This window comes from Planotetraspora silvatica, assembly GCF_016863315.1.
Classification (GTDB): domain Bacteria; phylum Actinomycetota; class Actinomycetes; order Streptosporangiales; family Streptosporangiaceae; genus Planotetraspora; species Planotetraspora silvatica.
The window spans coordinates 1-57,671 of sequence record NZ_BOOQ01000041.1 but is presented as its reverse complement, the minus strand read 5'-3'; the positions used below and the strand labels follow the sequence as shown (position 1 = coordinate 57,671).

Below are 57,671 nucleotides of genomic sequence, written 5' to 3'. Positions count from 1 at the left end.
TCTACCTGCCGCTGCAGCGAAGGAGTGCCCGATGGCTGCGCTGACTCCCGCGGGCCCGATGGCTCCGATGACTCCCCCGGCCATCGCCGCGGAACCCGGCGGCAAGGCCGGCAGGCCACGCCGGATCCGGGTGTGGCGCGGCGTGGTCCTCCTGGTGGCAGCGGTCTACTTCCTGGTCCCGCTGATCGCCTCGTTCACGTTCACCGTCAAGGATTCCAGCAAGGGCTTCACGCTGGACGCCTACGGGCAGATCCTGTCGGCCGAGGGCTTCGGCAAGTCGCTGCTGCTCTCGCTCGGGCTCGGCGTCGCCACGATCGTGGTGGTCCTGCTGCTGACGTTGCCCGCCATGCTGGCCGTACGGCTCGGCCTGCCGAAGCTGAAGCCGATCCTGGAGATCCTCTGCACGCTCCCCCTGGTCGTGCCGCCGATCACCTTCGTCGCCGGTATCACCACGATCCTGCAGTGGGGACCCGACCATCTGGCGGACACCCCGTTCTTCCAGACCATCATCGCGGCGCAGAATCCCGACTTCCCCGTGGTGCTGGTGCTGGCCTATGTCATCCTGGCGCTGCCGTTCGTCTACCGGGCTCTCGACGCGGGGCTGGGCGCTCTCGACGCGCGCACCCTCGTGGAGGCGGCCAGGAATCTCGGCGCCTCGTGGCCGCACCTGCTCTTCCGGGTGATCGTGCCCAACCTGAGGTCCGCCCTGGCCAGTGCGTCCTTCCTCACGCTGGCGCTCGTCCTCGGAGAGTTCACGATCGCGTCGCTTCTCCACTACCAGACCTTCCCCGTCTGGATCTACACGATCTCCGGCTCGCAGGCGCAAGTCTCCGTGGCCGTCTCGGTGTTCAGCCTCCTGATCACCTGGCTGCTGCTGCTCGCCCTGTCGTCCGCCGGCGCTAGGCAAAGGAGTGGCTCATGAACGGGGCCAAGGTGGAGCTGCGCGGGCTGCGCCGGAATTTCTCCGGCACCACCGCGCTGGACGGGCTGGATCTCACCATCGAGCCGGGCGAGCTGATCGCCCTGCTCGGGCCGTCGGGATGCGGCAAGACCACCGCCCTGCGGTGCGTCGCGGGTTTCGAGCAGCCGGATGAGGGCGCCGTGCTGGTCGACGGCTCCGACATCACCCGGGTGCCCGCCAACCGGCGTGACGCGGGCATGGTCTTCCAGTCGTACAGCCTCTTCCCGAACCTGAGCATCCGGGAGAACGTGGCCTTCGGCCTGCGGGTCCGCAAGGTCGCCGCCGCGAAGCGGCACGCCCGCGCTCAGGAACTGCTGGAACTGATCGGCCTGCCGCAGATCGGTGAGCGGTACCCGCACCAGTTGTCGGGTGGACAGCAGCAGCGGGTGGCGCTCGCCCGTGCGCTGGCCCTGGAGCCGCGCGTGCTGCTGCTCGACGAGCCGCTGTCCGCGCTCGACGCCAAGGTCAGGGTCACCCTCCGCGAGGAGATCCGGCGGCTGCAGCTCTCGCTCGGCATCACGACGATCTTCGTGACGCACGACCAGGAGGAGGCCCTGTCCATGGCCGACCGGGTCGCCGTGCTGCGCGCGGGCCGCCTGGAGCAGGTGGCCGACCCGGCGACGCTGTACGACCGGCCCGCGACGGCGTTCGTGGCGGAGTTCGTCGGCACGATGAACCGCATTCCCGGCAAGCTGTCCGGGCGTACGGTGACCGTCCTCGGTCAGGACCTGCCCGTGGAGGGCGACGTCCCCGCGACGTCCGACGTCGAGGTGCTCGTCCGCCCGGAGACCGTGATCGTCACACCGGACCCGAGCTCCGAGGCGATGATCCTGGTCTCCTCGTTCCGCGGGTCGACCTCACGGCTGCGGGTCCAGCTCGGCGACCTCGAGATGCTCGCCGACGTGCCCGGTCACGACACCGTACGGCTCGCGCCCGGCACTCGCGTGCGGGTCGAGCTCGTGGAACGGCCCGTACTGGTCTCGGCGTCCTCGGACGTCGCGGCGGCGGTTCCGGTCCCCGAGCACGATGTCGTCTGAGCCACCGAAGCCGTCCATGGAGTTGGGTGCCGTCCTGTTCGACATGGACGGCACCGTCGTGGACACCGAGGGACTGTGGTGGGCGGCCTGCTTCGAGGTCGCCCTCCACCTCGGGTCCGCCCTGGCGGCTTCAGATCAGCATGCCCTGCTCGGCCTGTCGATCGAGGACGCCGCGGAGCGCCTCGTCCGGATGGCCGACGGCGCACCGGCGCGACGGGAGGTGGAGAGCATGATCACCAAGGCCTTCACCGTCCGGGTCGAGGCCGGCGTCACCGCACTGCCGGGAGCGCTCCCGTTGCTCGACTCACTGAAGGCGGCGGGAGTGCCGACGGCCCTGGTCAGCGCGTCTCCCCGGCGGATCGTCGACATCGTGCTGGAGACGATCGGCGCCCACCGGTTCGAGTTGTCGATCGCGGCCGAGGAGAGCGCCAGGAACAAGCCGGCGCCCGACCCCTACCTGACGGCCGCGAGGAAGCTCGGGGTCGATCCGGAGGGCTGCGTCGCGGTGGAGGACAGCCCCACGGGGGTGGCCTCGGCCCGCGCCGCCGGTTGCGCGGTCATCCTGACGGGCGGCGCGGAGGCCGCGGTACCCGCGGGGGTGGCCAGGGTGTCCACGCTGGAGAGTGTGGACCTGCCGCTGCTGCGGCTGCTCGTGTCGCGCCGCGACTGAACGGATCCCGGGGGCGGGAACGCGGGAACAACCGGTGACGTGACGCCGGTTGGGCATGATCATAGGTGAAGCCTGCAGACAGGAGTCGCACATGCGTGCCGTCGTCGTTCCCTCCCACGGCGATTCGTCGGCCATGGAAGTGACCGAGGTCCCCGATCCGGTGCCCGGGCCGGGAGAGGTCCTCGTCGAGGTGGCCGCGAGCGGGGTCAACTTCATCGACGTCTATCACCGCGAGGGCCGCTATCCCCTGCCGCCGCCGCGTGTGGTCGGCTCCGAGGGCGCCGGCACGGTGTCGGCCGTCGGCGACGGCGTGACCGACATCGTGGTCGGCGACCGGGTGGGATGGGTCAACATCCTCGGCTCCTACGCCGAGAAGGCCGTGATCCCCGCGGCGAGGGCGATCGTGCTGCCCGACGGGGTGTCTCCCGACGTGGCGGCGGCCGTGCTCCTCCAGGGGCTCACCACCCACTACCTCACGCACTCGACGCACGAGATCCAGCGGGGCGACGACGTGCTCGTGCACGCGGCGGCGGGCGGGATGGGCCTGCTGCTGACGCAGGTGGCCAAGCTGCGCGGCGCGCGGGTCCTCGGCACGGTGTCCACCGCCGAGAAGGAGAAGCTCGCGCGGGCGGCCGGCGCCGACGAGGTGTTCGGCTACGACGGCTTCGCCGAACGCGTCAAGGATCTCACCGGCTCCGGCGTCCACGTCGTCTACGACGGCGTCGGCGCCGCCACCTTCGAGGGCTCCCTTGCGTCGCTCCGGCCGCGCGGTCTGCTCGCCCTCTACGGGGCGGCCAGCGGACCGGTCCCGCCGTTCGACCTCCAGCGGCTGAACCAGGCGGGCGGCCTGTTCGTCACCCGGCCCTCTCTCGGCTGGTACACCTCGACCCGCGAGGAGTTGCTCGCGCGGGCGGACGAGCTGTTCGGCTGGGTCGCCTCGGGCGCGCTGAAGGTGCACGTCTCCGAGCGGTATCCGCTCGAGGACGTCTGTCGTGCGCACGACGACCTGGAGGCCCGCCGTACGACCGGCAAGGTGCTGCTGATCCCCTAGCCGCCCGGCCGGGAGGGCGGTCATCGGTGAGCACGCCCTCGCGGGCCTCACGGCGTCACGAGGTCACGAGGTCACGAGGTCACGGCGTCACGGCGTCACGTGGCCGCGTGGAAGATCAGCACGCCGAGGTAGACGCCGCCGGCCACGGCGACGACGTGAAGGACGATCGACAGCACACGGACAGCGGTGGTGTTCATCGGTGTCATCCGTTCAGCAGGCGCTTCTTGGCGGCGGAGTACTCGGCCTCGTCGAGCCGCCCCGCCTCGCGCAGGGCGGCCAGCCGTTCGAGCTCGCCCACGAGGCCGGACGGCGGGCTCGGCTCAGCGGAGGCCGGGGCGGACGGCCGGTGATCGTGTCCGTCCCACTCCTGCTCCCGCTCCCTTTCCCTGCCCCTGTCCCGGTCACGGTCACGGTCACGGTCATGGTCTCCGGGGAGCTCGACGCTGGTGATCCAGCGGACCTCCCCGGGGCGTGGGACGTTCCCGGGTGGCGCCGCCTCCGGTGGGGCGACACCCCAGAAGACGCGCCGGGCCGCGTCACGCTTCGCCAGGAGCAGCAGCGGGAGGCCGCCCATGAGGATGAACACCACGGCGCAGACCATGAAGCCCCACTCGACGCCGAGCTCGGGATCGATCGCCGAATCGAGGAAGGCCCAGCCGAGGCTCAGGAACAGCGCCGGCCATGCCAGCACGACGAGCCTCGGGCCCACGGGAAGGAGATTAGCCGCGTAGACGCCGAGCGCGGCCAGGCCGCCCACGATCGAGACGGGGACGATCCAGGAGATGCCCGTCGGGCAGGGCGTCTCGACGACGTACGGCCCGCCGGACCCGCAGCTGCCGCCGATCGACATGACCGCGCTTGAGCCGAGGTAGAGCAGGGTGAGCGCGCAGCTCAGCGCGCCGAGCCCGATGAGCAGCCCGATGGACCGCCGGATGAGCCGGAGGGGGGTGAGCATGGCACGAATATAAGACAGGAACGGGCGGCCGCACGGGGGCATGATCCTGTTTCGATCTGCGGCATCCGATTACAGCATCCGATCTACGGCAGCGGCTGGGCGGGCCACTCCAGCAAACGGGCTCCGAGCACCGCCGTCTCCAGGGTGAACCGCTGCGTGGGGTCGGTCGGGGAGAACCCCGTCAGCCTGCGGATGCGCTCCAGCCGGTAGGTGATGGTCCGGGTGCTGATGCCCAGCCTGCGCGCGGCGGCGGTGTGGTTCCCCTGGGACGCGAAGACCGCCTCCAACGTCTCCAGCAGGGCCTCGGGCCCGCCGCGAGCCTTGGTGAGCGGCTCGAGCACGGTGGAGACGAGGTCGACGATCGCGCTCCTGTCCCGGAGCAGGACGGGGAAGACGAGCAGGTCCGCGGCCTTCAGCACCTGTGGGCGGAGGCCGAGCCGCTCGCCGAGCTCGATGGCTCCGGCGGCCTCCTGATAGGAGGTGACGATCCCGCCGGGACCCGAGTGCGGTCTGCCCACACCCGCCCGCCAGGTCGTCAGCGCCGACCGCACGTGGTGGACGAACTCGCCTCCGGCCGCGCTCAGCGAGCCCGGGGAGACGCACACGAGCAGGCCGTCCCGCGCGGCCACCAGGATGTTGTGCGAACCGAACCTGGCGATCAGAGCCTGCTCGATCCTCCGGATCAGCGGGTCTCCTCCGGCCAGGGGCCTGTCGGCCTTGACGACGGTCGCCATGTAGGCCTCGGCCAGGCGCAGCCCGAAGTGCTCGGCCCGCCGGGCGTCGGCCCGGCCCTGCAACAGGTCGGCGACGAACTCGCGGCGGCCTTCCTCCTCCTTCCTGATGGCCGTGAACTGCGCCTCCTCGTAACCCTCCGCGAAGGCCGCCATGCTCCGCCGTACGGCGCCGAAGGCACCGCCCGCCGTGAGCTCGGCGGCGTGCAGGCAGGCGTCGGCGAGCACGCGCAGGGGGATGCCGCGCTCGGCGGCGAGCGCGCCGCAGGCCCTCAGGTCGTCCACTTCGGCCCGGCCGGGTAACCGTCCGGTCGCGGCCGTGGCCGCGAGCACCGAGAGGTACCCGCCGAGAAGGTCGGCGGGCACCCCGGTCGCCTCACTAACCCGAGCGAGAACGTCGTCCATCAGACCCCTACGTCACGCCGCTCGAAGGCGAGCATCGCCGTCATCGCGAGCACGGCGGTCGCGCCGAGGAGCACGAGGTAGTCCCCCACCGGCCAGCCCTGGAAGACCGGCCGGCCGTCCAGGTAGTAGTGGAACGGAGAGACCCAGCGCAGCCACGAGATCGCATCGACGCTCTTGCCGAGCGTCTCGATCACGTAGCCCCCGACGGCGTAACCTCCGCCCACGGCGAGCGCGAGAGCCCTCTTGCCCGTCGCGGCGCCCAGGGCCAGCGTCAGCGTGCCGAAGAAGAAGGCGATCAGGAACAGCCCGGCGTGCGCGGCGACGATGTTGCCCGCCGGCACCTTGAGGTCGCCCACCGCCGACAGTGCCAGAACCAGGACCATCGTCACCAGCGCGACGGCCAGCAGGCCGAGCGCGAAGGCCGCCCAGCGCTCCAGGACGAGCCGCCTGCGGTCGATCGGCAGCGTCATCGTGAGCTCCAGCGTCCCCTCCTCCTCGGGGACGGCGATCGCCCGGGTCCCGAGGGTCATCGCGAACATGATCAGGAGCAGCGGGACGAGGAGCTGGTAGACGACCGTCTGGAGGTAGCCGGTGCCCGACGCGATGTCGGCGAGCCCGCCCATGAGGTCCTTCAGCGGGCCGGGGTACTTCGACAGGGCGGCCTGCTGGTAGAACTCCGGATTGCTCCGGATGCTCGGATAGATCGACAGGTAGAGCGACAGGAAGGCCGAGATGCCGATCAGCCACCCGATGACGCTCCGGCGGTAGTCACGGAGGGTCTTACGCACCAGCGTGGGCACGGGGGGCCTCCTCGCTGTAGTAGGTGAGGAAGATCTCTTCGAGGTCGGGCTCGGAGCTGACCATGTGGACCACGGTGAACTTCGCCGCGGCCTTGATGAGGGCGTCCGGCCGGCCGTCGATCGTGCAACGGAGGCTCGCGCCCGCCACCACGACGTCCCGCACGCCGGGCAGACCCTCGAACGCCTCCGGGGGCACAGGCGCGTCGAAGTGGAACTCGACGTGGCGGACCGCCCGCTCCCGCAGGGCCGCGACGTCCTCCACCGCGACCAGGCGCCCGCCGCGGACGATGCCGACGCGGTCGGCCACGTTCTGGACCTCGGCCAGCACGTGGGACGACATCAGCACGGTACGGCCGGCCGTACGGACCTCTCTGACCATGGTCAGGAACTCCTGCTGGACCAACGGGTCGAGGCCGCTCGTCGGCTCGTCGAGGATGAGCAGCTCCGGCTCGTGCATGAACGCCTGGATGAGGCCGACCTTCTGCTTGTTGCCCTTGGAGAGCTGGCCCATCCTGATCGACAGGTCGGCGTCCAGCCGCTCGGCGAGCTCGTCGATCCGGCCGCGGCTCACCCCGCCCCGGACGTCGGCCATGAAGTTCAGGAAGTCATGGGCCCTGTCCCGCCCTTCGAGCGCGAGCTCGCCGGGAAGGTACCCGATCCGGGCGCGCACGGCGGTGTCGCGGGTGTCCGCCCCGAGCACCGTCGCCCGGCCGGAGGTCGGCCGGATCACGTCGAGGAGCAGCCGGATCGTCGTCGTCTTCCCCGCGCCGTTGGGCCCGAGATATCCGAAGACCTCCCCCGGCTGGATCTGGAGGGTGAGGTCCTCCAGGCCCTTGCGCCTGCCGTAGAACTTGGTCAGCCCTTCGGCCTCCACCACTGCTGTCATGCTCGCCATGTTCCTGCCACGGCCCGGCACGGCGATATGCCCAAGGTCGGATAACTCGGCAGCCGATTCCCTTCCCACATCCGGCAACCCCCCTCTCTTTGGGCGTGATCATGCACAGCGGCGTGATCACGCACAGCGGCGTGATCATGCACAGGTTCGGCGATGCGCCTCGCGACCTGCGCGTTTCCTTGCCGTGATCATGCACACTTTCGGAAACCTCTGCCCTGACCTGGGCGTTCACGATTCGTGATCATGCACGCTTTCGTCGACGTGCCTCGTGACCTGGTGTTTCACCGGTCGTGATCATGCATCACGGTTCGTACAGCGCAGCAGCCTCGCGCCCACCGCCAGCGCCACCGCCGAGTACGACACCGCCCGGGCCAGCCGTACAGACCTGCGGACATCCGCCACCGCGGGTCGCGGGCCGTCACCCAGCTCGGGGCGATGCTCCACGCGGCCGCCGTAATTGTTGGCGCCGCCGAGCCGTACGCCGAGCGCGCCGGCGAAGGCGGCCTCGCACCGCCCGGCGTTGGGGCTGGGATGGCGGTGTCCGTCGCGCCGCAGCACGGCGAGCGCGCGGCGGGGGGAGCCGTCGACGACCGGGGCGAGGGCGGCCGTGAGCAGGCCGGTCAGCCGCGCGGGCACGAAGTTGGCGACGTCGTCGAGCCGCGCGGACGCCCAGCCGAACCGGTTGTAACGCGGCGACCGGTGGCCGACCATGGCGTCCAGAGTGTTAATCGCACGGTAGGCCACCAGGCCGGGCACGCCCGCGACCGCTCCCCACACGAGCGGCGCGACGACGGCGTCGGAGGTGTTCTCGGCGATCGACTCGACGGTCGCCCTGGCGAGCTCCTCGGCATCGAGACCGGCGGGGTCGCGGCCGCACAGGTGCGGCAGCCGTTCGCGGGCGGCGCGGAGATCGCCCGACTCCAGAGAGCCGGCCATGTGCGCGCCCTCTTCGGCCAGGGTCGTCCCCCCGAGGACGGCCCAGGTCGCGGCGGCCGTGACGGCCGTACGCGCGAGAGGACGCGAGCGGGTCAGCCGGTCGGCGAGTAGCCCGAGGCCTCCGACGGCACCGACGCAGATCACGGTGAACGCCGTTCCAGCAAGCCTTGAGTCGCGATATATGCGCTTTTCCAGGGCGGAGACGCGGCTGCCGAACACCGCCACCGGATGGCCGCGCCGCGGATCTCCCACGACCGCGTCGACCGCCGCGCCCAGAAAGATCCCTGCCGTCGTGCCACTTCCCCTGATCACCTGGGCATTCTGGCGCATTCCCGTCTCTGTACGGCATGCGGGGAGGGGCGCGTGCATGATCACGGCGAGGGTTCGCCCAGGTCGGTGGGCGCGTCCGCGAAGGTGTGCATGATCACGACAGGTGAAACACCAGGTCGTGAGGCAGGTTTCCGAAGGTGTGCATGATCACGACGGGGGGTGCGGGGGTGGGGGTGGGGGGTGGGATCAGATGAGGTGTTGGTGGAGGGCGTCCTCATTGGCGTCGAGCCAGCGGGCGGCCCTTCTGATCCGCTGACCCGCACCCTCTTCCCACGTGCGCGCCCAGCCTCCGCCGCGGGTCTCCGCCTTCTCGCGCATCGCCAGGTAGGACCGGTCGAACCGGGTCCTGGCCGTCTCCACCAGCCGCAATCTGTCGCGCGGGGCCAGGCCGTACGCGTCGCAGAACAGCCGCAACCGCGCACCGACGTCGAGGCCGCGCTGGAGCGGGTCTCGATCGAGCGGGTCGGCGATCGGCGCCCAGTGCCGCAACGTGGTGACCACGTCGAACAGCCGGGTCGTCGGCCGCGCCAGGTCGAAATCGATCAGCGCGTACGGCACAAGCCGCGCCTGCCCAGCGGGAGAGGGCTCCTCGCGGAAGACGACGTTCGCGGGAGTGACGTCGCAGTGGCCGACGAGTTCGGGATCGTCGTCGAGAGCGGAACCGTCCTCCCAGACCGCCCCGGAAGCCGGTTCGAAGGAGGCGGCGGCGTCGTGGAACCTTCGCAGGAGACCGGCGAGCGCGACGAGAGTGGCGTCGCTCACGGCATAGCCCGGAAGGGGACGTGCGGGGACCTCACCCTGGACATAGGAGAGGATCTCCGTCTGCCCTTCGACGCCGAGCACGCGGGGCGCCCCGGCGAACCCGGCCGATTCGAGGTGCCGCAGCAGCGCGTGGACCGACGCCGAGCAGTCCCTCATCGGGCGCCGGACACTGGCACCCACCCGCAGAACTCCTTCGGTGATTTCACCGCCGAGGAAGACCGCCGAAGGAGTCGAACGCACGACCATAGCGATTCACCTTAGCGGTGAGGATCTGGCCTTGCCCCCATTTCGGTCACACCTTTTCGGCATGTTCTGATGGTCCATGCCGGAAATATCGATCACTGGTCACATCCCGGTGAGAATCGGCATTTAAGATGATCCGCGTGCGAATCGGAACGCTCGGAGCCGCCCGGATCACCCCGTCCGCCTTGATCAAGCCCGCGAAGCTGGTGCCGGGCGTCGAGGTCGCGGCAGTGGCCGCCCGAGACCGATCACGCGCCGAAGCATTCGCCGCCAAACACGCCATACCGGTGGTCCACGAGTCCTACGAGGCCCTGATCGCCGACCCGTCGATCGACGCGGTCTACAACCCGCTGCCGAACGCCCGGCACGCCGAATGGACCCTCCGGGCGCTGGAGGCCGGCAAACACGTGCTGTGTGAGAAGCCGCTCGCGTCGAACGAGTCCGAGGCCAGGTCGGTGGCCGAAGCGGCCGACAAGCACGGACTCGTCGTGATGGAGGCCTTCCACTACCGGTATCACCCGCTCGCCGACCGGATGGTGTCGATCGTCGGGGAGCTCGGCGAGATCAAGCAGATCGAGACGTGGCTCTGCTTCCCGCTCCCCCGCTTCTCGGACATCCGGTATTCACTGCCCCTCTCCGGCGGGGCGCTCATGGACGCCGGATGCTACGCCGTCCACCTGGCGCGTCTTCTGGGCGGCGGAGAGCCGACCGTCCGGGCGGCGCGGGCGTTGCTGCGCTCGCCGGGGGTGGATCGGGCGATGTCGGCCTCGCTGGAGTTCCCTTCAGGGGCGACCGGCCGGGTCAACGCCTCGTTGTGGTCATCACAGCTGCTGAAAATCTCCGCCAGGGTGGTCGGATCGCGCGGGCAGATGCGCGTGTTCAACTTCATCGCCCCCCAGGCCTTCCACCGACTGTCGTACACGGTGGACGGCGTCACGAAGCGGGAACGGGTGGCCGGCGAGGCGACGTACACCTACCAGCTCCGCGCGTTCGTATCGGCCGTGGAGACCGGGGAGGGCAACCTCACGCCCCCGTCCGATTCGATCGCCAACATGGCGGTCATCGACGAGATCTACCGCAAGGCAGGACTGGCCCCGCGCGGCACGATCTGACCCTCCGGCCGAATACCAGTTGTTCAGGCACTCGTGGGATCATGCAGAATTAGGCACGAGCGCCCTTAGCTCAGCCGGATAGAGCATCGGACTTCTAATCCGACGGTCGCAGGTTCGAATCCTGCAGGGCGCGCTCCCCAGACCAGCCCAGATGCGCTCTGAGCTGGTCTTTTTCTTGGTACGGCTCTCGCCGCGCAGGCCGCCGAAAGCAGCCGGATGCCACCACTCCTGGAACATGTCCGGAATGATCTTGACTATGTTTTCGCAGGTCGGCTCAGGGATTTCGCGGGGTTCCGGAACGATTCCGAGTCTTCCGGCGACACCGAAGGGTCCCGGCGGTGAAACCGATTAGGCGCGATTCCACGGCCATCCCCGACCACTTGCGCAAGACACTCCTGAGTCATGTAGGAGAGGGGGTCCGCAGTGGCAGCGAGGCGTGGTCTGGCGGGGAGGCATCCGGGGTCGGCGATTCCACGGTTGGTGGGGATGGTGAACTGTCCGGCGGCGACATGGCCGGGGACTGGATCACCCTGTACGGCACCGGCAGCCCGCTCGACGCGTCCAGCAGGATCCGGTCGCCGAGTGGCTTGGCCAGTGTGACCTGGGTGGCCCCGACCAATCCCAGGGCAGTTCCACTGCAGACACCGTCGACCGCCCCAACATCGAGATCGACCACCACCAGGTCGTCCGCCTCGAAGCTTCGCACGCGGTGCAGCGTTTCACAGCTACCAGACATGTACTCGAGCCGGACGGTCGTCCCTTCACCCGGCTGGTAGCCGTTGACCTCCGCCGCTCCAAGAGCCGGAGGTGTCGCCGTGGGAGCAATCGCTACCCGGCTGAACGTACCCGGCACGTCCCGCACGCTGAACTGCCACGCCGGGACGATCGCCGGGCCCCGGCTGGTCTGGATCTGGACCTCGCCCAGGCGCGCCCCGATGACCGTAAGCAGCCCACACTCGCCCGGAGCGCACTTCTGGTGCGGGTTGGGCGCGCTCATCTCCTCGTACGCCGCCGAGGCCGGCAGCAGCGGCAATGTCATCGTCGTCCCGTCAAGCCACCGGATCTCACCGTGGGAGGGAGCGCTGCCTGGCAGATCCGCGTGCAGTTCCCATCTCCCGGCTACGAAGGCCAGCTTGCTGAGACCGGTGAACTGAACATCCTTGCCCAGGACTGTGAGCTCCTCCCGGGGGACGAACCCGCGCGCCCACTCCTCGGACAGCCCCGTCGCCCGCCACCGCTCCGCGACCACGGCCGCGGGCTCGTCGACGTCCGTCGAACCCGGGGCTACCAGGGCGGCCCCCTGGCCGCATCCGGCCATCACGATCGCGCCGACCGCCAGTACGAGCCAAGAAGCTCTCATGCCTTCCACGACGTATCCCGCCTTCGACTGGTTCACCGTTGCCGTCCAGGAGCGAGGGCAGGATCGCTGGATGACTCTGCGGCTGCTGTACTTGATCGCTTTGCGGGGTGTTCGCCCCGCGCATGAGGCGTCGGACCTGCTTCCCCTTCGGGCGGGTCGACGGCATACGGGGTGATCAGGAAGGTGGAATGTGCGCGGGCACGCAACTTGGTTGCGGACAGGATGGCTGTTTTGTAATGGTGTCCGCCATGGAGCTTGAGCCGGGCATCGATCCGGACCGCCACCACGACCCTGGACGGTGGTTGGCTCAGTTCGCCGGCCGAATCCTCGTAGTGTGCCCACGGTGCGGCGGTTGCGCCGTCGTCGTTCCCCGGCCGGGTCTTCCCGAACTTAGATACTTCAGTGAGCTGCTGTTCCAGCCCCGCCGTTTGACCTGCGGGGAGTGCGGAGCCGTCGCCGAGTGGGCACCCGAGCTGCGGGGGGCCGGGTTGGTCGGCGTGACATTGGGAGGCACCGAGGACCCGTTCTTCCGTCGACCTCTGTGGCTTCAGACCCGTTGTGTCAGCCAAATCCTCTGGGCCTACAACGAGGACCACGTCGACGAGCTGGCGGCCTACGTCGGCGCCCGGTTACGTGAGCGCGGCGTTGCTCGGCCGACGATGGCCATGTTCGCGCGACTGCCACGATGGATGAAGGCGTCTGGCAATCGCTCTGACGTCCTCGCCGGCTTGGAGAGGCTGCGAGTTCAATCCAAGCGTTCGACGCCCGCCGACCGGTCCGACGTCGCACATGAGCACGGCGACCGTCCTCGGCCACACAAGAGCATGCTTTTCCGGGGCGGTCAGTACCAGACGTGATCTTCACAGTCCCGACTCGCAGCCCCTACCGGGCAAGCCGTTTTGACGGAGGGGTCCATTAGGTTTCGTTGGTATGGCTCGAACGACTCCGCCGCGCCCCGTTGACATCACGGCTGTATTTCCTGAGATCGCACCGCTAGCCCGGACGGCCACGCGCCTGCATCCGCGGCCTGGAACACCCGGCGTGCGTGACAGTTCGATCGGCGGTCCCCTGCTTTGGCCCTCCGACGAGTCATGGCCACTGTGCGAAGAGTCGCACGAGGACGGGGGCGACTTCACCCGCCTGGACGCCGAGCGTCACCGCAGACGCATTCTGTCGGCAGCCTGGGGGCGGACACCAAGGGGCGAGCAGTTCGCCATCACACCCGAGGAACGAGCCGAACTCGACCGCCTTGAGGAGGAGGACCCCGACCCCGATACCCCGACCACCATGCTGGCCGTCGCCCAACTCTTCTTGCGGGACGTGCCAGACCTAGTGGGACCGCCCGGTGCCGATGTCATGCAGATCCTCTGGTGTCCCCGCGATCATGCCCCCCTCTCCTGCCCTGCGCTGCTCCTGCGCTGGCGTCGTTCGGCCGACGTCACGGACGTGCTTGCTGAACAGCCCGAGCCAGAGATCATGGAGTACGACACTTACCTGCCTGAGCCATGCGTACTGCATCCCGAGCAGGTCGTCGAGTACCCCTACGAGGATTTTCTGCCCGGTCATCTGAGGGAGCGGATTCGGATCTGGGAGGAATCCAGCGGGCACCGGTACTTCTCCGAGCTGTCGATCGCCGGCGGCTGGAAGGTGGGCGGTTACGCCTCCTGGAATCTCAGCGGCCCCCAGCAGATGGCGTGCGATTGCGGCGCCGACATGGAGTTGCTCTTGAAGATCGGCGGTGGAGAGTGGGACAGGACGGGGAGCTGGCGGCCCCTGGAGGACGCCGGGCCCCAGAGTGAGTTCCACGAGTACCCAAACCGATGGGACCCGACGGCGATCACGATCGGCCGTGGGTATGCGCTGTGGGTTTTCACCTGCCCGGTCTCGTTCGACCACCCGTATGGGATGAGCATGCAGTAGGGCGGCGAACGGCATATGCCAGAGGGGCTTGGATTGGAGGTCGCCCCGACCGTGGCGCCGGCGTTTACGCTCCGAGATGATCAGAAGGCGTGGCGTACGCGCCGTGCAGGCGAAGACCAGGCTACCTGCTTGATCATCGTGCAATTAGCGTGCACTTGGACAGGGCGACGAGGGGTCAACCACGGTCACTCATGACCAGCCCGAAGCCCAGCTCAGCGGCCCTACGAGCCGTAATCCATACACTTCCCAAGCTGACAGCGGGCTCGCTTCCCGTCGCTCGCTCCGGGCAATGGCAGCCCGGCCCGATCCCCCGGCTGGAGATCGGGCCGGTTCACCTGACGGCGAATACGGCGGCCTGATGGCGAAGCACCACGCCCGAGGATGAGGTAGAGCGAGGACCACAACATCGTCAGCAGGATGCCCGAGACCTCATCATGCTCGAGCCACGAACCCCCAGGTCAACCTCGGCGGCTGAGTTTCCGCACCCGACAAGCCAACCCCATGGACAGATCGATCTGCGCTGGACGGTCGGCACGCAGTACTGCCGCCGCCAGCGTGGCCAGCAACGCGATGTTGGTGACCAGCGGTACGCGCTCGGCGATGCCGCTGTACTGACGTGCGCCCAGCAGCCACATAGGGTCATCGATAGGAATGAACGTGGCGACGAACGCGGCGATGCCGAGAAGGCTCGCCGTGGAGAGGAGCCGGACGAGGGCCACCGTCGATTGCCAGCGGGGATCGGTTCGGAATCGACGGGCCAGCCGCAGCCCGGCCACCGGCAGGCAGACGAACCCGACCAGCGCGGTGTAGCGGTGCAGCGTGTCATGCCAGATCGGCGGCGCTCCCACCGGCGCCATCGGGAAGATCGCGGCCATCACCAGAGCGCCGGTCCAGCCGGCGAACAGCACCCAGGCGAGGCGATCGTCCGGCGCTCGCAGGTCGACCAACGCGAAAGCGATGCAGATCGACGCGAAAGCGAGCGCGATCATGCTGATGCCGACTAGACGCGCGCCGAGGTTGGTGAAGATCAGCTCGCTGAAGGTGGGGCGGATCAGGTCGATGCCGCCCGGCCGGCCCAGCTCGCCGGCGAGCGCGGTGGCCAGCGCGCAAGCGATCCATAGCGACCCGACGCCGGCAAGCATCCGAGCGAGGCGGCGCGGGTTGGGATCGACGACGGCGGTTGCGTGCGGTTGTACGGTACCCATGCGGACAGGCTGGGAGTCACGGGGACTCATCCGCGTCGGCCCGCTGACTGATTTCCCACCTCATCCGCGTCGCCGTCCGCGCGGCGGGAGTGCGACCTGATGGTGACGTTCAGGATCGCCCCACAGAGCGATGCCGACGGATTCTCGGCTGGTTACCCTGGCCGGTATGGACAGCACGGCAGGCAGACTCGGCCTCGGCGGGCTTGCCGGTCGGGCCGGGTACGCGCTGCGGTACGTGCTGGTCACCGGGCGGGACCGGGACCTGGCGCCGTCCGCCTGGGGCACCGGCCGGAAACGGTACGCCCAGCGGGCGCTGCTCGTGCTCGCGGTGGCGGTGCTGTTCGCGAGCGAGATCAGCAACGGGTACCTCCCCACCTACGGGGGCGCGGTGGTCCCGATCGTCGTCCTGCTGCACATGGTTCCGATTCTGCTCATGCGGCGTCGGCCGTTGACCGCCTGGCGATTCACTGTCGCGGGCACCGTGCTGACACTGGCCGTTGCGGCGATGCTCACCCACGGGGATGGCGGGCACGACCTCGGGACACCCTGGACAGCCGGAATGCTGCTGTACCTTCCCGTCCTGATGATGACGATCGCGCGCTGTCCGTTTCCCTGCGACCTGGCCGTCGCCGGAGTCAGCCTGCTGCTGGTCATCCCAGCAGGGATGGCGGTCGGCGCCGGGCCGCTGTCCGGCGCCGGGATATCCGGGATTCTCGCGGTGAGCGCCGCCACGCTGGCAGGCCTGGGCGTCGGCCGGCAGGACCGGATCGAACAGCAACTCGACGTGGTGAACCGATCGGTGGCCGAGGAGCAGACCAGGCGGGCCGTACTGGAGGAGCGCGCCCGCATCGTCGGTGAGCTGCACGACATCATCGCGCACCATCTGTCTCTTATCGCGGTGCGGACGGAGAGCGCGCCGTACCGGCTGGCCGCCCTGCGCGCGGCGACGGATGATGATCCGGTACGCGCTGAGTTCGCCGCGGTGGGCGACGCCACCCGGCAGGCGCTCAACGAGACCCGCCAACTCCTCGGCGTGCTGCGCCGCGACGACGACGAAGTGGACCTCGCACCGCAGCCCGGCCTGGGTGACATCGACGCCTTGGTGGCCGAGGCTCACTCCTCCAGCGTGCCCGCGACGCTGACGGTGCACGGGCACCCCCTCCCTGTGCCGCCCACCGTTGGCCTCGTGGTGTATCGAGTCGTACAGGAGGCCCTGAGCAACGCGCGGCGACACGCCCCCGGAGCGCCGGTGCGCGTCGAGCTGCGGCACGCGGCCGACCAGGTGTTGGTCACCGTGGACAACGATCCGCCGCCCCGGCCCGTCCGGCCGGTACCGGCAGGGTCCGGGTATGGTCTCGCGGGGATGCGTGAACGGATGGCGATCGTGCGCGGCGAGTTGGCCGCCGCGCCACGACCGGACGGCGGGTTCACCGTCAGCGCCGCGGTGCCGGTGACCGCCGACCATCGTGGAGCACTGTGGTGACGCGGGTGTTCATCGTCGACGACCAGGCCATGGTGCGGGAAGGATTCACGTTCCTGCTGGATGCGCAGCCGGATCTGTCCGTGGTGGGGACCGCCGGAGACGGTGTGGAGGCGCTGGCGACGATTGCGGAGCTCAGCCGGCAGGGTGAGCGACCGGATGTGGTCATGATGGACATCCGGATGCCGAAGCTGGACGGGCTGGAGGCGACCCGCCGACTGCTCACGCGGTCCGCGCACGACGACCCGGCATCGGACTTCTCATCGGGTCTCGTGCCGCCGGCCGACCAGCCGCTCAAGGTGCTCGTGCTGACCACCTTTCACCTCGACGAGTACGTCTACCAGGCGCTCCGCGCGGGCGCTAGCGGATTCCTCCTCAAAGACGCCACCGCGACCGAACTCGTCACAGCCGTGCGGGTCATCGCCGCAGGCGATTCTCTTCTGGCCCCGGCCGTGACCAAGCGGCTCATCGCCGACTTCATCCGAGCTGACCGCTCGACACCGCCGGTGCGCCCCGAGCGGTTGGCCGAGCTGACCACACGAGAAACGGAGGTCCTCACCCTCGTCGCCAAAGGCCTTACCAACGCGGATATCGCGGTCGAACTCGTCGTATCCGAGCACACGATCAAGACCCACGTTGGCCACATCTTGGGCAAACTGCACCTACGGGATCGGGTTCAGGCCGTGGTGCTGGCCTACGAGACCGGCCTCATCACACCCGTCGGAGCGACCGACAATCCACGCTCACCCGCGTAATGCCTCCACTGCCCCGACAATCGCATAGTCATCGGCGTCGGTGGCTTTCACAGACTCCAACAGCGAGCGGCTTTCTCAGCCGCGCCTGAGGTCTCCCAGCGCGACCATGGCGTTGTCAGGCAGGTCGGCGACCCGCAGCAGCTCGCCGCGGGACACCCGCCAGGCCAGCAGCCGGGAGGGCCGGCCCCGACTGGCGAACAGCACCGTGTCCTCGTCGTACCAGCCCATCACCTGACAGCACCCCGTCCACCGATCCGTCCCCGGCAACACAAGTCCTGCGGCGAGTTGCCCTGTCTCGGCGTCCAGCACCACGATCACTTCGGCCTCGATGACGTCGGCATAGGGGCGCGGGCCTCCGGCTCCGAATACATCCCCGGCGATACGTCCGCCGCGCAGCCAGCCCGTCCCCCACCACTCGCCCGTGCCCACGGCGAGTCGAGCGCGCATGCGGTTCAGCAGGGTCCCAGAGGTGTCCCAGCGTGTCAGTTCAGCCACCTGCGATGAGGGGTTGTGCAGTCGGTAGAGGTCTGTCTCCGGCTCTCCGCCCGCCACCGTCCCGAACCCGGGGTACGGCGGATGCCTGACCCTCCCGGTGTCGCTGTCCACCAGGTACACCGCCTCCTCCTGCTCGACCACGAGCGTGACGCCGTCCGGACGCCAGGAGACGCTCTCGTTGAAGCCGGGCACCGGCCAGCGGCGGGAGGTCGCGTCAGTCAGGTCGACGACCACGACCTCATCCCGCTGTGGAAAGGCCGCCATACGTCCGTCCGGGCTCAGCGAGGTGTCGTCCAAGGCAGATTGCTCGTTCCCATGCCGGTCGGTCACCCTGGCCAACCCGATGTCGTCCAGTTCGCGCAATCCGCCGTCGCCCCCAAGGGCGAGCACCGGGCCGGGGTCGCCCTCGCCGCCTCGTTGGAACAACGCCAGCGCCCGCGCCATCGGCGCGGCGGATAGCGGAGTGGCGCCGTTCAGCGAGAGTTTGTCAGGCAGGACCGTCTCCAGCCGGGGTAGCCGGTCTTCGTCGGCCCTCTCAACGCCTATCCAGATCCCGGGAGCCACCGCCGTCGCGGTCGCCACCGCCGATGCCGGCACGGACGGCGTGAGCGTGGCCGCCGACGCCGTCGGACTGTCCGCGGACCGCATCCCGGCCGTCCTAGGCCAGGCCGTCACGGCTGCCAGCAGCACTACGAACACGCCTGCTGCCACGACCACCCAGCGCGCGACGCGTGTCCCGTTTCCGCTGTCGAGTACCTCCTGATCGTCCACGCTTCGCCTTCCTGCCCAGTGGGATGACTCACCAGGTAGTACCGACGGGCACGAGAAAAGGTTCCTACGGCTTCGATGGCCCGGGGGACGGTCGCAGGTTCGAAATCCTGCAGAACGCGCGCTCGCTCTAAACAGCGGAAACCCCCGCCGAACTGCAGAGATGCAGTCGTACGGGGGTTCCCTGTGTCCGGCCGCCTACGGCTGACGATCTTCGTTTGCGGCCGTTCCTGCCCAATGCGTGCCCAAGCCTTCGGGGGGCTCGGCGCTGGGCTGATCCTCCTTGATCGGTGGGACGAACCGCTCCACGTCCGCGGAGCGCTTCGTCCCACCATCACGTCTCGTCGTAGGAATCAGCGGTTACAGCCCGGCGCACTGTCCCGTCTTCGGGCCGGACACCGAGTTGGGCTTCCCGGTGTTCGTGGGCGGCGGGGTGTTGCCAGAGCAGGACAGCGGACCACCGACATGGTTCGCGGCGATCACCGGCGCCGACTGCACCGAGTTGCCCGTCACACTGAGCGGGCCACCCACCTTCGTGCCGCTTATCGAGAGCCGGCCCGTGACCCCGGACACCGTGACCGGACCACTCACCGTGGTGTCGGTGAGCGAGACCGGACCCGTGGCCCCGGACACCGAGACGGGCCCGCTCACCACAGAATCGATCAGTCGTACCTGAGCTGCGCGGGTCACCGACAGCGGCCCGGACAGCTTGGCCTTCACCGCGACCAGTCCCGCGCCGGCCGCGACCGTCACCGGCCCGGAGACCACCGCGCCGTCGAGGCAGGTCAGTCCGGAGGAAACGGGCAGAGGCTCGTTCACCCGGCCCGTCACCTTCGTCGTGCAGGCGGAGGCAAGCTGTCGATCATGAGCGCCGACGTTCACGGCCCCGACCGTGATTCCCTGCGAACACGCCGAGACGAAACCGAACTGAGCCCCGGCACCTTCGGCCTGCTCTGCGTCGAAGCACACGTCATACGTGCCGTCCGGAACGCTGAGCAGGTAGCGCCCGTGCTCGTCCGTCGTCACCGGTGTGCCGACGGTCGCTCCCGTTTCCGGATCGTGCGCCGTCACGCGCACCCCGGACAGGGTCCCACCATCTGGACCGGTGACCGCACCGTAAATGGAATCCGGTCCGGCGACGAACGGCACGACCCAGGTCTGGTCCTGATAACTGAAGGTGACGGTTCCGTGGTACGCCTGGTCCGCCGGATAGGTGTGGCTCCCGCTGACCGACATCAGGCTTCTCCCTTGCCGTTGGCTCGCCACGTAATCGCGTCCCGCGACACTGGCCGCCTCCGTCGGGGATCCGTCGCCCCAATCGATCACGGCCGCGACATTGCCGGGCGGAATCGAGCCGGCGGTCAGACGCGCCAGGGGCGTATTGCTCAGGGTCTTGTCCACGCCGAACCGGGCGACCGTTCCCATCGCCGCCGGGCTCCAGGTGACCTGGGAGATGGTGCCGTAGTTCACGTTCGCGAACGCCCACCGGGGTCCGGCCACGCTGAGCCGCTGCCGATACGCGTCGTAGTCCTGGCTGAGCGTTTTGGGAGACCAGGCCTTTTCGAGGATTCCGGCCAGCCGCGGGAAGACCATGTACTCGTTCGTGGCCAGCCCACGCATCTGCTCGCCCCAGATGGGCGCCTCGATACCGAGGATGTCCTCAGCCTTCGGCCCGCCGTAAGCGGGTTGGGCCCAGACCGACCGGTACTTCTCGTACACCCATTCCGGGTCCCACGAGTAGGCCTGGAGAAGTTCCGTCCGCGGCGTCCTGCCGGGGGAGCCGTCATACCCGAAGTCGAGATAGGCGTTGTATTCCGGGGTCACGATGACGTCCCGGCCCTGGTTGAACCACTCGGGCTTGATGAGAGCGGGCCCACCGCCGGTGTAGTCGGACCAGTAATGGTTGATGGAGGTGGACCCCGGTGCGTACCCTTCCAGCGCCGGGTTCCAGCCCATCATCCGCTTGCCGTTGTCGTTGACGATGATCTCCATCTGCCGGATCCACCACTTGTAGTCCTCGTGGGGCATCCCGATGGCCTCGTCGCCGCCGATGTGGATGATGGGTGCGGGAGAGATCGCGGCAAGCTGCGCGATCGCGTCCTTCCAGAACGCGAGGGCCCGAGCACTGGCCGGGTCATTCGGATTGGTGCAGAACCGGTCGGTCTGGGTCTGGCCTTGGCAACCCACGACCGCGCGGCCGCCCAGGGCGGTGACCGCCGCCGTGGCATGGGCCGGGCCCTCCAGTTCGGGGACGATCTCGATGAACCGATCGGCCGCGTACTTGACCAGGCCCTTGAAGTCCTCTTGCGTGTAGAAACCCGCGAGGCAGGCCGCTCCGTTGCACCCGGTGCCGTCCAGTGCCGGGTAGCCCTTGATCTCGAGGCGCCAGGACTGGCTGTCGCTGAGGTGCAGGTGCAGTTGGTCGCCCTTCAACGCCGCCAGTTGGTCGATCATGGACCTGACTTCGGCCACCGTCATGAAGTTACGGGCCGGGTCGAGCTGGAGACCTCGATGCTCATAACGTGGGTAGTCCACCACCGTTATGGGCTGTGCCGTCCATGGCCCCACGCCGATCGAAGGCGAGTAGGTCGCCGCCGGCAACAACTGCCGAAAGCTCTGAAAGCCGTTGAACAGGCCGTGGGTGTTCGGGGCCACGATGCTCACGCCCGTACTCGACACCGTGAGGGAGTAGCCTTCGGCCGCGGCGACCTCGTTGCCCTGCGGAAGGCCGGCCACTGGAGCGACGGCGAGGGCGATATCGGCGGCGGTGGCGGAACCTGTCACCACGGGGAGTTCGTACCCGGTAGCCGGCCGCAGGTAGCCCGCGAGAACTTCAGCCGTGGCGGCGAGGCCACTGCCGGAGACCACGATCCGGGATTCAGCCGTGAGCTCCCACGGCTGACCGGTGCCGGGCGTCTGCTGCACCGGCACGGGAATGATCTGGCCCACGACCGGCGCCGGCTTGGGGCCGGACCACACCTCGAACTCGTTGATCGTGTATCCGGTCGTGGAATTCGTGGCCAGGGCCTGCATCCGTACGCAGGAGATCGGGTCCTTGCGATCGATGACCTGGGAATCCTTGTCGCTCGGATTCACCACGTGGGCGACCGTCGACCACGTCTGGCAGTCGGCGTCCGTGGCGACCTGCAGGTCGTACTCCGTCGGTTTGGCCGGCGACGTCCAGCGGCTGAACACCTCGTAAACCGGGGCGGGCGTGGCCAGCTTGACCTGGAACCAGTCCTGAGCCGGGTCATAGCCGTTACCGACCGACGCATAGTTCGAGGTCCAACCGTTGTGGACGAAGACGTCGATGGCGTTGGCGGGCGCGTACGTCGCAGCGGGGGCGGTCATGCGTTGAGACTTGGCGGAGGCGACCGCACCCGGCAGGAGCGCGAGATTGACGCTCTCGGCCGTGGCGCTCGTCGAAACCGGGAGAGGAGCGATCTGGGGTGATTCCGGGGAGGTCGACGCCGTGCCGGCCTGTGCGGCGTTCGCCGTGACACCGGTGAAGGTTGTGGCGAGGAGCGCACCGATTGTCAAAGCAGAGAGCGCGCGGGCCCGAGGCCGTCGACTTCCGCCGCGGCCCCTTCTCTGCTCGCGCTTCGCCGATAGGAACGAGATCTTCACGTCACTCCTTAAATCGGGGTACCGCATACCTCCAGCACGGGCCGCGTCCGGGCATTGGTTGGACATGTCCGGCGACCCGTTCGGCGCTGCAGCGTCCGTGCAGCTTCCTGATGTGGTGGTGGGGAGTTCACGCGGCCAGGAGACCGACCATCCCGGCGATCTTCTTGCTCATCTCGATTACCGCCTTGCTCTTGGGGGGTGACTGGTCTATACCGGTTGGCGGCCTTGGGCGGCGGATAGATCCCTTATGTAGGGGTCTCAGGCTGTCAGGGTAAACAGAAGTTAAAGTTTTGGTCCATACCGCCATGTATCGGATTCGCAACAACGGCGACTGTTGCCACAGCCGGTCTATACCGGGGCGAGGGACGGCGACGACGTCTGTCGGACTCGATGGGCGGGGGCGGTCGACCGGGAGATCGAACGCGGCGCATCCGATGGACACCATCGGTTCAGGTCGGTCCGGGCAAGGAGAACCGCCGCCTTGCCGTCCTCCGCCGGTTTCCCGAAGGGCCGCCTGCAGCGATGGCCGCGCGAGATCGCGCCACGAAGCGATCACTCAGTCGCTCGTTCACTTGCTGTGGCGGGCCTGCCTGAGGACACTCCTTGGAAGCCGGGTACGCCTTCGCCCTCCAGACCGGGTGGAATAGGGATCCGGGGTTTGGCCGGCCTTTCAGGAGAATCATGCTGGGATGGTTAGAATCAATCGACCCCTCCTTGGCCGCGGCCTTGATCTCCGCCGTGGTATCGGTTGCCGTAGCGGTGATGACCGTACTCTTGGCGCCCACTCTGAAATACGGATTGGACAGTCGACTCGAGTCACGGAAACTGGACCTGCACTACCGGTCTGAGCAACGGAAGGCACTTCGGGAACATATCGCGCGACACAAAGGCCGGATTCTGGAGACGGCGGCTGACCTGAACGATCGATTGGCGAACTTCGTGCGCCTGGCCGATGCGAAGGACTGGCTGGTGCTGGAGGGACGGTACCCTGGCGGATCATATTCCAGGACGTTTGCTCAGCGTCTCATCTCGCATTGGTGCGTCATCCAGCAGTTCACGGATTCCGCTATTTATGTCGACGCCACGGTGGCCACAAAGGGAGATCTGGCATTCCTGAAAATCTTGAGACTCAACATCGGCATATGGACCGACGCGAGTCTGTTCGAAGGCCTTCCATATGACCCGGCCCGTGCCACTGAGCATTTCTTCCAGGGCCAGTTGTCCGACATGGTGACATCGCTTCTGGCGTCCGCCGACGGCGACGGGGACATGACTTTGGGCGAGTTGCGGAGGGCTTTCACCGCGGCCCTGGATGACGAGCCGGAGACGTATCGGTCGATCTTCATGTTCCTCGACGGACTGCAGCCGGGCAGGCTCAAGTACCAGAGGCTCCTTGCGGCCCATCTCATGCTGATGATCACGCTCAACGACTTCGGCTACGACCACCAGCGGACGGCACCTGAACGTATGCGCCGCGTGGTCGATCTGCTGGATCCACTGATCCGCCGCAACTTCGTACTTCTCCTGCGCGAGGCGCACGTAGAGGAACAGACGGAAGTCAAAGCCCTCCTGGCCATGCTCGCGCTTCCGGGGGACAAGTAAGGCTCAGGCCGTAAGGCGGACAGAGGAGGGGGCCGGCGTGCTCGGCGTTGAGTGCGCAGGTCCGGCCGACCTTCATCCGCGTGCCTTCTCGACGTCCCGCACGGCCTTCTCCAGCAATCCCCGCATGGCGGTCTCGGCCGCGGTCGCGTCCTGCGCCCGGATCGCGTCCACCACCGCCCGGTGACTCGGCACCGGGTCGTCATGCGGCTCGACGCCGCCGTGCACCAGGCGGTCGCGCTCCGCGAGGCCGGTCTCCATGACGACCTCCATGCGCTCCAGCAACTCGTTGTGCGTGGCGGTCAGCAGCGCACGATGGAAGCTCAGGTCGGCGGCGACGGCGGCGACCGGGTCGCCGTTCGCAGCGGCCATCTCGTCCAGTGCGCCGGCCAGCGCGGCCAGGTCGTCTTCGGTCGCCCGGCCGGCGGCCAGGCGGGCGGCGGCCGGCTCGATGATGCTGCGGACCTCGTGCAACTTGTCGAGCAGTCGCGGATCGGCGCCCTCGGCGAACTGCCAACGGATCACGTCACCGTCGAGCAGATTCCAGTCCGCGCGAGGCCGGACGAAGGTGCCGCGCTTCTGCCGGGCGTCCACCATGCCCTTGGCGGAGAGCACCTTGAGCGCTTCCCGCAGCGCGGTGAGGCTGACGTCCAGCTCTTCCTGAAGCGCCGTCATGTTCAGCGTTTCACCGGCGGCGATCTCTCCGGCGAGGATGCGGCGCGCGATGACCTCGACGGTCTGCCCGTGGACGCCGCGGCGGGCATACCGTGCCAATGCTCTTCGCCCCCCTTCTTCCTCGTCCCTGTCGATCTTTCAGGATGAGGTTTTCACCGCGGTCCAGCCCCCGTCCACCACCGGGACGACCGCGCCGGGAAGCAGACCCGGCAACGGCGGTCGCACCCAGATGAATCATCACCTGGGTGCGACCGTCCGGTTCAGCAACTGGCGTTCAGACCCGCCCAGTCGGCACGGTCGTTGTAACCGCCGTCGCCCGCGTCGCCGACGACCAGGTCGAGCATCCGGACGCCGGTCAGGTCGACGTCGACCTGGCGGACGTCGTCTCGGGTCAGCACTCCGCTGTCGAACAGCACCCGGCCGTCGCCGATGACCTGGAACGTCGACGTGGCCCCCTCGGGGCCGACGTTGCGCACCGCGTCGTCCAGGCCGACGGTCGCGGTCAGCCGCTTGCACTGGTCACCGACGTAGTAGCGGACCGTGGACGGTGTGGCGACCCCGAGGCCGGTCGGGTACACCTGGCCGAGCATGCTGATCGGTGACCCGCCGCCGACGCTGAGGTCGACCGTCGGGCTCATCCACCCGCTGGTGGCGCTGATCCAGGTGTGGTGTGACAGTACGGCCTCGCCGTCCGGGGGCACCGGCGCGACCACCACCGCAGAAACCGTCGTCTGCTGCGGGCGGCCGTGCCCGATCACGTCGTACGACGTGGTGGCGGTCAGTGCGGCGCTACCGGCAGCGGCGGTGGCCGGGAGGGCCACGGCGAAGGCGAAGGTGGCCGCGTGGCCGGAGCCCAGCAGTTTCGGCGCCTTGCTGAGCTCACGGACCGTCCAGCCGGTGGGCGCCGTCAACCTGACCCGCGGCGAGAAGACCGGCCGCGTGCCGTCGTTGCGCACGGCCACCTCGACCCGCGCCTCGTCGCCACCGGCGGCCACGGGCGCCGACCCGTCCGGCACCGGGGCGTTGCCGACCATCGTCACCTGCGGCAGGCCGGCGACCACGTGCGGGAGACCCGGCGTGCCGTGGGCCCGGCCGACCCGGAACAGCGCCGCGCCGTGGGCGGGGACGGCCCCGCTGATGATGCCTGCGCTCTCGGTGACCTGGTTCGTCCACGCGTTCTTGAGGGTGAACCGGCCCCCGGACAGGCCGACCGAGGACGCCTTCGTGGTCAGGGTCTTCGAGCTGTCGCCCCGGTTGAGCAGCACCACTGCCCGGTCGCCGTCGGCCAGCCGCTTCACCCAGGTCTCCGTCGTACCGGCGGGGCCGACGCGGACGGCCTGCACACCGGCGGCGTCCTGGTTGATCCCGATCACGTCAGGGTCGGTGAGGATGTCCACGGAGGTCTGGCTGAGCTTGCGGACGTCGCTGCCGATCACCAGCGGCGCGGCGGCCACGGACCAGAGCGTCATCTGGGTACGGAATTCCTCGTCCGTCATCCCCAATTCGGGGCCGAGGTAGTCCGGGTCGTTGAAGTGACCGGGCCCGGCGACCTCGGGGTGCCGCGCGTTGGCGTCATAGTTGCGCAGCACGTCCTTGAACTTGATGTCGCCGACGAAGCCGACGTCGGTGTAGGTCCGCCAGGACTGCGCGATCGCCGGGGCGTAGCTCCAGGAGAACGTCGACTGCTGCTCCTCCGGGTAGTTTCCCCAGTCCGGCGAGGTCACCGGGTTGCACAGGCTGAAGATGATCGGCCGGTGGCCGGCGTTGTTCCGCAGCGCCTGGGCGAACTCGGTGTAGGCGGTCTTCGGGTCAAGGTTGGCGGCGATCCCGCAGAGGAAGTCCACCTTCACCGCGTCGAACTTCCAGGCGGCGAACTGGTCCGCGTCTCGCTGGTAGTAACCGTGACTGCCGAGTCCGCACCTGCCGGGGATGTACGGCCCCGCGTCGGTGTAGATGCCGGCCTTCAGGCCCTTGCTGTGGATGTAGTCCACCAGCGGCTTCAATCCGTCGGGGAAACGGGTCCGGTCGGCCTGCAGGTCGCCGGCGGCCGTCCGCGGCTCCGGGTCCTGCCAGCCGCCGTCCAGCCAGACGATGTCGTAGCCGGCCTTGGCCAGGCCGCGGGAGACGAGCGCGTCGGCGACCTCCTTGACGGACTCCTCCGAGAAGACGCCGCCGAGGCCGAAGTAGGTATTCCAGCCCTGGTACGGCGTCGGGCTGACCACCTGCTGAGGTGCGGGCCGTCGGCCTGTCGCCCCCGCACCCACGCCGGTACCCGCGTCGGCCTGGGCGGTCGCGGGCGCGACCAGCAGACCGGCCACGAGGGCGGTCACAGCGGTGAGCACATGTCGTTTCACATCGGGTTCCTTTGCTGCCGGGGAATGGCGGACGCCGCGATGGGCTACTTGCCGGACTTCCTGTTCTGGGCCGGCTCGTACTTCCGTCTTCACCTCGCTCCCGCGCCCGCGCGGGGTGCGCACCGGCGCGAGCGGCGCCGTGTGTTCGCCCGCTGCGCCAGGAGCACGTCAGTCGTCCGGCTCACGTCGGCCCAGCTGGGAGGACTTGCTCAAGATGTCCGACGCGGGGGTGGCGTACCAGCCGACGTGAGCCACGGCGCACAGCGGCTCCGAGACCTTCGAGGAACGTCCCCGACCGGCTGCCAGACCCAGTCATGTCCGCACTCCTGAGGTGGTTGTTTCCAGGGATCTTGTATCTCGTTACGGCAGCATGTCAACATTAATTCGTAATTTATGAGTTGTTAGGTTGCCTGGAGGTGATCTCATCGAACCCGGACCCGACGTGATCAGGCAGGTGAGACCGGACACCGTAATCCGGGGAGCGCTCCAGTTGGCCGAGCCTCTCCGCGGACGCCTCCGGGTGGTTCACGGAGTCGAGATGTGGCATGCGTCGGAACGCCGCCCCTGTCAACTGCGCCCATGGCAGCTGGACAAATGGTGGTACCACCGCATGGCCGGATACTGATCTCTTCGCACTGAGCCGGCAGCCCGGGTTCGGAGTCTCGTTGCGTCGTACAAGAACCCCTTCGTGCAGGCCGGCGCCAGGAAGGCTCGCGCACGTGCACCTCCGTGGCCCTGCTCGGCGCTGGCCATCGATGCGCGTAAGCGACCGAACACGTTGCTGGTGACGCGGCATGCCGCGATCGGGCCGGTCGTCCCCCGGCCACCGCATTTCACCGCGGTGTCCGCCGGCTCGTCATGTGTCCGAGCGTGAGAGAAGCCAGACGAACACCGCGTGACGATGAGAAGGGCGACCGTCAGCCGGCGGCGTCGAGGACCTCGCGCAGCTTGCGGGCGAAGGCCTCAGGCTGCCCGGCGTAGCCGAACTCGCCGCCGAGGAAGCCGCCGTGGTGGCTCGGGAAGACCGTCGCCTGCTGACCGAGCAGTTCGGCCGTCGCCACCGAGGTGCGTGCGGTGAAGGTGTCCAGGGATTCCTCCCCCACTGCGATCACGACCCGCGTCGGCGCCGCGGCAAGCGCGTCGACGTCGGGCCGGTAGCTGCTGACCGCCCACGACCGGTCGGACAGGAGCGGATCGTCGCGGGAGCCGTCATCATCGGTCGGCATCCCGAACACGGCGGGGTCTGGCGCGGGCTGGGCGAAGTAGTCGTCGGTGAACTCGCCCTGCCACGAGGTCATCGCGATGAAGGCCGCCATGCCGGCACCCCAGCCCTTGGCCTCGTACGCATCCCGGACGCCGTCCCGGGCGCGCTCGGCAGCCTGGGCGTCGGAGAGCACCGGAATGAGCGGCGGCTCGTGCGCCACCAGGGTGGTCACGTCATCGGGGAAGGCCGCCACGAGGGCGAGCGCGGTCACCGCACCGCCACTGCTCGCGAACATCTCGACCGGGCCGGCATCGAGCGCCTCGATGACGGCGTGCACGTCGGCAGCCTGGATCCTGGGCTCATGGTCGACCCGGCCGTCCTTGCGGGTGCTGCGGCCGAGGCCGCGCGGGTCGTAGGTGACCACGGTGCGGTCGGCGAAGTGCGACGCCAACACGCCGAAGCCGCTGGCGTCCATGGGCTGACCGATCATGACCAGCGGCGGACGCCCGTCGGCGGTCGGCAGCGGGCCGTGAACGTCGTAGGTGAGGTCGACCTCGGGAGTCTCGAGTATCTGCGTTGTCATGACGGTGTAGACCCCTTCCGTATCAAGAACTCATCGGACCCTGCGCATGGATCTGGTCTGCGCAACGCGGCTTGGATCCGGGCGATGTCCTCGGCGTCCTTCGCCCGACGGGGCATCCCGGAACCCAGACCTCGATGCCGATCTCCTCGGCGATGCCGACGACCTCAGCGATCGCTCGCAACTGCTCGGCCTCGCGCTCGCTGTCCACGGCCGCACGCTACGCGCGAGTCGGCCTCCGAGGCAGCTCAATTGGGTCGCTCCGACAACGGGAAATCGCCTTCCACAGCATGAGAGCACCACCGCATCTGCCGCAAACAGTTGACACGACATATATGTCGTGTAATCTATTTTTCATGACAAGCGAAACGAAGAGCGCGACAAGCCCGATCAGGCAGGTGTCGGTGGTCAGCACCGGGACGGTGTCGATCCACCCCGAACATGTGGCCGCCACACGCAAACCGTTGTACTGGTGGCTGTTCACCTCGCGCCGGTGGACCCGTCCGCTGCCGATCAACGTCTATGTGATCGAGCACGACGACGGGCTGGTGTTGTTCGACACCGGTCAGGATCGGGCCTCCGTGACCGACCCCGACTACTTCCCCGGCGGCATCAGCGGAGTGGTGTACGACAGGCTGGCCCGCTTCGACATCGGCGCCGCCGACACCCTCACGGCCCAGTTGGCCTCCATCGGCTACGACATCGCCGACGTGCGCGTGGCCGTGCTCTCACACCTGCACCAAGACCACATCGGGGGGCTGCCCGAGCTGGCCGGCGCGGAGATCGTGATCAGCGGTGAGGAATGGCGGAGCCTCGACGCACCCTTGCCGGGACCCCGCGGTCTCCTTCGCGACCACATCGACCTACCCGGGCTACGCTGGCGACACATCGATCCCGGCCCCATCCACGACCCTCAGGCCGCGCCCTTCACGACCGGCCACGACCTGTTCGGCGACGGCGGCCTGGTCCTGCTGCCCACCCCGGGCCACACGCCCGGGTCGCTGTCGCTGCTGGTCCGCGTCCCTGGGCAGCCGCCACTGCTCATGGTCGGCGACCTGACCTACGACGCGCACCTGCTGGAGGAAGGCCATGTGCCGGGCGTCGGGAACAAGCGCCAACTGACGGAGACCACTAAGATGATCAACCTGCTGCGGGAGCAGAACCCGGGCCTGGTGGTCCTTCCCGCCCACGACCCGGGGGCGGCGTCACGGCTGGCCCCCGTGACCAGGGCTCTGGCTGCGAGAGGGGAGACCGCCACGTGAGATCCGCCGAAGAACTCCGGTACCTCATCCTGGCCGCCCAGCGTGAGGGCAACCGGCTGCTCGGCCAAGCACTGCGGCCGCTCGGCATCACCCCCTCCCAGGCCGAGGTGCTCCGCATCCTGCAGGATCGCCGGTCGCTCACCCTCAACGGCCTCGGCGATCTGCTGATCTGTGAGAGCGGCAACAGTCCCAGCCGTCTGGTCGACCGGCTCGCGTCCGCGGGCCTGGTGGATCGCCAGGTGTCGGCACACGACCGCCGTCACGTCGAGGTGACCCTCACAGCGGAGGGCCTGCGCCTCGCCGGGCAGATCGCCGCGATCGAAGAGGGCCTCTACGAGTTCATCGACGCCGCGTCCGAAGGCCACGACCTCGAGCAGATCACCGGCTTTCTCCGCGCCTTCGTCGCCGACCTGCCCGCCGGCCAGGCCCTGGCCCGTCGCAGCACCACTGAATGAGCCCCTGATCTCCCAGGAACAGGAATCGGTCTCATTTCTACTCCCGGGACGATTCGCCCTAACCCGGACCATCAGTGCGGGCGTCGATAATCCGTTGTCCGCCGCCATGCTCATCGCCGATGATTGCGGCCATGGCCACGACACGACGAGCCGACATGTTCACCGCTGACGGCAGGCCGTCCGACGACGACCCGCGTGAGAACGGACCAACGTTGGGCGGCGAGCGCACCACGCTGGTCGAAGCCCTGCGCTGTGCACGTCTCACATTGGAGATGAAATGCGCAGGTCTTGATGCGGAGGCCATGGCGCGGCGTTCCGTCGAGCCGTCGACGATGTCACTCCTGGGGCTGGTGCGGCACCTGGCCGAGGTGGAGCGTGCGACGTTCCGGGTACTGATGGCAGGGCAGGACGCGCCCCGGCTGTTCACCTCCGACACCGACCGTGACGGTGATTTCGACGGTGCTGTTCCCGACCCTCAGGTGGTGGCGGAGGCGTGGGACGCATGGCGTGCGGAGGTGGACTTCGCCGAGCGGTTCGTGGCCGAGGCGCCCAGTCTCGACATCACCTGCGACGATCCCTTGAATCAGCATGGCAGCGGCGGAGGGGCGATGTCGCTGCGCGAGGTGCTGGTCGGATCGATCTGGGAGTACGGCCGCCACATGGGTCACGTCGACCTGTTGCGCGAGCGGATCGACGGACGCATAGGCCAGTAATGATCACGGGTGGGTCCGGCCGAACCCGTTGAGGTACAACGAACCGCGCTGCCGCCGGCCTCGTCGTGCATCAAAGGGCACGCTACTCAAAGATCTTCCCGGGTTCCGCGAACCGATGGACTAGGACGTTGACCAGCGCCTTAGCCCTCTCTAGCGTGTAGTGATGGTCGGTTTGCGGCATATGCAGCGGATTGGCAACCTGCCTGCCGACCTGACCAGCTTCGTGGGCAGGAAACGGGAACTCGCCGAGATCAAGCAGCTGCTGACCGTCTCGCGGCTGGTGACGCTGACCGGGCCGGGCGGCGTCGGCAAGACGCGGCTCGCCCTTCGGGCGGCGTCCGAGGAGCATCGCGCGTTCGACGCGGTGTGGCTGGTGGACCTGACCGGCCTCGACGACCCGGAAGTCGTGGTGGAGACGGTCGCGGCGACCATCGGCCTGCGCGACGAGTCCACGACCCGCCCACTGGACAGGCTTTCCCTGCTGCTGTCTTCGCAGCGGACGTTGCTCGTCCTCGACAACTGCGAGCACCTGAGCGACGCCTGCGCCGGGCTCGCCGACTGTCTTCTGCGGACCGCCTCGGAACTGCGGATCATCGCGACAAGTCGGCAGTCGCTCGGCATCCCGGGCGAGCGCGGGATGCCGGTGGCGCCGCTCGCCGTTCCCGGCCCGGATCAGCCCCTGACGGCGAAGGCGCCGGAACTGTACGACGGGCTCGCCCTGTTCATGGAGCGGGCGGTGGCGGTGCTGCCCGAGTTCTCGTTGAACCAGGACAACCAGGCGGCGGTCGCCGAGCTGTGCCGTCGGCTGGAGGGCATCCCTCTGGCGATCGAACTCGCCGCGGTGCGTCTGCGGGCGTTGTCGGTGAACACGCTCGTCGAGCACCTCAACGATCGTTACCGCTTCCTGACGCGCGGCAGCCGTACGGCCGCGCCGCGTCAGCGGACCCTGCACGCGCTGGTCGACTGGAGCTTCCAGTTGCTCTCCCCCAGCGAGCAGACGCTGTGGAGTCGCTTGTCGATCTTCCAGGGGGACTTCGATCTGGAGACCGTCGAATCCGTCTGCACGGGCGGCGGCATCGAGCGGCAGGACGCGCTGGACCTGGTCGACGCGCTGCTGGACAAGTCGCTACTGCAGCGGGAGGAGCACGAGGGACAGGTCCGGTATCGCATGCTGGAGACGCTCCGGGAGTTCGGGCGGCTGCGGCTGGGCGCCGACGAACGGCGGTCGCTGCTGCGGAGGCACCGGAACCGGTACCGGCTGCTGGTCGATCAGGCGGCCGCCGAATGGTTCGGCCCCCAGCAGGTCTCCTGGTTCACCCGGCTGCGGCTGGAGCGCGCGCATCTGCGGGCCGCCATGGAGTTCTGCCTGCAGGAGCCCGGCGAGGCGGAGACCGGGTTGCACATCGCCACCAGCCTGTACGAGACCCACTGGAAGCCCAACGCGTTCTACAGCGAGGGCCGTCACTGGCTCGACCGCATGCTGGAGGCTGCTCCGGGGCCCACCGCCACGCGAGCGGAGGCCCTGTGCGCCGAGGCCGACGCCGCCTTGACCCAGGGTGACATCGCGGCGGCCGAGCTTCTCGTCGAGGAGGGCCGGGTGCTGGCCCGCGAGCTGGATCACTCGCAGGCCATGGGCCTGGCCTCGCTGATCTCGGGTATGGCGGCGAACATCAGGGGCGACTACGGGCGGGCGGCCGTCCTGCTCGAGGATGCCGCGACCAGGAACGCCGCCGCGGGCAACACCTTCCGTCTGGTGTGCGCCCTACTCTCCCTCGGAACGGCCGCCCACTACCTCGGCGACCGGCGGCGGGCCGCCGAGCTGATCGAGCGGAGTCTCGCATTGTCCGAGGCGCACGGGGAGAGCTGGATCCGCTCCTGGGTGCTGATCATCGTCGCCGTCGGTGCCTGGCAGAACGGCGACAACGCGCGGGCGATCTCGCTGTTACGCGAAAGCCTGGTGGTCGGGCGCGACTTCGACGACCGGCTGATCATCACGATCGGCATGAGGGCGCTCGGCTGGATCCTGGCGAGCGAGGGTCACCTCATCGGCGCGGCTCGCATGCTCGGCGCCGCGGACGAGGTGCGCCGCACGGCCGGCATCTTCACCCGCTGGAGCCAGCACACCGAGTTCCACGAGCAGTGCGTCGCCACCCTGCGGGAGAAGCTGGGCGACGAGGCCTTCGCCGGCGCCGTACGGCAGGGCGGCGGGCTGACGGTCGAGAACGCGACCGCGGAGGCGCTCGGCATCGGGCCTGACGCGGAGAAGAAGGCCGAGGAGAAGAAGGCGGCGGAGAAGCCGTCGCCGCTGACCAGGCGAGAGCACGAGGTCGCGGAGCTGGTCGCCCGGGGATTGGGCAACAAGGAGATCTCGTCCGCGCTCGTCATCGCCCAGCGCACCACGGAGAGCCATGTCAAGCACATCTTGACCAAGCTCGGATTCAGGTCGCGCACCCAGATCGCGGCCTGGATGACGGCTCGAAAGGCAGCTGAGCAAGCAAGGCCATAGAGGGATCGTGCGCCGGTTCACCCGCCGCGCCCCGCTGTCCCCGGAGGTGCCGCACTTCTCTGACTTCCCTGGATGAGGTGAGCGGCGAATTCGGCGCGACCGCGTCCAGCGGGCGTCCGTACGGCCAATGCTCCCCCGGGGGCGTCTGGGCAGACGACGCGAGCGGGAGGCGGACGACGAACCGGACGCCGGGTTCGGCGTCCTGGACGAGGATGTCTCCGCCGTGCGCCTCGACGACCTCGCGGACGATGGCCAGGCCGAGGCCGGGGCCGCCGTCGCTTCTACTCCTGGCCGTGTCCCTCCGGGAGAACAGGTCGAACATCCGCTCACGGTCCTCCTCGGGCACGGGCTCGCCGTCGTTGCCCACCGACAACAGGGCTCGCTCGCCGTCCCGGCGGACCTCCACGTCGACCATCGTCGCGCTGTGCCGTTCCGCGTTGTCCAGCAGGCTCGCCACCAGCCGGGACAGCAGGGGGCGCGACCCCTCGACGGTCACGCCCGCCTCCCGGTGGAGCCGGATCGGCCGTCGTCCCGAGCGGCACCGGAGTTCGCCCGTGACCAGTCGCCCCAGATCCACCTCATCTCCGGCGGCCGGCGGCACGGTCCCGATGTCCGCCAGCAGCAGCAGGTCGGCCACTATCGTCTCCAGCCTGTTGAGGGCCCCAAGCGCCCCGCTGATCGCCTCGCACGCGTCCGCCGGATACAGCAGCGCCGCCTCCAGCTCGACACGGACGGCGGCGAGGGGGGTGCGCAGTTCGTGCGACGCATCGGCGGCGAACTGGCGCTGCTGCCTGAGCGCATGCTCAGTGATCTGCTCGGCAGAGCTCCAGATGCGGTTCATACTCGGCATTCTCGGATTTCCTCGATCCACGGCTGGACGTGCGGTCGAACCCACTCCACCAGCATGCGTGTACCGGGCTCCCCTGAGGACGGGATAAACCACGACATTCATACCGAAACCGGGCCGGGTAGCCTCAGCCCCGCTCCGTCGTGGCCTCTGATGCCGTTCCATCCGATGCCGTGTCATCCGTGAGTGCGGCGAGCTCGCCCAGGGTCACCGGGAACGCGAGGCTGCGGGTGGACAGCGAACGGAGGTCTTCCGCAGTGGTCTCGCGACCGCTCAGGCAGGACGCGATCTCCGCAGTCGCAAAGCCGCACATGCGTCCCTGGCACCAGCCCATCCCGGGCCTGGCCAGCATCTTCAACGTGCGCGCATCCTCCGCGCCGAGGTCGTGACAGGCCCGGAGGAGATCACCGTAAGAGACCTCCTCGCACCGGCACACCAGCGTCGGCTCGGCCAGCCACTCCGTCCACGCACCCGGCACCGGATACGCGCGATGCATGGCGGCGGCGAACTTCCGTCCCCGCCGGATCGCCCTTTGCAACCGCCGGACCACGGCCGCCGTCGCCGGACGGCGAAGTGAGGCACTGAGGGCGAGGGCGCTCAGGCGGCCCTCGGCGACGGCCAGGGCCGCGCCGCCGACGCCGGTCGCCTCTCCCGCGACGTACACGCCGTCGACGCTGCTGCGCTGGAGGTCGTCGACGACCACGACGAGAGAGCCGTCCACGTCCTTCCTGGTGTCCACGCCGAGCATGAGCGGCAGCTCGAGCGAGGGGGTGAAGCCCCAGCCGAGGGCCACGAGGTCGGCGGCGACCTCCCGATCCGGCCCGGTGAGACGGCCCTCGCGATCGACCCTGGCCATCCGGACCGCCTCGACCCTGTCCTCACCGAGGATCTCGCGGATCACGGTCCTTCGGCGGTAGGGAATGCGGTGGCGTGCCATCAGCACCGCGTACTGCAGCGCCTCCACGCCCTTGCCCGGGACCGACATCGCGCCCACGGGATCACGCAGCCAGCCGAGCGTGCCGTTGGCCTCGACGACGGCCGCCAGACTCGCACCGGCTCGCGCGAGGCCCGTGGCCACCGGAAGAAGGAACGGCCCGGTTCCGGCGACGACGGCACGCCTGCCCGCAAGCGTGCGATGACCCTTGAGCAGGGCCTGTGCACCGCCTGCGGCCATGACCCCGGGCAGGTCCCACCCGGGGACGGGCAACTGCCGGTCATATCCCCCCGGGCAGAGGATCAGCGCCCGCGCCGCAACCGCCCGGCTCGGCCCGGTCTCCGTGCCCCCGCTCACTCCGGCCCCGACGCGTCCGGCGGACCCGCCGAATGAGCGCGTCACCCGCAGGGTGAACACGCCGGGATCGTCACGGGTGATGAGCCAGACCTGGTGGCCGGGGAGGTAATGGATCCGGCCGTCGGCGGTCAGGACGTCCAGACGGTCGCGCAGTCGGGTGAAGGCCGACCAGCCGTGATGGCCGCGGTGGTCGCCGGGACGGGCGTGGCTCTCGTCGTAGTGCCGCCAATATTGGCCGCCGGGTTGTCCGGCGGCGTCGACGAGGACGACGGCCAGTCCGGCCTCGGCGCTCTCCACGGCGGCGGCGAGCCCGGCCGGGCCCGCGCCGACCACGGCGACGTCATGCGTGTACGGCACGGCCGCCCTCCCCGTCATCGCGGTCCCCCCGCGTCGCCGGCGTGGCCGCCGTCCTCCCCGTGACCGACGGTCTCATGGCGCGCGTCGTCGCCGAGGTGCATGCCGTCCCCGGCCGGGACGAGGCAGGCACGCTGGCCGGGCACGCCGTCGACCGAGATCAGGCAGTCGAAGCAGACGCCGATGCCGCAGAACAGGCCGCGGGGTCTGCCGCTCCCGCGGGTGGTGCGCCAATCGAGGATCCCCGCCGCCACCAGGGCCGCGCCGACGCTCTGACCGGGCTCTGCGGGGACGGCGGCTCCGCGGAAGGTCATCCGGTAGGTCACCTGAGCACCTCCTCGGCGTCGGGGAATCTGCCGGGGGCGAACGGCGCGAGATCCAGGCCGGGCTCGTCCCCCGCGAGAGCCTGGGCGATCAGCTTGCCCGTCCCTGCGGACAGGCCGATGCCGGCGCCCTCGTGCCCGCAGACGTGCCAGAGGCCGGGCGCGCGCGGATCCGGGCCGATGACGGGCAGGTGGTCGGGACAGTAGGGACGGAAGCCGAGATAGGTGCGCATCGCGCGGACCTCCCGCAACATCGGGAACAGCGCGATCGCCTTGGCGGCGAGGGCGCTGATCGCGGTGACGGACACCGTACGGTCGAAACCGACGCGCTCGCGCGACGAGCCTATGAGGATCGTGCCGCCGCCGGTTCCCTCGACCACGGGCGAGGTCTGCAGGGCGGCGTCCGAGCTGGCCACATCCCCGACGTACTCGGCGGCGTACACCTTGTGGCGGATCGTCCGGACCGGCATGGGCTGGGTGACCAGGATGAAGCCGCGGCGGGGCAGCACGGGGACGTGCACTCCGGCGAGGTCGGCGACGCCGCCGGCCCACGTGCCGGCCGCGTTGAGCACCGCACCGGCCGGAATGTCGCCGCCGGAGGTCCGCACGCCCTTGACCCGGTCGCCGTCGCGCAGGAACCCGACGACCTCGGTGCGCGTGCGCACCTCCGCCCCTGATTCGCGGGCCAGGCGGAGCAGGTGCGCGACCACCAGCATCGGCTGGACCTGGGCGTCCTGGGGGTAGAAGGCGCCCCCGGCGAGCTCGCGGGAAAGGTGCGGCTCGTGATCGTGCAACTCGTCCCGCGCGACGTCCCGGACCTCGACACCGCACCGGCGCTGGTGGACGCTGAGCTCGCGCAGCGAGGAGAGGCCGCGCTCCGAGCCTGCGACGACCAGTCCGCCTTTGGCCTCGAACTCCCACAGACCGGCGTGTTCCGCCAGGTCCTCACGCCAGACCTGCTGCGAGTACAGCGCCAGGTCGAGCTCGGGGCCGGCCTCCTTGTCGGAGACCAGCAGGTTGCCCTCCCCCGCGCTGGACGTGCCTCCGGCGAGCGCGCCGCGCTCGACGACGACCACCCGCAGCCCGGCCAGCGACGCGAAGTACGCACTGGCCGCGCCCACCACGCCCGCCCCGACGATGACGAGGTCCGCACTCATGGGGCGTCCGCGGCGGCACCTGCCCACAACCCGCGCACGTGACCGACGTGGCGGTGCATGAGGATCTCGGCCCCGACCGGGTCGCGGGCCTCGATGAGGTCCAGCAGTTCGTGATGCTCGGCGGCCGAGGCGCCCAGCCTGCCGCCGCGCAGCAGCGAGGCCAGGCCGAACAACCGTGTCTTGGCGCGCAGGCCGGAGACGACCTCCAGCAGGAACCGGTTGCGGCTGTAGCCGAGCAAGGTCAGGTGGAAGACGTGGTCGGCCTCGATGTATCCGACGAGGTCGCCGCGTTCGGCGGCGTCGACGATGGCCTGCGCCAGCGTCCGCAGCCCGGGAAAGTCCTCCGCCGGTATCACGGTCACGGCGTCCCGAACGGTCGGCGGTTCGATGAGCAGCCGTACGGCGGCGAGGTTGTCGAGATCCTCGTCGGACACCTCGGTGATCCGGAATCCCTTGTTCGGGTGCGCGACGACCAGGCCCTCCTTCACCAGGTCGAGCATGGCCTCCCGCACGGGGGTGGGCGAGACGCCGAACTGCGCGCCCAGCGTGGGAGCCGAGTAGACCACGCCGGGCTCCAGTTCACCGGAGATGATCGCGGCCCGCAGGGCGTCCCTGATCCGGTCGCGGAGGTTCTCGCGCCGGCCGATGTCCGGCAGGCCGGGAACGGAGGCAGGACTCACAGCAGGAAACCGGCGGGGAACGGGTCGGTGGGGTCGAGGTGGAACTGCGAGGTTCCGGTGACCCATGCCCGGCCGGTGATCGACGGCAGCACCGCGGGAACCGACCCGACCGTGGTCTCGCCGAGCAGTCGTCCCGTGAAGCGCGTGCCGATGAACGACTCGTTCACGAAGTCCGCACCGATCCCCAGCTCTCCGCGCGCGTGGAGCTGGGCCATCCGGGCGCTCGTGCCCGTGCCGCACGGTGAACGGTCGAACCAGCCGGGGTGGATGGCCATGGCGTGCCGCGACAACTCGGCGGTCGAGCCGGGTGCCTTCAGATAGACGTGATGGCAGCCGTTGATGTCGTCGCGCTCCGGGTGGACGGGCCGGTCGTGCTCGTTCACCGCGTCCATGATCTTCAATCCGGCGGCCAGCAGGTCGCCGGCGCGGGATCGGTCGAAGGGCAGGCCCAGGTCCGACAGCTCGACGACCGCGTAGAAGTTCCCCCCGAACGCCATGTCGTAGCCGACCTCGCCGAAGCCGGGGACCTCGACCTTCCGGTCCAGCGCGTACGAGAACGACGGCACGTTCTGGATGGTGACCGACGTCGCCGCGCCGTCCTCGACCGCGACGGACGCGACGACGAGCCCGGCGGGAGTGTCGAGCCTGATCGTGGTCACCGGCTCGACGACGGGCACCATCCCGGTCTCGACGAGGACCGTCGCGACCCCGATCGTGCCGTGACCGCACATCGGCAGCAGGCCGGAGACCTCGATGAACAGCACGCCGTAGTCGGCGTCGGGACGCGTGGGCGGCTGCAGGATCGCGCCGCTCATCGCGGCGTGCCCGCGCGGTTCGTACATGAGCAGCGTGCGGACGTCGTCGCTGTTGTCCATGAACCACAGCCTGCGCTCGGCCATGGTCTCGCCGGGAATCGTCCCCATGCCGCCGACGATGACCCGCGTGGGCATGCCCTCGGTGTGGGACTCGACGGCGTGGAAGGTGCGGCGTGATCTCACTTGTAGCCCTTCGCGAGGACGGCTTCGGTGTCGGCAATGATGCGGGCGACCAGTTCCGGCGGGAGCGGCAGGCGCGGCGGGCGGCAGGGACCGCCCTTGCGGCCGGCGACGTCCATCGACAATTTGATCGACTGAACGAACTCGGTCTTGGAGTCCCAGCGCAGCAGTGGGTGCAGGTCACGGTAGATCGGCAGCGCGGTGGCGATGTCCGCGGCGTCGTCGGAGGTGACCAGCCGGTACAGCGCGGACGTGGCCTCGGGGAACGCGTTCGGGTAGCCGGCGATCCAGCCGACGGCCCCGGCGATGCCCAACTCGAGCAGCACGTCGTCGGCGCCGACCAGCACGTCGAGGCCGGGCGCCAGTTCGGCGATCTCGTACGCCCTGCGGACGTCGCCGGTGAACTCCTTGACGGCGACGATCAGGCCCTCGTGGAAGAGTTCGGCGAGCAGTCCCGGCGTCAGGTCGACCTTGGTGTCGATGGGGTTGTTGTACGCGACGATCGGCAGTCCGGCCTTGGCCACCTCTCGGTAGTGCTCGACGACGGCCTCCCTCCCGGCGCGGTAGGAGTTCGGCGGGAGCAGAAGGACGGACGTGGCCCCGGCGGCGGCGGCCTGCTCGGCCCAGCGGCGGGACTCCAGCGCGCCGTACGCGGCGACGCCCGGCATCACGCCGAACCCGGCGGGGGCGGCCTCGACGGCCGTCTCGACGACGCGTGCCCGTTCCTCCGGGGTGAGCGTCTGGTATTCGCCCAGGGAACCGTTGGGCACCACCCCGTCGCAGCCGCCCGCGGCGAGGAACCGCACGTGCTCGGCGAACGCGGTGTGGTCGACGGAGAGGTCCTCGTTGAAGGGCAGCGCCGACGCGACGTGGACGCCGCGCCATGGCCTGGCGGAGGTGGTCATCCCGAGCTCTCCTCAGTGCGGTTTGCGGCTGGTGCAATGTCACATTGTTAGAGCGCCGTCAGGTGATTTTCAAGACCGGCGGCGCCCATCTCGGCCGAGACCGTGCGCTTCCGCTTCATGCGTGAGGATCCCCGCAAATCGCACAATCGGCGACCTAACGCATCTATAGGCCTAACGCCATCTATACGGCACCTATACAGCCGTTGATCAACATGATTTCCGACTGCGTATTCACGTTGTGCGGAGGTAGAGGATGTTGAAGAAATCAAGGCGGCTGACCGCGTTACCGCCCCTCATAGCCCTGGTGCTGGTGTCCACTGCCGTGGTGCCGGTCCCAGCGAGGGCGGTGCCGGTCCCGGCCAAGGCCCAGGCGCCGGCCACGACCTGTCCCGACGAGATGCCGACCGAGATCTCCGCCAGGCTGGCCGCCGCGGTCTGCGACAAACGGATCAAGGTGGCGTCACTCACCTCGGAGACCGACGAGTACTTCGTCAACCCCGACGGCACGGTGACTCAGGAGCACCGCTACCGCCCCGTACGGGTGAAACGTGGCGATGAGTGGGCCGCCGCGGACGCGACGCTGGTCGCGAACCCGGACGGGTCGATCGCTCCGAAGGCCTCGTCCGTCTCCTACAGCTTCTCCGGCGGCGGTCAGGGCCCACTGGTGCGCGCATCCGAGAAGGGCACCGAGTTCTCTCTGGACTCGCCACTCGGCGCTCTGCCCAAGCCGGTGCTGAACGGCGCGACCGCCACCTACCCCGAGGTGCTTCCCGGCGTCGACCTGGTGCTGACCGCGGATGTCGACGGGTTCGCCGAGAAGCTCGTGGTCAAGTCCCGCCAAGCGGCCGCCGATTCCCGGCTGAAGGCGCTGACGTTCGCCACCTCCCTGAAGAAGGGCAGGATCAAGGCCGACGAGCACGGCAACGTCGCGATCGTGAACGCCAAGGACGACCCGGTGTTCACCACCTCGGCCGCGGAGATGTGGGACGCCACCGCGGAAAAGGCGATGACGCGCAACCCCGCCACCTCGGCCGTCGGCGCGCCGACGGGTAAGCGCAGCAAGATGGACGTGCGGCTTTCGGCCGGCGCCCTGAAGGTCACCCCCGACGCGGCCCTGCTCACCGACCCCGCCACCGTCTTCCCCGTGACGATCGACCCGAGCTTCACCGCCGCCAAGTCGGGCTGGACGTACGTCGACTCGGCCTATCCGACCAGCGCCTACTACAACTCAACCAATGACGCCACGGCCGGCACCAGTAGCGCCGGCTCGGCCAAGCGGCGCTCGTTCTTCAACATGAGCTTCTCGGGGATGGGCACGGGCAAGCACATCATCTCCGCGACGTTCAACATCAAGGAGACCTGGGCCTGGTCCTGCTCCGCCAGGAACGTCGAGCTGCACAGAACCGCCGCGGTGGGCTCCTCCACCAACTGGAACAACCAGCCCGCCTCCAACCTGTCCATCGGCGCGAAGAACGTCGCCTACGGCTGGTCGTCCAGCGGGCTCGGCGGCCCTTCGACCTGCCCCGCGGCCGTCGTCGGCTGGGACGTGACCAGCGCCCTGCAGAGCACCGTGACCGCCGGCGGCACGTCCATCACGTTCATGGTCAAGGCCGGCAGCGAGACGGACAACTACTACTGGAAGCGGTTCGAGAACAACCCGAGCATCTCCATCACCTACAACACGATCCCGGCGACGCCCGCGAGCCTGGCGATCGCGCCATGCACCACGTGTGCCAGTCCCGCCCTGGTAAGCGCTCCCCAGCCGACGCTGTCCGCCAAGGTCAGCGACACGGACGCGCAGGCGCAGCGGGCCGACTTCGAGGTGTGGACTCCCGACCACGTGACCAAGGTCACCGGCGGCTCCGTCTCGAACATCTCCTCCGGCGCCACCGGATCGTGGAAGGTGGGCACGCCTCTCGCCAACACCGCCTATCACTGGCGGGTCCGTTCCTTCGACGGCACCGACTACAGCGCGTGGTCGAGTTGGTTCACCTTCACCGTGGACGCCACTCCTCCGCCCGCTCCCGCCGTCTCCTCCGACGACTACCCAGAGGACGGGTGGGCGAAGGGATCCGGCCAGGCGGGCAAGTTCACCATCACGCCCGGCGGCACCGACGTGTCGGCGGTGCTCTGGTCCTTCGACGGCGGCGCCCAGCAGTCCGTGGCGAACTCCGGCGCGCCGTACGCGCTCAACTGGACCCCCGGCAGCGACGGCCCGCACACCCTGAAGGCGTGGGTGAAGGACAAGGCGGGCAACCTGTCGCCCGCCACCACGTACGCCTTCAACGCCGGCACATCGGCCGTCACCTCCCCGAAGGACGGGCAGTCGAGCGCTCACCGGACCGTGCTGGCCGCGACGGGCAGCCCGGGACTGACCGCGGTCACCTTCACCTACCGGCGCGGTGAGACCGACACCTGGCACCAGGTTCCCGCCGCGGACGTCCGGAAGAAGGCGGACGGCGCGGCGATCACCTGGCCGGTGGCGATGGCGTCGGGCGTCTCCCCCGCCCTGGTCTGGGACACCACGCACACGCTCGCCGACGACGGCGTGATCCAGGTGCGTGCCGAGTTCGCGACCTCGACCGGAACGGCGGCGTCCCAGTCCGTCGACCTGATCGTCGACCGCGACGCGGAGGGCGCGACCACCCAGCCCGTCGGGCCGGGCCTGGTCAACATGCTCACCGGTGACTTCAAGATGGCGGCCACGGACGCAAGCGTGTTCGGCGTCGGGCTCATGCGCTCCTTCTCCTCACGCGACCCACGCAAGGGCTCGTCGCTGCCGGGAGTCGCGGCCATCTTCGGCACCGAGTGGACCGCGGGTGGACTCGCCACGACGGGGCAGGGCACCTTCGCACAGCTCCGCCCCACCTCGGCCACCTCGGTCGAGCTCAGCGGCGACGGCGCCTCCGTGGCGTTCACCAAGAACACCGACGGCTCCTTCACCCCCCAGCCCGACGCCGCCAATCTGGCGCTGACCTTCGACTCGGCGACGGACCGCTACACCCTGTCCGACGTCAACTCCGCGGAGCGGACGGTCTTCGCCAAGGTCGACCCCTCAGGGACGATCTACCTGGTCCGCGCCGTCTACCCGGCGAGCGGCAAGGGCAGCACGGTTTTCGTCTGGGAGTCGGTGACCGGCTCCGACGGCAAGCCGCTGGCCAGACCACTCAAGATCATTGCCCCGTCGTGGTCGGTCTCCTCGCAGACCGACTGCGACGTGGACGTTCTCACCAACCTGCCCAAGGGCTGCCGGCTGATCAAGTTCACCTACGCCGCCACGACGACCGCGGGCGCGCAACTCGGCGACGTGGCGGGCCAGGTCAAGCAGATCAGCCTCTGGGAGGGCGGGGCAAGCGCTCCGCAGGGTCTGGCCGAGTACCGCTACGACGACCTGGGCCGCCTCCGCGAGCAGTGGAACCCCAACACTCCTGAGGTCAAGACCCGCTACGACTACGACCTCGGGGGCCGGGTGAACCGGTACACCCCGCCCGGCGAGCTGCCGTGGACCTTCACCTACGGCAAGGCGGGCAACTCCGACACCGCGTCCGACGGGATGCTGCTCAGCGTGTCCAGGCCGACGCTCCGTCCGGGAACCCTGAGCGAGACCAACGGCACGGCGACCGCCTCGGTCGTGTACGACGTCCCGATCAGCGGGAGCGGTTCGCCGTACAACCTGGCCGGGGCGACCACGGCGGCCTGGGGTCAGAGCGACGCGCCCGTCGACGCGACCGCGATCTTCCCGGCCGACCAGGTACCCGCGAACAACACGGGGCGCGGCGGCCTGGCCGGATCCGACTACGGCCGTGCCACGATCACCTACCTCAACGCGTCCGGACAGGTGGTCAACCGCGCGGAACCGGGTGGTGGCGTGTCCACCAGCCAGTACGACGCGCAGGGCAACACCGTGCTCTCGCTCTCCGCGGGCAACCGGGCTCTCGCCCTGGGTCAGGGGCCGAACGCGGCGAACGATCTGACCCGGCTCGGCCTGCTCAACACCCCGACCGCGGAGCGGGCCCGGCTGCTCTCCGACGAGACCACGTACAGCGCCGACGGGCAGCGTGAGGAATCCTCGTCCGGGCCGCTGCACCTGATCCAGCTGAACGGCGTTCAGGTCCCCGCCAGGAAGCACACGGTCAACACCTTCGACGAGGGACGGCCGGCGGACGCCAAGGTGGCGAACCTGGTCACCACCGTCACCACCGGCGCCTGGGTGCCCGGCAGCACGGCGGACGCCGATCTCCGGGTCGGCAAGACCTACTACGACTGGACCTCCGGCAACGTCACCAAGACCGTCGACGACCCCGGCGGCCTGGCGATCACCAAGACGACCGGCTATGACACGGAAGGCAGGGTGATCCGCACCACCACGCCGAAGTCGTCGGGAGACGACGCCGGCACGACGACCACCGAGTACTACACCGCCGACGGCACCGGAACCTGTGGCGGCAGGGCCGATTGGGCCGGGCTGCTGTGCCGTACGAAGGCGAAGACCACGATCTCCAACAGCGGCTCCAACCCCTCCGAACTGGTCGCCAAGGTCTACACCTACGAGCCGGGCGGCCTCGTGTCCGCGGTCACGGAGACCGCGAACGGTGTCACCAGGACCACGACCACCGAGTACGACGCGGCGGGACGGACCGTGGAGACCGCGGTCACCGGTGGCGTCGGCACTGCGGTGCCCACGGCGACCACGACCTACGACTCGGCCGGCCGCACCCTGAAGACCGGCACACCCGACGGAAAGGCGATCACCCGGGAGTACGACGTGCTGGGACGCCAGGTGTCGTACACCGACGCCGACGGCGGTGTGACCAAGGTCGAGTACGACGCGCTCGACCGGGTGACCAAGAAGACGGACGGCGCACCGTCCACGGTGACCTACGTCTACGACACCGGGGCCGACCCCCGGGGCGTGCTCACCTCGATGACCGACTCGATCGCGGGCGCGTTCACCGCCACCTACGACGTGGACGGCGGCGTCAACCACGAGAACCTTCCCGGCGGCGTCTCCTACAGCGTCACCAGGGACCCGTCAGGCGCGCCGACCTGGCGCGGCTACCAGACCGCCGCCGGCGTGAAGCTGGTCGACGACTCGGTGACCTGGTCGATCCACGGCCAGCAGGTCTCGCACAACGGACTGTCGGCCCAGCAGATCGGCTATGACAAGCTGGGCAGGATCAGCTCGGTGGACGACACCGTGAGCGGGACCTGCGCTCGACGGGCCTACGGGTACGACGCCGACTCCAACCGCACCGCGCTGACCAGCAGCCGCTGCGACGGCTCGGGTGCGGTCACCGAGACCCACGTCTACGACGGCGGGGACCGGCTGGCCGACTCCGGCTACGTGTACGACGCCTACGGGCGTACCACGGCCACTCCTTCGGGGCTGGCGACGGAGTACTACAACACCGACCTGGTCAAGTCGATGACCTCCGGCTCGGTGCGGCAGTCCTACACGCTCGACCCGCAACTGCGCCGCAGCACCACCGTGGTCGCACAGCTGTCCGGCGGCGCCTGGAACAACGTCGGAACGCGGGTCGACCACTTCGACGCCGATGACGACACGCCCGCGTGGGTGGTGGAGAACACCGCATCAGGAGCCGTGACCAGGAACGTCCACTCGATCTCGGGTGGCCTGGCGGCGGTGACGTCCGCGACGGGTGACGTGCAGCTGCAACTCACCAACCTGCACGACGACATCAACGTGGTGTACAGCCTGGCCGGCGGAGTCCCGCTGGCGCTGGACTTCGACGAGTTCGGCAACCCGCGCGCGGGTCAGCCCACGACGAGGTACGGCTGGCACGGTGCGGCCGAGCGGGCCGCCGACACCCCTGACGGCACCATGCTCATGGGTGTCCGGCTCTACCAGCCCAAGCTGGGACGGTTCCTCCAGACCGACCCGGTGGCGGGCGGCAGCGCCAACGCCTACGACTACGCGGGCCAGTCGCCCACCTCCAACGCCGACCTGGACGGCAAGAAGTGGTACTGGTGCTCGAACTTCTGGGACTTCGCGTTCAGCCACTGTGGCGTCAACTACGCCTGGTATCACGGCAGCTGGCGCTGGGTCTACTGGACGAAGACCCCGGCGGGATGGTGGATCCGCGGAATCAAGTACGACTACTGCACGCATTCCCCCGACAAGCCACTCGGGTACGACTTCCGGCAGGCGTGCATGATGCACGACTACGGACTGGCCCTGCGCAACATGGGATACGTCCGCAGCAAGGGCGAGGTCGACAACGTCTTCTACTACGTCCTCTACTACGGCGTCTGCTCGCACTACTTCTGGAAGGGGACCTGCAGGGGCATCGCCTACAAGTACTACCTCGCGGTGCACTACATCGGCTAGCCGCGGCCTCCCGCTGAACCGCTGAAACCCGCACCGGCGGGAGCCGCAGGACGGCTCCCGCCGGCGCACAGGTGGCCCGGCCCGACTCCAGTGTTGACGGGAGTAAAACGATCGTGCATATTAAGGCGGCTTCGATCTTGTTTGTGCGTGATCGTTCTGTCCGGGAGCACGATGGAGTTCGCCGTCCTAGGACCGCTTCGCGTCGCAGCCGAAGCCCAGCCTCTGCCCCTCGGTGCGGGGAAGCAGCGCACCCTGCTCGCCGAACTCATCTGCCATATGGGACGCGCCGTGCCCCCTTCCACCCTCATTGAGGCGCTGTGGGGGCAGTCGCCGCCACGCACCGCCACGGACAACCTCCGGCTCTACGTGCACCAACTCCGCAGGACGCTGGGCCCTGACCGGATCACGCGCACCAGCACCGGTTACGTTCTGTCCATCCATCCGGGCGAGTTGGACGCAGGCCGGTTCGAGACCCTCGCCGAACAGGGCGGGACCGCCCTCGCCGCCGGAGACCACGAGCGGGCCGCCGCGCTGCTCAGGGAGTCGCTGGAACTGTGGCGTGGTCCCGCGTACGCGGGGCTGAACCTCACCACCGGGCTCAGCGAGCACGCCCACCGCCTCGAAGAGGAACGGCTCACCGCGCTCGAGAACCGGATCGAGGCGGACCTGGCTCGCGGGATGCATGCCGCGTGCATCGCCGAGCTGATCGGGCTCGTCGCCGAGCACCCGCTGAGAGAGCGGCCGCGCATGCAGCTCATGCTCGCCCTGGCCAGGTCGGGACGCCAGGCGGAGGCGCTGGCCACCTACCAGGACGCCCGCCGGGTGTTCGCCGCCGAACTCGGCCTGGACCCCGGTGCCGAGCTCCGCCACCTGCACCAGGCCATCCTCACCGGCACACTCCCCGTCGACCCCTCCACGGTCTCGTCAGGTGATGTCACCCCCGCCCAGCTTCCGACGGACATCTCCGACTTCACCGGCAGGGACGACCACCTGGCCCAGCTGACGGACCTCCTCGGCAAGGAGCCTCCCCCGGGCCCCGGGCCCGTGCGTGTGTGCGTCATCACGGGGATGGGCGGCGTCGGCAAGACCACGCTCGCCGTACACGCCGCCCATCAGGTCGCGCGGCATTATCCCGACGGCCAGCTCCATGCGAACCTGCACGGCGCCGAGGCCTCCCTCGCGGACCCCTCCCAGGTGCTCGCGGCCTTCCTCACCGCGCTCGGCGCGCCGCGCTCCACCCTGCCGGAGACCACGGAGGAACGGGCCGCGTTCTTCCGGAGCCTGCTGGCGGGACGCCGGATGCTCATCGTGCTCGACAACGCCGCCTCGGAGCAGCAGGTCCGCCCGCTGCTCCCCGGCACGCCCGGCTGCGCGGTCATCGTCACCAGCAGGTCCCGGCTGAACGGGCTGTCCGGCGCGAATCTGATCGAGCTCTCCGTGCTCCTGCCCGAGCAGGCCGTACAACTGCTCTCCAGGATCGCGGGGGCCGGCCGGGTGGCGGCGGAGCCGGATGCGGCGGCCGAGATCGTCCGGCTGTCGGACCACATCCCGCTCGCCGTCCGGGTGGCGGGGGCCCGCCTCGCCGCGCGGCCGCACTGGTCGCTGACCCGCCTGGCCGGGCAACTCACCGACGAACGGCGGCGCCTCGACCAGTTCGCCACCGGCGATCTCGCGGTCAGGGCCAGCCTGGCGCTCAGCTACGTCGGTCTCGACCACGTCACGCGCAGGGCGTTCCGGCTGCTCGGCTCGCTGGACGTGCCCGAATTCGCCGGCTGGGTCGCCGGGGCGCTGCTCGACCTGCCGGTGGCCGCGGGAGAGGAGCTGGTCGAGGCTCTGGTGGACACGCAGCTCGTGCTCGTCAGCGGAACGGACCTGGTGGGGCAGCCCCGCTACCGCTTCCACGACCTCGTCCGCCTGTACGCCCGCGAGCGCAACGGACTCGAAGACGAGCCGGAGGCCGTCTCCGCGGCACTGGGCAGGGCTTTCGGGGCCTGGCTCACGCTGGCAGAACGTGCCACGGAGAGGGTGCAGGGCACCTCCTCCGCCATCATCCACGGCACCGCTCCTCGCTGGAACTCCCCCGACGGAGCCGCTTGGGCGGGTTTGGCCGAGCGGGACCCCATGGCGTGGTTCGACACCGAGCGGACGGCGCTGATCGCGTCGATCCGCCAAGCCTGCTCGATGGGCTTGACCGAGGTCGCATGGGATACGGCCTGCTGCGTGGAACGCTACTTCGATGTAAGCGGCCAGTTCGACGACTGGCGCGCCCTGCACGAGCGCGTCCTGGAGGCATGCCGTAAGGCGGGCAACAGGCTCGGCGAAGCGATGATCCTTCGAGGGCTCACGCACGCCACCACGTGGATGGAGACCGGCGGGGCCATGGCCGCGCAGTACGACGGGGCCGAGCAGCTGATCGCCATGTTCACCGAGTTGGGCGAGGATCGCGGCCTGGCCGACGCCTACGTGCTGCGCGCCTGGGGGGAGGCGGCCAGGGGCGACATGGCGCAGGGCCTTCGGTCAGGGCAGATCGCGCTGCGCCTGGCGGAAGGCAGCGGCCACCTGAGCGGCCAGGCCAGGGCACACGTCTGCATGGCCGTGACGTACGGCCCCAGAGAGATCAGGATGGCCATCGTCCACCTGCTGAAAGCCCTGCCGCTGGCCGAGAAGCTGGGCAACCCGCGCTTCGAGGCCACGACGCTGCAGTTCCTCGGCCTCGCGCACGCCCATGCGAGAGAGTTCGAGGCCGGTCTCGAATATCTGGTCAAGGCGCTGGCCATCTACCGCCAGTTCCGCGACCCGCTGCTGGAGGCGATGGGCCTGGTGGCGCTGGCCAAGCTCTACGGCGTGGCCCGCGACCCCCGGGCCAGGGCCGCGGCGGAGGCCGCCGAGGCGCTGAGCCGCTCCCATCACCTGGCCCATCACAGGGCCGACGCGCTCTGGGTGCTCGGCGACGTCGACCTGGCAGAGGGCAGGTTCGGCGAGGCGGTCACCCATCTGGAGGAGTCTGTGCGGCTCTGGCGCACTCGTGGCTGGCAGGACTTCCTCGCGGGCGCGCTGAGCAGCCTCGCCGACGCCTACACCGCGGCGGGCGACCTCTCGGCGGCTGCCGTGGCACGCCGGGAAGTGGACGCGCTCACCGGGACGGCATCCGATCCGACATCGCAATCTACTCAATCATGACGATATCTCCGCGCTAACCGGAAAGGCCCATGGTCGATCAGGATGAGTCTTGAGCAGCAGGTATTCGCGCCGAGGAGTCCCATGCCCCGTTCCGCCCTCGTGTGGGCGCTCGGCCTCGTCATCGCGGGGTCCGTCGCGGTGGCCGTCTGTGTCCTCACCGCCCCCGAAATCGCCCCCGACGCCCCCCGCGACTTCTTCGACTCGCCCTACCTGCTGCTCGCGTTCGCGGGGTTAGGGGTCCTGGCCGGCCTGGCCGGATGGTTCGTCCCCCGGACGGGGATCCTGTGGGGCCTGCTCGCCGCCGCTCCGTTCTTCATATATTTCGCGATCACCATCATCAGGGACCTCGGGGAGGACGACCAGGGCCTGTGGCCGGTCGGCGTGGTGTTCCTGGTGGCTCTCACCCTCATCCCCGCCGCCGCCGCCCTGACGACGTCTCTCATCCACAAGGCTCGCTGAGGGCGTCCTCGCGATCGCCCGCGGACAGGGCGCCCGGCTCATCATTCAGGGAGTGTCATCGCCTGACGTCGTAGACGCGGTTGGTGAGGGTTTCCGTGGCGAGCCTCCACCTGTGCAGTCCGGCTTCGCCGGCGATGCTCCTCATGACCTCCTCGCCCGCGTGGTTGCCCAGCGCGTGCGGGCCCTTCTGGGCCATCGCGACAGGCAGGCAGAGCACGGCGGAGGTGGACGCGAAGGACCGGCCGATCGGGCTGATCAGATCCAGGGGATCGGCCGGGGCGTTCGGTTCGACGACCATGCAGCCGCCGTCCGCGGCCAGCGCCCGCTCGGCGTGGCGGAAGGCCGCGCCGGGATCGCCGAGGTCGTGCAGGCAGTCGAAAAAGGTGATCAGGTCGTAGTCGCCGCCGGGGAAGTCCGTGGTGGCGGCGACGTCGAACGTCACCCTGTCCCCCAGCCCCTGCTCCCGCGCCGCACCGCGCGCGGCCTCGATGGACGGAGCGTGGAAGTCGAATCCGTGGAAGCGGGACTTCGGGAACGCCTGTGCCATGAGCAGGGTGGAGTGGCCGAAGCCGCACCCGACGTCGGCGACCGACGCCCCCCTTTCCAGCTTCTCCACGACGCCGTCCAGCGCCGGCAGCCACTCCCGCACCAGCATCGCCGCGTAGCCGGGACGGAAGAACGCGGCGACCCCCTCGTACAGTTCCGGCCCGTGCTCCTGCCAGGCCACGCCCTCGCCCGTACGGTAGGCGTCCACCAACGCGTCTTCGGTGGCGTACAGCGGCTTGAGCATCGTGAAGGCGCCGACCAGGTACGTGGGGGCGCCGGGGTCCGCCAGTACGGCCGCGTGCTCGTCCGGCAGCAGGTAGGTGCTCGTCCCGGCGTCGTAGAGCACGTATTCGCCGGCCACCTGGACGGCCAGCCACTCCCTCACGTACCGCTCGACGAGCCCGGTGCGCTCGGCCACTTCCTCCGAGGTGAGGGGTCCGGCCCCGGCCAGCGCCGTGTACAGACCGAGCCGGGCACCGATCGAGGTGGACAGTCCCGCGAACGCGGCGGCACTGTCGGCGGCCACCCGTCCCAGGAACTCCGCGACCCCGTCCTGATCAAGCTTCTTGGCGTCCGCCACCGTCTTCACCTCTCCTTGTGTCTCTCTTGTGTCGTGTGACCGTCGGCGTCCATCGTTTCGACAAATAGGTCATACGGCAACACTGAGCGCCAAATCGGACAGTTCGTGGACCGCTCCCGAGAGATTCGCACCGTCGATGCGCGCCGATGGAAAGATCGCAGGGTTGCTGTCCGCGGCTCCCGTGCCCGACCCCGCCAGGGCACGCGAACGCCGCAGGATCGTGCTCATCGGAGACGTCCCGAGCCCTCTGGACCCTCCGGCGGGCTGCCGTTTCCACACCCGCTGCCCGCTGGCCTTCGGCGACTGCCGTACGGTCGATCCGGCGCTGACCGACCCCCGGGGCGGCGACCACCCGGCCGCCTGTCACCTGGTGACGCCCGAACGCCGGCCCGACGCGGCCGTCCCCGGGCGGGCGCTCGAGTACTGATCGGTTTACTGAAGGAAGAGACTGGGTGTTCACCACAAGGCCCGAACTGACGGGCGACTTCGGAATGGTGGCAAGCACGCACTGGCTGGCCTCCGCGGCGGGGATGAGCGTGCTGGAGCGCGGGGGCAACGCCTTCGACGCGGCCGTGACGGCGGGGTTCGTCCTCCAGGTGGCCGAGCCGCACCTCAACGGACCCGGCGGCGAGGTGCCGATCCTGCTGTGGAGCGAGGCCGAGCAGCGGCCCTTCGTGGTCTGCGGGCAGGGCGTGGCACCCGCGGAGGCGACCATCGAGCGGTTCACCGATCTCGGTCTGGACGTCGTCCCCGGGACCGGACTGCTGGCCGCCACCGTGCCCGGCGCCTTCGGCGGGTGGATGCTCATGCTGGAGCGCTGGGGCACGTGGTCGCTGGCCGACGTGCTGGAACCCGCCATCTCCTACGCCGAGCACGGCGTCCCGGTGCTGGAGCGCGTCTCGGCGACGATCGGCACGGTGGAGCGGCTGTTCACCGAGGACTGGCCGACCTCGGCCGCCACCTGGCTGCCGCACGGCCAGGTGCCCGAGCCGGGCTCGCGGCTGACCAACCCGGTTCTGGCCGCGACCTACCAGCGGCTGGTGACCGAGGCCGCACAGGCCTCCGGCACGCGGGAGGGGCAGATCGCCGCCGCCAGGGACGCGTGGTACCGGGGCTTCGTCGCCGAGGAGATCGCCCACTTCAGTGCGGGCAAGGCCTGGCGCGACAGCTCGGGAGAGCCGCACTCGGGTCTGCTCACCGGCGACGACCTGGCGGGCTGGGCGGCGTCCGTGGAGGAGCCGCTGACCTTCGACTACCACGGCCACACCGTGTGCAAGACGGGGCCGTGGGGTCAGGGGCCGGTCTTCCTGCAGCAACTCGCGCTGCTGTCCGGGTTCGACCTGGGCGGGATGGGCCACCTCGGCCCGGACTACGTGCACACCGTCATCGAGTGCGCCAAGCTGGCCTTCGCCGACAGAGAGGCGTGGTACGGAGATCCGGAGTTCGCCGACGTGCCGATGGCCGGCCTGCTGAGCGAGGCGTACAACACGGAGCGGCGCGCGCTGGTGGGCGCGGAGGCGTCCTACGAGTTGCGGCCGGGGGCCCCGGGTGGCCGCGTTCCCTGGCTCCCCGACCTGCCCGGGCCGGGCACGGTCAGCCACGCGCCGGGGGTGTCCCGTACACGCGGGACCGCTGGTGTGGGAGAACCGACCGTGGGCGGTGACGGCCGGGTCAGGGGCGACACCTGCCACGTGGACGTCGTGGACCGGCACGGCAACATGGTCTCCGCCACGCCCAGCGGCGGCTGGCTGCAGAGCTCACCGACGATCCCCTCGCTCGGGTTCTGCCTGGGCACGAGGGGCCAGATGTTCTGGCTGCAGGACGGGCTGCCCGCGTCGCTGCGCCCGGGAAGCCGGCCGCGTACCACCCTGTCCCCCTCGTTCGCCCTGCGGGACGGCAGGCCCTGGCTGGCGTTCGGCACCCCCGGCGGGGACCAGCAGGATCAGTGGAGCCTGAACTTCTTCCTCTCCGTGGTCCACGGCGGGCTCGGCCTCCAAGAGGCCGTCGACGACCCCATGTTCCACTCCGAGCACTTCCCCAGCTCGTTCTTCCCCCGCGGCTCGCTGCCCGGTGTCCTGCACATCGAGGAGCGGGCCGATCCGGCACTCGTCGCCGAGTTGCGGCGGCGCGGCCACCAGGTGGAGGTGCTCGGTCCGTGGTCGCTCGGCAGGCTGAGCGCGGTCGCGCGGGACGCGGCTCCGGGCGGATTCCTCCACGCGGCGGCCAACCCGCGCGGCGCCCAGGGATACGCCGTGGGCAGGTAGCCCGGGAGCATGAATCGATGACGCCGACGGCACCGGCTAGGGAGTGTCAGACACGACCTGAGAGGCCGCGCCGGTGTCGGTTCTGGTGTCGGTTCTGGTGTCGGTTTTAATGTCGGCCAGGCCCTCCCAGGACCAACGGGGCACGGGCAGGCTCGGAGCCACCTGGGAACCGCGCGGAGAGTACGAGACCACCTCTCCCACGGCCCACTCCATGTACGACCGCAGAGCGGCCCGGAAGTCGGGGTCATCGGGCAGGCCCGCGTCATCGGCCGCCTGCACGAAGCACCTGACGAAGCGTTCCCCCAGGTCGTGTTCCGCGCCCTGGCCGGCGTGGATGCCGAGCATCGCCGAGTGCCCCCCGCACGACTGCGAGTAGAGGGTGGGACCACCGAACACTTCAGCCCAGTAGCTCGCCAGTCTCTCCACGTGCCGGGGGTGACCGGGATGCGAGAACGGATGGTTAAGCACCGGGTCCCGCAGGCAGCGCTCGTGGTGGGCGGCCGCGAGCGCGAGGAACGCCTGCTCGCCGCCGGCGAACTCGAATATCGATGGCCGCGACACGGCTACCACTGTGCCACAGGCCGGCGTCCGGCCGCCCGAGGTCCTTCCAAGACCGGCTCAGCCGGCCGAGAGGCTCGCGGCGTCGACGACCTCGGCGCCTTCGGGCGCTTCGAACGCCTTGGGGTCAGCCTCGTCGGTGAAGCTCACCAGCTCGATCGCGGCCTTCTCTCCGTTCGTCAACGTGCCGGTGAAGGAGGCGAGAACGCCCGCGTCCGTGACGCACACCGAGAAGTCGCGCGGCGCGTCGGTCTCCCCCGGCGACGCGGCCGCCTCCAGCCCTGTGGCGGTGGCACAGAGCGAGTCCTGACCGGCGATCTCCTTCTCCTCGCTCTCGATGTCGGCGCCGGGAACCACCGCGGCGGCCGCGACGACCCCGAGCGCCAGCTCCGGCGTGACGAAGCCGGGCCCGGTCGCGGCCGTCAGCGCTCCGGCATCGGCGGCGTCGCCGGTCGCCGGCGCGCGGGTGCAGGTGTTCTCCGCGCAGAGCAGCATGTGGTCGGGCGTGAAGATGTACCTGCCGTCAGGGCCGATGAACACCCATTTCGGCGGTTCCTGGACCAGCGTCACCGTGCCCCCGTCGGTGGACTTGTACGTGGCGGTGAATGTGAGGCCGGCCGACTTGCCCAGCCTGTCGCTGAACGTGGACAGCGTGTTGGCGGAATCGACCACGTTCGTGACCTGGCCGATGACCCCGCAGCCCATGAGGGAGGTGCCGAGGACGCCGACGGCGGCGGTCAATGAGGCGAGGCGGACGGCGATGCGGCGATTACCTGCCTCGGCCCCGATCTGGGCGCGCGTGAAGAGGTGCATGGTGATTCTCCTGAAGTGAGGGGGCCGGCTCCCGCGACGCTCCCGGGACCGCACGACAAGAGATAGATCACGTTCCTTGCAGCGTGATTACGGCGCCTGACAACCGCGCTTGCGGATCACTTACACCGACGCGGCCCGCCGTCAGGGAGAAGCGGCGCCGAACTCGGCGGCACGGGTGCCGGGCATCGGGCGACCCGGGGGGCCTAGCGGACATCGGGGGCCCGGGATGCCTAGCGGACATCGGGGGGCCGGGATGCCTAGCGGGCCCCGCCGCCGGGCCTGCCGGAGCGTTGTCGTCTGCGCCTCGTGAGCGGCTTGCGCTCTCCGGCATCGGCATGGACGTCGTCGCCGGTGCCGATGGCCGCGTGCTCGTCGTGGCCGTGTCCCTCCTCGAGCGGGACGTGGTCCGTACCGTAGGCCTCGCTGACCTTCGCGCGCAGCCGTCCGATGGCGGTGCGGGTCTCCTTCGGCGGGATGCCGCCGTCCGCTCCGCTCTCGATGATCGGGATCTCTTCCTTGCCCCGGATGTGGTCGGCGATGTCCTGCGCCGCCGGAGTGTGGACCTCGATGTACTCACCGTGCGGCAGGCGCTTGATGACGCCGGACTCCACGCCGTGGAACAGCATCTCGGCGTCCCTGCGCTGGAGGCCGATGCAGATCCGGTACGCGACGATGAAGGCGAGCGCGGGACCGATGAAGATCGCGAAGCGCCCGAAGATCGTCGTCAGGTACAGGCTGATGTGGAAGTTGGCCGAGATCTCGTCGTTCGCTCCGAGCAGCCAAAGGAGACCGTAGAAGGTGATCCCCGCGAAGCCGATCCCCGTGCGGACGGGATTGTCGCGCGGCCGGTCGGCGAAGTGGTGCTCCCGCCGGTCTCCGGTCACCCACTGCTCGATGAACGGATACAGCGCCAGGCCCGTCAGGATGACCCCCATCGGCAACAGCGCCGGGATCAGCACGCTCAGCGACAGCGTGTGACCCAGGAAGTTGATCTCCCAGGAGGGCATCAGCCGCAGCGAGCCCTCCAGGAATCCCATGTAGAAGTCGGGCTGGCTGCCCGCCGAGATGGCCGCCGGCGTGTAGGGACCGAACAGCCAGATCGGGTTGATCTGGGCGAAGGTCGCCAGGAGCGCGATGACGGCGAAGGTGAACAGGAAGAACGCGCCCGACTTCGCCATGAAGGACGGGTAGAAGGGCCCGCCCACCACGTTCTTCTCGGTGCGGCCGGTGCCCGGCATCTGCGTGTGCTTCTGCACCCACATGAGAACCAGGTGGGCTGAGATCAGCGCCAGCAGGATGCCCGGGATCAGCAGGATGTGGATCGTGAAGAACCGCGGAATGATGTCATGGCCGGGAAACTCTCCGCCGAAGAGCAGGAACGCCAAATACGTTCCGACCACGGGGATGCCCAGAATGACGCCTTGCGTGATCCGCAGACCGGCGCCGGAGAGCAGGTCGTCGGGAAGGGAGTAGCCGGTCAGGCCCTCCAGCAGCGCCAGCGTGAGCAGACCGAGGCCGATGAGCCAGTTCAGTTCGCGCGGCTTACGGTACGCGCCGGTGAAGAACACCCGCAGCATGTGCACGGTCATGCCCGCCACGAACATCAGCGCCGCCCAGTGGTGGATCTGCCGGATCAGCAGGCCTCCGCGGATGTCGAAGCTGATGTTCAGAGCCGACGCGTAGGCCTCGGACATCCTCACGCCCACCAGAGGCTGGTAGGAGCCCGAGTACGCCACCTCGCCCATGCTCGGCCTGAACCAGAACGTCAGGAACGTGCCGGTCAGCAGCAGGATGATGAACGAGTACAGCGCGATCTCGCCCAGCAGGAACGACCAGTGGTCGGGGAAGATCTTCCTCAGGTTGCGCTTGAGGAAGCTCCCCGGGCCGATGCGGTCGTCGAGGAAGGTCGAGACCCCCGCGATGAGTTTCGGGGCGGTTTTCATGAAGCCCCTCTCGGAGATCGGGCAGGACGGTACGGCCTGCGCGTCGCCGCGGCTGGACAGTACGGCCTGCGCGTCGCCGGTCCGGCCCCTGGCTTCGCCTTGCCGCCGCCTCCCGGGCCATCCGCGGCCCCCACCACGGACGGCACGCCTTCACGGTGTGATCACGATGCCTTCACCGCATTTTCACGACGCATTCACAATGTGATCACGGCGCCTTCACCGCGTGAAGCTTTCACGGCATGAAGGCGACAAGGCGGAACGGTCACGACTCGCCAGACGGATGCCCTCCGCACATATGTGGCGAATTCGGCCAGACGGTCCTATTTCAGTTCCTTCCAACCTATCCATCTGTTTTCATGACAAACCTTGAGTTCCTCGATGAACCCGGCCGCACCTGGAGCACCCGCTCGCACCGACCGCCGCAGACTTATACGTTCGCTCGCGGCTTAGAACTTCTGTTCTAAATCTGTAGCGAGACGATTACTCAGTGTGAGATTATTCAGACACGTGTTCGATACAGGTGAGTGGAAGGGGTGCCGCCGTGGACGACTCACACGGGAGACGTCACTCCTTCTCATCGA

45 protein-coding genes and 1 tRNA gene (1 of these 46 running past the window's edge) are annotated in these 57,671 nt (G+C 69.2%); 21 read left to right on the top strand and 25 right to left on the bottom strand.

Features of this window, described 5'->3' with window-relative positions; genetic code table 11:
- From Psi02_RS28530 to Psi02_RS28510, 5 genes are all read left to right on the top strand, one after another.
- Positions 1–44, top strand: partial view of an ABC transporter permease gene (locus Psi02_RS28530; protein ID WP_203978936.1) — the 3' portion only. The gene continues 838 nt to the left of window position 1, outside the view; only the last 44 of its 882 coding nucleotides appear in the window; its start codon lies beyond the left edge, outside the window; its stop codon occupies positions 42–44.
- On the top strand, positions 32–922 hold the full coding sequence (locus Psi02_RS28525; RefSeq protein ID WP_203978935.1) for an ABC transporter permease: 891 nt from the start codon (positions 32–34) through the stop codon (positions 920–922). The genes Psi02_RS28530 and Psi02_RS28525 overlap by 13 nt, the downstream gene beginning before the upstream one ends.
- The gene (locus tag Psi02_RS28520) at positions 919–1,998 is read left to right on the top strand and encodes an ABC transporter ATP-binding protein (RefSeq protein ID WP_203978934.1); all 1,080 of its coding nucleotides are present in this window, start codon (positions 919–921) and stop codon (positions 1,996–1,998) included. The genes Psi02_RS28525 and Psi02_RS28520 overlap by 4 nt, the downstream gene beginning before the upstream one ends.
- A 16-nt stretch (positions 1,999–2,014) precedes the next feature.
- Positions 2,015–2,668: an HAD family hydrolase gene (locus tag Psi02_RS28515; RefSeq protein WP_203978933.1), complete on the top strand. Its 654-nt coding sequence runs from the start codon at positions 2,015–2,017 to the stop codon at positions 2,666–2,668.
- A gap of 91 nt (positions 2,669–2,759) precedes the next feature.
- Complete coding sequence (locus Psi02_RS28510; RefSeq protein WP_203978932.1) at positions 2,760–3,719, top strand: quinone oxidoreductase family protein; 960 nt, start codon at positions 2,760–2,762, stop codon at positions 3,717–3,719.
- Between the two features lie 202 nt (positions 3,720–3,921).
- On the opposite strand, the gene Psi02_RS28505 is transcribed toward Psi02_RS28510, so the two are convergent.
- The 6 genes from Psi02_RS28505 to Psi02_RS28480 all read right to left on the bottom strand — a co-directional run bounded on the left by Psi02_RS28505 (position 3,922) and on the right by Psi02_RS28480 (position 9,713).
- Positions 3,922–4,674, bottom strand: coding sequence for an SHOCT domain-containing protein (locus Psi02_RS28505; protein WP_203978931.1), 753 nt, complete (start codon positions 4,672–4,674; stop codon positions 3,922–3,924).
- Between the two features lie 83 nt (positions 4,675–4,757).
- Complete coding sequence (locus Psi02_RS28500; RefSeq protein WP_203978930.1) at positions 4,758–5,810, bottom strand: PucR family transcriptional regulator; 1,053 nt, start codon at positions 5,808–5,810, stop codon at positions 4,758–4,760.
- Complete coding sequence (locus Psi02_RS28495) at positions 5,810–6,610, bottom strand: ABC transporter permease (RefSeq protein WP_203978929.1); 801 nt, start codon at positions 6,608–6,610, stop codon at positions 5,810–5,812. Before Psi02_RS28495 ends, Psi02_RS28500 begins: the two co-directional genes overlap by 1 nt.
- Positions 6,591–7,496, bottom strand: coding sequence for an ABC transporter ATP-binding protein (locus Psi02_RS28490; protein ID WP_203978928.1), 906 nt, complete (start codon positions 7,494–7,496; stop codon positions 6,591–6,593). Before Psi02_RS28490 ends, Psi02_RS28495 begins: the two co-directional genes overlap by 20 nt.
- A 303-nt stretch (positions 7,497–7,799) precedes the next feature.
- Positions 7,800–8,753, bottom strand: a complete 954-nt coding sequence (locus tag Psi02_RS28485) for a cobalamin biosynthesis protein (RefSeq protein ID WP_373317693.1) — start codon at positions 8,751–8,753, stop codon at positions 7,800–7,802.
- Between the two features lie 204 nt (positions 8,754–8,957).
- Positions 8,958–9,713, bottom strand: a complete 756-nt coding sequence (locus Psi02_RS28480; RefSeq protein WP_239095231.1) for a phosphotransferase — start codon at positions 9,711–9,713, stop codon at positions 8,958–8,960.
- Between the two features lie 203 nt (positions 9,714–9,916).
- On the opposite strand from Psi02_RS28480, the gene Psi02_RS28475 reads away from it, so the two are divergent.
- Both Psi02_RS28475 and Psi02_RS28470 read left to right on the top strand, forming a co-directional pair.
- On the top strand, positions 9,917–10,888 hold the full coding sequence (locus tag Psi02_RS28475; protein WP_203978925.1) for a Gfo/Idh/MocA family protein: 972 nt from the start codon (positions 9,917–9,919) through the stop codon (positions 10,886–10,888).
- Positions 10,889–10,947: 59 nt separating this feature from the next.
- Positions 10,948–11,021, top strand: a tRNA-Arg gene (locus Psi02_RS28470).
- A gap of 267 nt (positions 11,022–11,288) precedes the next feature.
- On the opposite strand, the gene Psi02_RS28465 is transcribed toward Psi02_RS28470, so the two are convergent.
- Positions 11,289–12,248, bottom strand: a complete 960-nt coding sequence (locus Psi02_RS28465) for a hypothetical protein (RefSeq protein WP_203978924.1) — start codon at positions 12,246–12,248, stop codon at positions 11,289–11,291.
- Positions 12,249–12,496: 248 nt separating this feature from the next.
- Here Psi02_RS28465 and Psi02_RS28460 point away from each other — a divergent pair, with 248 nt between their 5' ends.
- Both Psi02_RS28460 and Psi02_RS28455 read left to right on the top strand, forming a co-directional pair.
- Entirely contained in the window at positions 12,497–13,105 is a 609-nt protein-coding gene (locus Psi02_RS28460) for a hypothetical protein (protein WP_203978923.1), read from the top strand.
- Positions 13,106–13,289: 184 nt separating this feature from the next.
- A complete protein-coding gene (locus Psi02_RS28455) occupies positions 13,290–14,168 on the top strand; it encodes a hypothetical protein (protein ID WP_239095230.1) in 879 nt (292 codons plus the stop codon).
- Positions 14,169–14,626: 458 nt separating this feature from the next.
- On the opposite strand, the gene Psi02_RS28450 is transcribed toward Psi02_RS28455, so the two are convergent.
- Positions 14,627–15,373 carry a DUF998 domain-containing protein gene (locus tag Psi02_RS28450; protein ID WP_203978921.1) on the bottom strand — a complete coding sequence of 249 codons (747 nt, stop codon included), beginning with the start codon at positions 15,371–15,373 and terminating at the stop codon, positions 14,627–14,629.
- 166 nt (positions 15,374–15,539) lie between these two features.
- Between Psi02_RS28450 and Psi02_RS28445 the strand changes: the two genes are divergently transcribed.
- Positions 15,540–16,856: a sensor histidine kinase gene (locus tag Psi02_RS28445; RefSeq protein ID WP_203978920.1), complete on the top strand. Its 1,317-nt coding sequence runs from the start codon at positions 15,540–15,542 to the stop codon at positions 16,854–16,856.
- Positions 16,850–17,608 (top strand): response regulator, encoded by a 759-nt coding sequence (locus Psi02_RS28440; RefSeq protein WP_203978919.1) that lies wholly within the window; start codon positions 16,850–16,852, stop codon positions 17,606–17,608. The genes Psi02_RS28445 and Psi02_RS28440 overlap by 7 nt, the downstream gene beginning before the upstream one ends.
- Before the next feature lie 75 nt (positions 17,609–17,683).
- On the opposite strand, the gene Psi02_RS28435 is transcribed toward Psi02_RS28440, so the two are convergent.
- Entirely contained in the window at positions 17,684–18,874 is a 1,191-nt protein-coding gene (locus tag Psi02_RS28435; RefSeq protein WP_203978918.1) for a TolB-like translocation protein, read from the bottom strand.
- 357 nt (positions 18,875–19,231) lie between these two features.
- Positions 19,232–22,564 carry a family 20 glycosylhydrolase gene (locus Psi02_RS28430; RefSeq protein WP_203978917.1) on the bottom strand — a complete coding sequence of 1,111 codons (3,333 nt, stop codon included), beginning with the start codon at positions 22,562–22,564 and terminating at the stop codon, positions 19,232–19,234.
- A 615-nt stretch (positions 22,565–23,179) separates the two neighbouring features.
- On the opposite strand from Psi02_RS28430, the gene Psi02_RS28425 reads away from it, so the two are divergent.
- Positions 23,180–24,100, top strand: a complete 921-nt coding sequence (locus Psi02_RS28425; RefSeq protein WP_203978916.1) for a hypothetical protein — start codon at positions 23,180–23,182, stop codon at positions 24,098–24,100.
- Positions 24,101–24,172: 72 nt separating this feature from the next.
- Here Psi02_RS28425 and Psi02_RS28420 read toward each other — a convergent pair whose 3' ends face one another.
- The 4 genes from Psi02_RS28420 to Psi02_RS28405 form a co-directional block, all read right to left on the bottom strand.
- Positions 24,173–24,871, bottom strand: coding sequence for a FadR/GntR family transcriptional regulator (locus tag Psi02_RS28420; protein WP_203978915.1), 699 nt, complete (start codon positions 24,869–24,871; stop codon positions 24,173–24,175).
- A gap of 161 nt (positions 24,872–25,032) precedes the next feature.
- Entirely contained in the window at positions 25,033–27,126 is a 2,094-nt protein-coding gene (locus Psi02_RS28415) for an NPCBM/NEW2 domain-containing protein (protein ID WP_203978914.1), read from the bottom strand.
- Between the two features lie 917 nt (positions 27,127–28,043).
- A complete protein-coding gene (locus Psi02_RS28410; protein WP_203978913.1) occupies positions 28,044–28,913 on the bottom strand; it encodes an alpha/beta fold hydrolase in 870 nt (289 codons plus the stop codon).
- Between the two features lie 22 nt (positions 28,914–28,935).
- Positions 28,936–29,121: a hypothetical protein gene (locus Psi02_RS28405; RefSeq protein WP_203978912.1), complete on the bottom strand. Its 186-nt coding sequence runs from the start codon at positions 29,119–29,121 to the stop codon at positions 28,936–28,938.
- 145 nt (positions 29,122–29,266) lie between these two features.
- Here Psi02_RS28405 and Psi02_RS28400 point away from each other — a divergent pair, with 145 nt between their 5' ends.
- The 4 genes from Psi02_RS28400 (at position 29,267) to Psi02_RS28385 (ending at position 33,846) form a co-directional block, all read left to right on the top strand.
- Positions 29,267–30,172, top strand: a complete 906-nt coding sequence (locus tag Psi02_RS28400) for an N-acyl homoserine lactonase family protein (protein ID WP_203978911.1) — start codon at positions 29,267–29,269, stop codon at positions 30,170–30,172.
- The gene (locus Psi02_RS28395; RefSeq protein ID WP_203978910.1) at positions 30,169–30,627 is read left to right on the top strand and encodes a MarR family winged helix-turn-helix transcriptional regulator; all 459 of its coding nucleotides are present in this window, start codon (positions 30,169–30,171) and stop codon (positions 30,625–30,627) included. Before Psi02_RS28400 ends, Psi02_RS28395 begins: the two co-directional genes overlap by 4 nt.
- 131 nt (positions 30,628–30,758) lie before the next feature.
- On the top strand, positions 30,759–31,340 hold the full coding sequence (locus Psi02_RS28390; protein WP_239095229.1) for a DinB family protein: 582 nt from the start codon (positions 30,759–30,761) through the stop codon (positions 31,338–31,340).
- Between the two features lie 181 nt (positions 31,341–31,521).
- On the top strand, positions 31,522–33,846 hold the full coding sequence (locus tag Psi02_RS28385; protein WP_203978909.1) for an ATP-binding protein: 2,325 nt from the start codon (positions 31,522–31,524) through the stop codon (positions 33,844–33,846).
- On the opposite strand, the gene Psi02_RS28380 is transcribed toward Psi02_RS28385, so the two are convergent.
- The 7 genes from Psi02_RS28380 to Psi02_RS28350 form a co-directional block, all read right to left on the bottom strand.
- Positions 33,779–34,687: a sensor histidine kinase gene (locus tag Psi02_RS28380; protein ID WP_203978908.1), complete on the bottom strand. Its 909-nt coding sequence runs from the start codon at positions 34,685–34,687 to the stop codon at positions 33,779–33,781. The two genes, Psi02_RS28385 and Psi02_RS28380, sit on opposite strands and share 68 nt — an antisense overlap.
- A gap of 133 nt (positions 34,688–34,820) precedes the next feature.
- Complete coding sequence (locus Psi02_RS28375; protein ID WP_239095228.1) at positions 34,821–36,341, bottom strand: FAD/NAD(P)-dependent oxidoreductase; 1,521 nt, start codon at positions 36,339–36,341, stop codon at positions 34,821–34,823.
- A 14-nt stretch (positions 36,342–36,355) separates the two neighbouring features.
- Positions 36,356–36,664, bottom strand: a complete 309-nt coding sequence (locus tag Psi02_RS28370; protein WP_239095227.1) for a (2Fe-2S)-binding protein — start codon at positions 36,662–36,664, stop codon at positions 36,356–36,358.
- Positions 36,661–37,818 carry an NAD(P)/FAD-dependent oxidoreductase gene (locus Psi02_RS28365; RefSeq protein WP_203978906.1) on the bottom strand — a complete coding sequence of 386 codons (1,158 nt, stop codon included), beginning with the start codon at positions 37,816–37,818 and terminating at the stop codon, positions 36,661–36,663. The genes Psi02_RS28370 and Psi02_RS28365 overlap by 4 nt, the downstream gene beginning before the upstream one ends.
- Positions 37,815–38,498 (bottom strand): GntR family transcriptional regulator, encoded by a 684-nt coding sequence (locus Psi02_RS28360; RefSeq protein ID WP_239095226.1) that lies wholly within the window; start codon positions 38,496–38,498, stop codon positions 37,815–37,817. The genes Psi02_RS28365 and Psi02_RS28360 overlap by 4 nt, the downstream gene beginning before the upstream one ends.
- A complete protein-coding gene (locus Psi02_RS28355; RefSeq protein ID WP_203978904.1) occupies positions 38,495–39,496 on the bottom strand; it encodes a proline racemase family protein in 1,002 nt (333 codons plus the stop codon). Before Psi02_RS28355 ends, Psi02_RS28360 begins: the two co-directional genes overlap by 4 nt.
- A complete protein-coding gene (locus tag Psi02_RS28350; RefSeq protein ID WP_203978903.1) occupies positions 39,493–40,398 on the bottom strand; it encodes a dihydrodipicolinate synthase family protein in 906 nt (301 codons plus the stop codon). The genes Psi02_RS28355 and Psi02_RS28350 overlap by 4 nt, the downstream gene beginning before the upstream one ends.
- Before the next feature lie 253 nt (positions 40,399–40,651).
- On the opposite strand from Psi02_RS28350, the gene Psi02_RS28345 reads away from it, so the two are divergent.
- The 3 genes from Psi02_RS28345 to Psi02_RS28335 all read left to right on the top strand — a co-directional run bounded on the left by Psi02_RS28345 (position 40,652) and on the right by Psi02_RS28335 (position 50,386).
- Positions 40,652–46,747 (top strand): phospholipase A2, encoded by a 6,096-nt coding sequence (locus Psi02_RS28345; RefSeq protein ID WP_203978902.1) that lies wholly within the window; start codon positions 40,652–40,654, stop codon positions 46,745–46,747.
- 147 nt (positions 46,748–46,894) lie between these two features.
- Positions 46,895–49,927, top strand: coding sequence for an AfsR/SARP family transcriptional regulator (locus Psi02_RS40830; protein WP_275415285.1), 3,033 nt, complete (start codon positions 46,895–46,897; stop codon positions 49,925–49,927).
- 81 nt (positions 49,928–50,008) lie between these two features.
- A complete protein-coding gene (locus tag Psi02_RS28335; protein WP_203978901.1) occupies positions 50,009–50,386 on the top strand; it encodes a hypothetical protein in 378 nt (125 codons plus the stop codon).
- A 55-nt stretch (positions 50,387–50,441) separates the two neighbouring features.
- Here Psi02_RS28335 and Psi02_RS28330 read toward each other — a convergent pair whose 3' ends face one another.
- Positions 50,442–51,521, bottom strand: coding sequence for a class I SAM-dependent methyltransferase (locus tag Psi02_RS28330; RefSeq protein WP_203978900.1), 1,080 nt, complete (start codon positions 51,519–51,521; stop codon positions 50,442–50,444).
- Positions 51,522–51,648: 127 nt separating this feature from the next.
- On the opposite strand from Psi02_RS28330, the gene Psi02_RS28325 reads away from it, so the two are divergent.
- A complete protein-coding gene (locus Psi02_RS28325) occupies positions 51,649–51,939 on the top strand; it encodes an oligopeptide/dipeptide ABC transporter ATP-binding protein (RefSeq protein WP_203978899.1) in 291 nt (96 codons plus the stop codon).
- A 64-nt stretch (positions 51,940–52,003) separates the two neighbouring features.
- Positions 52,004–53,776, top strand: a complete 1,773-nt coding sequence (locus Psi02_RS28320) for a gamma-glutamyltransferase family protein (protein WP_203979001.1) — start codon at positions 52,004–52,006, stop codon at positions 53,774–53,776.
- A gap of 36 nt (positions 53,777–53,812) precedes the next feature.
- On the opposite strand, the gene Psi02_RS28315 is transcribed toward Psi02_RS28320, so the two are convergent.
- The 3 genes from Psi02_RS28315 to qcrB form a co-directional block, all read right to left on the bottom strand.
- A complete protein-coding gene (locus Psi02_RS28315) occupies positions 53,813–54,337 on the bottom strand; it encodes a group II truncated hemoglobin (RefSeq protein ID WP_203978898.1) in 525 nt (174 codons plus the stop codon).
- Between the two features lie 57 nt (positions 54,338–54,394).
- Positions 54,395–55,147 carry a hypothetical protein gene (locus Psi02_RS28310; protein ID WP_203978897.1) on the bottom strand — a complete coding sequence of 251 codons (753 nt, stop codon included), beginning with the start codon at positions 55,145–55,147 and terminating at the stop codon, positions 54,395–54,397.
- A 257-nt stretch (positions 55,148–55,404) separates the two neighbouring features.
- A complete protein-coding gene (gene qcrB / locus Psi02_RS28305) occupies positions 55,405–57,090 on the bottom strand; it encodes a cytochrome bc1 complex cytochrome b subunit (RefSeq protein ID WP_203978896.1) in 1,686 nt (561 codons plus the stop codon).
- Between the last annotated feature and the right edge of the window lie 581 nt (positions 57,091–57,671).

Excerpts from the sequence above, each read along its gene's own strand:
- Psi02_RS28345 (WP_203978902.1), top strand. The coding sequence starts at position 40,652 with ATGTTGAAGAAATCAAGGCGGCTGACCGCGTTACCGCCCCTCATAGCC.
- Psi02_RS28490 (WP_203978928.1), bottom strand. The coding sequence starts at position 7,496 with ATGACAGCAGTGGTGGAGGCCGAAGGGCTGACCAAGTTCTACGGCAGG.
- Psi02_RS28425 (WP_203978916.1), top strand. The coding sequence starts at position 23,180 with ATGCTGGGATGGTTAGAATCAATCGACCCCTCCTTGGCCGCGGCCTTG.
- Psi02_RS28390 (WP_239095229.1), top strand. The coding sequence starts at position 30,759 with ATGGCCACGACACGACGAGCCGACATGTTCACCGCTGACGGCAGGCCG.
- Psi02_RS28410 (WP_203978913.1), bottom strand. The coding sequence starts at position 28,913 with ATGACAACGCAGATACTCGAGACTCCCGAGGTCGACCTCACCTACGAC.
- Psi02_RS28525 (WP_203978935.1), top strand. The coding sequence starts at position 32 with ATGGCTGCGCTGACTCCCGCGGGCCCGATGGCTCCGATGACTCCCCCG.
- Psi02_RS28350 (WP_203978903.1), bottom strand. The coding sequence starts at position 40,398 with ATGACCACCTCCGCCAGGCCATGGCGCGGCGTCCACGTCGCGTCGGCG.
- Psi02_RS28380 (WP_203978908.1), bottom strand. The coding sequence starts at position 34,687 with ATGAACCGCATCTGGAGCTCTGCCGAGCAGATCACTGAGCATGCGCTC.
- Psi02_RS28320 (WP_203979001.1), top strand. The coding sequence starts at position 52,004 with ATGGTGGCAAGCACGCACTGGCTGGCCTCCGCGGCGGGGATGAGCGTG.
- Psi02_RS28310 (WP_203978897.1), bottom strand. The coding sequence starts at position 55,147 with ATGCACCTCTTCACGCGCGCCCAGATCGGGGCCGAGGCAGGTAATCGC.
- Psi02_RS28385 (WP_203978909.1), top strand. The coding sequence starts at position 31,522 with ATGCAGCGGATTGGCAACCTGCCTGCCGACCTGACCAGCTTCGTGGGC.
- Psi02_RS28450 (WP_203978921.1), bottom strand. The coding sequence starts at position 15,373 with ATGGGTACCGTACAACCGCACGCAACCGCCGTCGTCGATCCCAACCCG.
- Psi02_RS28400 (WP_203978911.1), top strand. The coding sequence starts at position 29,267 with ATGACAAGCGAAACGAAGAGCGCGACAAGCCCGATCAGGCAGGTGTCG.
- Psi02_RS28325 (WP_203978899.1), top strand. The coding sequence starts at position 51,649 with ATGCGCGCCGATGGAAAGATCGCAGGGTTGCTGTCCGCGGCTCCCGTG.
- Psi02_RS28465 (WP_203978924.1), bottom strand. The coding sequence starts at position 12,248 with ATGAGAGCTTCTTGGCTCGTACTGGCGGTCGGCGCGATCGTGATGGCC.
- Psi02_RS28515 (WP_203978933.1), top strand. The coding sequence starts at position 2,015 with ATGGAGTTGGGTGCCGTCCTGTTCGACATGGACGGCACCGTCGTGGAC.
- Psi02_RS28335 (WP_203978901.1), top strand. The coding sequence starts at position 50,009 with ATGCCCCGTTCCGCCCTCGTGTGGGCGCTCGGCCTCGTCATCGCGGGG.
- Psi02_RS28460 (WP_203978923.1), top strand. The coding sequence starts at position 12,497 with ATGGAGCTTGAGCCGGGCATCGATCCGGACCGCCACCACGACCCTGGA.
- Psi02_RS28500 (WP_203978930.1), bottom strand. The coding sequence starts at position 5,810 with ATGGACGACGTTCTCGCTCGGGTTAGTGAGGCGACCGGGGTGCCCGCC.
- Psi02_RS28520 (WP_203978934.1), top strand. The coding sequence starts at position 919 with ATGAACGGGGCCAAGGTGGAGCTGCGCGGGCTGCGCCGGAATTTCTCC.
- qcrB (WP_203978896.1), bottom strand. The coding sequence starts at position 57,090 with ATGAAAACCGCCCCGAAACTCATCGCGGGGGTCTCGACCTTCCTCGAC.
- Psi02_RS28505 (WP_203978931.1), bottom strand. The coding sequence starts at position 4,674 with ATGCTCACCCCCCTCCGGCTCATCCGGCGGTCCATCGGGCTGCTCATC.
- Psi02_RS28430 (WP_203978917.1), bottom strand. The coding sequence starts at position 22,564 with ATGTCCAACCAATGCCCGGACGCGGCCCGTGCTGGAGGTATGCGGTAC.
- Psi02_RS28510 (WP_203978932.1), top strand. The coding sequence starts at position 2,760 with ATGCGTGCCGTCGTCGTTCCCTCCCACGGCGATTCGTCGGCCATGGAA.
- Psi02_RS28445 (WP_203978920.1), top strand. The coding sequence starts at position 15,540 with ATGGACAGCACGGCAGGCAGACTCGGCCTCGGCGGGCTTGCCGGTCGG.
- Psi02_RS28365 (WP_203978906.1), bottom strand. The coding sequence starts at position 37,818 with ATGAGTGCGGACCTCGTCATCGTCGGGGCGGGCGTGGTGGGCGCGGCC.